The sequence below is a fragment of the Amycolatopsis lexingtonensis genome (assembly GCF_014873755.1).
Classification (GTDB): domain Bacteria; phylum Actinomycetota; class Actinomycetes; order Mycobacteriales; family Pseudonocardiaceae; genus Amycolatopsis; species Amycolatopsis lexingtonensis.
Window position 1 is genome coordinate 7337067 of the sequence record NZ_JADBEG010000001.1, and the last position, 57671, is coordinate 7394737.

47 protein-coding genes and 1 pseudogene (1 of these 48 only partly in view) are annotated in these 57671 nt (G+C 71.9%); 20 read left to right on the forward strand and 28 right to left on the reverse strand.

All coding sequences use genetic code 11. The annotated features are described in order from the left end of the window. From trxB to murJ, 5 genes are all read right to left on the reverse strand, one after another. Positions 1–828, reverse strand: the 5' portion of a protein-coding gene (trxB, locus tag H4696_RS33855) for a thioredoxin-disulfide reductase (protein WP_086857096.1). The gene continues 165 nt to the left of window position 1, outside the view; 828 of the gene's 993 nt are visible here — the first part of the coding sequence; its start codon is at positions 826–828; its stop codon lies off the left edge, out of view. Between the two features lie 79 nt (positions 829–907). After that, the gene (locus H4696_RS33860) at positions 908–1687 is read right to left on the reverse strand and encodes a hypothetical protein (protein WP_086857095.1); all 780 of its coding nucleotides are present in this window, start codon (positions 1685–1687) and stop codon (positions 908–910) included. Beyond that, complete coding sequence (gene sigM, locus H4696_RS33865; RefSeq protein WP_086857094.1) at positions 1684–2307, reverse strand: RNA polymerase sigma factor SigM; 624 nt, start codon at positions 2305–2307, stop codon at positions 1684–1686. The genes H4696_RS33860 and sigM overlap by 4 nt, the downstream gene beginning before the upstream one ends. 31 nt (positions 2308–2338) lie before the next feature. Then, positions 2339–3928 carry a protein kinase family protein gene (locus H4696_RS33870; protein ID WP_086857093.1) on the reverse strand — a complete coding sequence of 530 codons (1590 nt, stop codon included), beginning with the start codon at positions 3926–3928 and terminating at the stop codon, positions 2339–2341. Between the two features lie 82 nt (positions 3929–4010). Next, entirely contained in the window at positions 4011–5816 is a 1806-nt protein-coding gene (murJ, locus tag H4696_RS33875; protein ID WP_211299621.1) for a murein biosynthesis integral membrane protein MurJ, read from the reverse strand. Between the two features lie 426 nt (positions 5817–6242). Between murJ and H4696_RS33880 the strand changes: the two genes are divergently transcribed. Next, the gene (locus tag H4696_RS33880; protein ID WP_192782679.1) at positions 6243–7043 is read left to right on the forward strand and encodes a hypothetical protein; all 801 of its coding nucleotides are present in this window, start codon (positions 6243–6245) and stop codon (positions 7041–7043) included. 124 nt (positions 7044–7167) lie between these two features. Here H4696_RS33880 and H4696_RS33885 read toward each other — a convergent pair whose 3' ends face one another. Together H4696_RS33885 and H4696_RS33890 are read right to left on the reverse strand one after the other, a co-directional pair. Then, the gene (locus H4696_RS33885; RefSeq protein ID WP_086863855.1) at positions 7168–9321 is read right to left on the reverse strand and encodes a DUF6049 family protein; all 2154 of its coding nucleotides are present in this window, start codon (positions 9319–9321) and stop codon (positions 7168–7170) included. Continuing rightward, the gene (locus H4696_RS33890) at positions 9318–9860 is read right to left on the reverse strand and encodes an NUDIX hydrolase (RefSeq protein WP_163046934.1); all 543 of its coding nucleotides are present in this window, start codon (positions 9858–9860) and stop codon (positions 9318–9320) included. Before H4696_RS33890 ends, H4696_RS33885 begins: the two co-directional genes overlap by 4 nt. A 101-nt stretch (positions 9861–9961) precedes the next feature. On the opposite strand from H4696_RS33890, the gene H4696_RS33895 reads away from it, so the two are divergent. The 3 genes from H4696_RS33895 to H4696_RS33905 are packed head-to-tail and all read left to right on the forward strand — an operon-like array spanning position 9962 to position 13579. After that, a complete protein-coding gene (locus H4696_RS33895; protein ID WP_086863853.1) occupies positions 9962–11404 on the forward strand; it encodes a CCA tRNA nucleotidyltransferase in 1443 nt (480 codons plus the stop codon). A 3-nt stretch (positions 11405–11407) separates the two neighbouring features. After that, a complete protein-coding gene (locus H4696_RS33900) occupies positions 11408–12715 on the forward strand; it encodes a sensor histidine kinase (RefSeq protein WP_086863852.1) in 1308 nt (435 codons plus the stop codon). A gap of 12 nt (positions 12716–12727) precedes the next feature. Continuing rightward, positions 12728–13579, forward strand: coding sequence for a class I SAM-dependent methyltransferase (locus tag H4696_RS33905; RefSeq protein ID WP_086863851.1), 852 nt, complete (start codon positions 12728–12730; stop codon positions 13577–13579). On the opposite strand, the gene H4696_RS33910 is transcribed toward H4696_RS33905, so the two are convergent. Genes H4696_RS33910 through H4696_RS33935 form a run of 6 tightly spaced genes read right to left on the reverse strand, consistent with a single transcriptional unit; the run spans position 13566 to position 26470 of the window. After that, positions 13566–15473: a TNT domain-containing protein gene (locus tag H4696_RS33910; RefSeq protein ID WP_086863850.1), complete on the reverse strand. Its 1908-nt coding sequence runs from the start codon at positions 15471–15473 to the stop codon at positions 13566–13568. The two genes, H4696_RS33905 and H4696_RS33910, sit on opposite strands and share 14 nt — an antisense overlap. Positions 15474–15509: 36 nt before the next feature. Then, positions 15510–18551 carry an ADP-ribosylglycohydrolase family protein gene (locus H4696_RS33915; RefSeq protein WP_086863849.1) on the reverse strand — a complete coding sequence of 1014 codons (3042 nt, stop codon included), beginning with the start codon at positions 18549–18551 and terminating at the stop codon, positions 15510–15512. A 16-nt stretch (positions 18552–18567) separates the two neighbouring features. Further along, positions 18568–20811 carry an ADP-ribosylglycohydrolase family protein gene (locus H4696_RS51330; protein WP_086863848.1) on the reverse strand — a complete coding sequence of 748 codons (2244 nt, stop codon included), beginning with the start codon at positions 20809–20811 and terminating at the stop codon, positions 18568–18570. Next, positions 20812–22227, reverse strand: a complete 1416-nt coding sequence (locus tag H4696_RS33925; protein WP_192782680.1) for a TNT domain-containing protein — start codon at positions 22225–22227, stop codon at positions 20812–20814. Then, positions 22224–22673, reverse strand: coding sequence for a hypothetical protein (locus H4696_RS33930; RefSeq protein ID WP_086858141.1), 450 nt, complete (start codon positions 22671–22673; stop codon positions 22224–22226). The genes H4696_RS33925 and H4696_RS33930 overlap by 4 nt, the downstream gene beginning before the upstream one ends. Next, the gene (locus tag H4696_RS33935; protein WP_338064881.1) at positions 22673–26470 is read right to left on the reverse strand and encodes a toxin glutamine deamidase domain-containing protein; all 3798 of its coding nucleotides are present in this window, start codon (positions 26468–26470) and stop codon (positions 22673–22675) included. The genes H4696_RS33930 and H4696_RS33935 overlap by 1 nt, the downstream gene beginning before the upstream one ends. Between H4696_RS33935 and H4696_RS33940 the strand changes: the two genes are divergently transcribed. Both H4696_RS33940 and H4696_RS33945 read left to right on the forward strand, forming a co-directional pair. Continuing rightward, positions 26441–27103, forward strand: coding sequence for a hypothetical protein (locus H4696_RS33940; RefSeq protein WP_249026920.1), 663 nt, complete (start codon positions 26441–26443; stop codon positions 27101–27103). The two genes, H4696_RS33935 and H4696_RS33940, sit on opposite strands and share 30 nt — an antisense overlap. A 441-nt stretch (positions 27104–27544) precedes the next feature. Next, positions 27545–27808 (forward strand): hypothetical protein, encoded by a 264-nt coding sequence (locus H4696_RS33945; protein WP_143265014.1) that lies wholly within the window; start codon positions 27545–27547, stop codon positions 27806–27808. 1875 nt (positions 27809–29683) lie between these two features. On the opposite strand, the pseudogene H4696_RS51605 reads toward H4696_RS33945, so the two are convergent. The 4 genes and pseudogenes from H4696_RS51605 to H4696_RS33960 all read right to left on the reverse strand — a co-directional run. Beyond that, positions 29684–30067 (reverse strand): annotated as a pseudogene (locus H4696_RS51605) (WXG100 family type VII secretion target); the annotation flags it as partial. Positions 30068–30076: 9 nt separating this feature from the next. Further along, positions 30077–30400, reverse strand: coding sequence for a WXG100 family type VII secretion target (locus H4696_RS33950; protein WP_086858146.1), 324 nt, complete (start codon positions 30398–30400; stop codon positions 30077–30079). Beyond that, complete coding sequence (locus H4696_RS33955) at positions 30400–30945, reverse strand: YbaB/EbfC family nucleoid-associated protein (RefSeq protein WP_086858165.1); 546 nt, start codon at positions 30943–30945, stop codon at positions 30400–30402. Before H4696_RS33955 ends, H4696_RS33950 begins: the two co-directional genes overlap by 1 nt. A gap of 142 nt (positions 30946–31087) precedes the next feature. Next, positions 31088–32374 (reverse strand): MFS transporter, encoded by a 1287-nt coding sequence (locus H4696_RS33960; RefSeq protein ID WP_086858166.1) that lies wholly within the window; start codon positions 32372–32374, stop codon positions 31088–31090. Between the two features lie 209 nt (positions 32375–32583). Here H4696_RS33960 and H4696_RS33965 point away from each other — a divergent pair, with 209 nt between their 5' ends. After that, entirely contained in the window at positions 32584–33165 is a 582-nt protein-coding gene (locus H4696_RS33965; RefSeq protein WP_169734908.1) for a YqgE/AlgH family protein, read from the forward strand. Here the strand turns inward: H4696_RS33965 and H4696_RS33970 are convergent. Then, positions 33162–33581, reverse strand: coding sequence for an SdpI family protein (locus H4696_RS33970; protein ID WP_086858147.1), 420 nt, complete (start codon positions 33579–33581; stop codon positions 33162–33164). The two genes, H4696_RS33965 and H4696_RS33970, sit on opposite strands and share 4 nt — an antisense overlap. Positions 33582–33646: 65 nt before the next feature. On the opposite strand from H4696_RS33970, the gene H4696_RS33975 reads away from it, so the two are divergent. From H4696_RS33975 to H4696_RS33985, 3 genes are all read left to right on the forward strand, one after another. Beyond that, positions 33647–34807, forward strand: a complete 1161-nt coding sequence (locus H4696_RS33975; protein WP_086858148.1) for an esterase-like activity of phytase family protein — start codon at positions 33647–33649, stop codon at positions 34805–34807. Positions 34808–34961: 154 nt separating this feature from the next. Then, positions 34962–37802: a leucine--tRNA ligase gene (gene leuS, locus H4696_RS33980; protein ID WP_086858149.1), complete on the forward strand. Its 2841-nt coding sequence runs from the start codon at positions 34962–34964 to the stop codon at positions 37800–37802. Between the two features lie 90 nt (positions 37803–37892). Then, a complete protein-coding gene (locus tag H4696_RS33985; protein ID WP_086858150.1) occupies positions 37893–38630 on the forward strand; it encodes a 3-oxoacyl-ACP reductase family protein in 738 nt (245 codons plus the stop codon). Here the strand turns inward: H4696_RS33985 and H4696_RS33990 are convergent. From H4696_RS33990 to H4696_RS34015, 6 genes are all read right to left on the reverse strand, one after another. Further along, positions 38627–39364 (reverse strand): TetR/AcrR family transcriptional regulator, encoded by a 738-nt coding sequence (locus tag H4696_RS33990; RefSeq protein WP_086858151.1) that lies wholly within the window; start codon positions 39362–39364, stop codon positions 38627–38629. The two genes, H4696_RS33985 and H4696_RS33990, sit on opposite strands and share 4 nt — an antisense overlap. Positions 39365–39436: 72 nt before the next feature. Next, on the reverse strand, positions 39437–40024 hold the full coding sequence (locus H4696_RS33995) for a DUF3558 domain-containing protein (RefSeq protein ID WP_249026917.1): 588 nt from the start codon (positions 40022–40024) through the stop codon (positions 39437–39439). Positions 40025–40053: 29 nt separating this feature from the next. Continuing rightward, positions 40054–40458, reverse strand: a complete 405-nt coding sequence (locus H4696_RS34000) for a hypothetical protein (RefSeq protein ID WP_086858153.1) — start codon at positions 40456–40458, stop codon at positions 40054–40056. Then, positions 40455–41198: an ESX secretion-associated protein EspG gene (locus tag H4696_RS34005; protein ID WP_086858154.1), complete on the reverse strand. Its 744-nt coding sequence runs from the start codon at positions 41196–41198 to the stop codon at positions 40455–40457. The genes H4696_RS34000 and H4696_RS34005 overlap by 4 nt, the downstream gene beginning before the upstream one ends. After that, positions 41195–42583 (reverse strand): hypothetical protein, encoded by a 1389-nt coding sequence (locus tag H4696_RS34010; RefSeq protein WP_086858155.1) that lies wholly within the window; start codon positions 42581–42583, stop codon positions 41195–41197. The genes H4696_RS34005 and H4696_RS34010 overlap by 4 nt, the downstream gene beginning before the upstream one ends. Positions 42584–42685: 102 nt before the next feature. After that, positions 42686–43024 (reverse strand): hypothetical protein, encoded by a 339-nt coding sequence (locus tag H4696_RS34015; RefSeq protein WP_086858156.1) that lies wholly within the window; start codon positions 43022–43024, stop codon positions 42686–42688. A gap of 148 nt (positions 43025–43172) precedes the next feature. Here H4696_RS34015 and H4696_RS34020 point away from each other — a divergent pair, with 148 nt between their 5' ends. The 8 genes from H4696_RS34020 (at position 43173) to H4696_RS34055 (ending at position 51553) form a co-directional block, all read left to right on the forward strand. Then, the gene (locus H4696_RS34020) at positions 43173–43688 is read left to right on the forward strand and encodes a YbaB/EbfC family nucleoid-associated protein (RefSeq protein ID WP_086858157.1); all 516 of its coding nucleotides are present in this window, start codon (positions 43173–43175) and stop codon (positions 43686–43688) included. A gap of 24 nt (positions 43689–43712) precedes the next feature. Beyond that, positions 43713–44027, forward strand: a complete 315-nt coding sequence (locus tag H4696_RS34025; protein WP_086858158.1) for a hypothetical protein — start codon at positions 43713–43715, stop codon at positions 44025–44027. A 3-nt stretch (positions 44028–44030) separates the two neighbouring features. Beyond that, on the forward strand, positions 44031–45188 hold the full coding sequence (locus H4696_RS34030; RefSeq protein WP_086858159.1) for a WXG100 family type VII secretion target: 1158 nt from the start codon (positions 44031–44033) through the stop codon (positions 45186–45188). A gap of 26 nt (positions 45189–45214) precedes the next feature. Beyond that, entirely contained in the window at positions 45215–46312 is a 1098-nt protein-coding gene (locus H4696_RS34035) for a hypothetical protein (RefSeq protein WP_143265015.1), read from the forward strand. Positions 46313–46575: 263 nt separating this feature from the next. Then, positions 46576–47445 carry a ribokinase gene (locus tag H4696_RS34040; protein ID WP_086858161.1) on the forward strand — a complete coding sequence of 290 codons (870 nt, stop codon included), beginning with the start codon at positions 46576–46578 and terminating at the stop codon, positions 47443–47445. A gap of 28 nt (positions 47446–47473) precedes the next feature. After that, positions 47474–48211, forward strand: a complete 738-nt coding sequence (locus tag H4696_RS34045) for a hypothetical protein (RefSeq protein ID WP_086858162.1) — start codon at positions 47474–47476, stop codon at positions 48209–48211. After that, on the forward strand, positions 48204–49832 hold the full coding sequence (ptsP, locus tag H4696_RS34050; protein ID WP_086858163.1) for a phosphoenolpyruvate--protein phosphotransferase: 1629 nt from the start codon (positions 48204–48206) through the stop codon (positions 49830–49832). Before H4696_RS34045 ends, ptsP begins: the two co-directional genes overlap by 8 nt. Before the next feature lie 332 nt (positions 49833–50164). After that, positions 50165–51553, forward strand: coding sequence for an MFS transporter (locus H4696_RS34055; protein ID WP_086858164.1), 1389 nt, complete (start codon positions 50165–50167; stop codon positions 51551–51553). 76 nt (positions 51554–51629) lie between these two features. Here the strand turns inward: H4696_RS34055 and H4696_RS34060 are convergent, their stop codons facing one another. Continuing rightward, positions 51630–52286: a DUF1707 SHOCT-like domain-containing protein gene (locus tag H4696_RS34060; protein ID WP_192782681.1), complete on the reverse strand. Its 657-nt coding sequence runs from the start codon at positions 52284–52286 to the stop codon at positions 51630–51632. Between the two features lie 201 nt (positions 52287–52487). On the opposite strand from H4696_RS34060, the gene H4696_RS34065 reads away from it, so the two are divergent. Then, on the forward strand, positions 52488–53417 hold the full coding sequence (locus H4696_RS34065) for a hypothetical protein (RefSeq protein ID WP_338078707.1): 930 nt from the start codon (positions 52488–52490) through the stop codon (positions 53415–53417). Between the two features lie 3 nt (positions 53418–53420). Here H4696_RS34065 and H4696_RS34070 read toward each other — a convergent pair whose 3' ends face one another. From H4696_RS34070 to H4696_RS34080, 3 genes are read right to left on the reverse strand one after another with little or no spacing between them, the layout of a single operon-like run. Then, a complete protein-coding gene (locus tag H4696_RS34070) occupies positions 53421–54080 on the reverse strand; it encodes a response regulator (RefSeq protein WP_086864095.1) in 660 nt (219 codons plus the stop codon). Then, positions 54077–55213, reverse strand: coding sequence for a MacS family sensor histidine kinase (gene macS, locus H4696_RS34075; protein ID WP_086864094.1), 1137 nt, complete (start codon positions 55211–55213; stop codon positions 54077–54079). Before macS ends, H4696_RS34070 begins: the two co-directional genes overlap by 4 nt. Further along, the gene (locus H4696_RS34080; RefSeq protein WP_086864093.1) at positions 55210–56451 is read right to left on the reverse strand and encodes an AI-2E family transporter; all 1242 of its coding nucleotides are present in this window, start codon (positions 56449–56451) and stop codon (positions 55210–55212) included. The genes macS and H4696_RS34080 overlap by 4 nt, the downstream gene beginning before the upstream one ends. Before the next feature lie 232 nt (positions 56452–56683). On the opposite strand from H4696_RS34080, the gene H4696_RS34085 reads away from it, so the two are divergent. Then, entirely contained in the window at positions 56684–57595 is a 912-nt protein-coding gene (locus H4696_RS34085; RefSeq protein ID WP_086864092.1) for a hypothetical protein, read from the forward strand. Positions 57596–57671: the final 76 nt, after the last annotated feature.

A 57671-nucleotide genomic window follows, 5' to 3' on the forward strand; every position in this document is an offset into this window, starting at 1 on the left:
CGCGAAGACGCCGTCGAGGTTGGTGTAGGAGGTGCGGCCCTGGGTGATGACGTAGCCGTCCTCGTCCAGGTCGACCTGCCCGCGCACGAGCTCGCTGCGGGGGTCGTGGCCGATCGCGACGAAGAAGCCCGAGACGTCCAGCGTCGACTCGCTGCCGTCCTTGGTGTCCTTCAGCCGCAGGCCCTCGACCTTGCCGTCGCCGAGCACCTCGGTGATCTGCGAGTTCAGCTGCCACTTGATCTTCTCGTTCGCGCGGGCGCGCTCGAGCATGATCTTGGACGCGCGGAACTCGTCGCGCCGGTGGACCAGGGTGACGGACTTCGCGAACTTCGTCAGGAAGGTCGCCTCCTCCATCGCCGAGTCGCCACCGCCGGCGACCACGATGTCGTGGTCGCGGAAGAAGAAGCCGTCACACGTCGCACAGGCCGAGACGCCGCGGCCGAGCAGCTCCTGCTCGCCCGGCACGTTCAGGTACCGCGCCGCCGCGCCCATGGCGAGGATGACCGCGCGGGCGGCGTAGCGCTTGCCGTTCGCGTGGACGTACTTGACGTCCCCGGTCAGCTCCAGCGACTCGACGTCCTCCGCGCGCAGCTCGGCGCCGAAGCGCTCCGCCTGCTTGCGCATCTCCTCCATCAGGTCGGGACCCATGATGCCGTCGCGGAAGCCGGGGAAGTTCTCGACCTCGGTCGTCGTCATCAGCGCGCCGCCGAACTGCGTGCCCTCGAACACCAGCGGTTCCAGCTGGGCCCGTGCCGCGTAGACGGCAGCGGTGTATCCGGCAGGACCCGACCCCACGATGATCAGGTTCCTGATTTCCTCGGCAGCCACCCGTGACCTCCGCTCGTAGTGACCCGTGTACCAGGCTCAACACGATGGTAGGTGGCCATGTTCCCAGCCGTGACAGCCGCTACTTCTCCCCAACGACCTTGTCGAACAACACAGCCGGATTACCGGGCCCGCAGTCCGCGCCGAAAGCCACCAGGCGGAACTGGGCGAGCTTGCCGGTGGTGAGGATGATCATCACCCCGGCCTTGCCGCCGACGTTCACCGGGCGGATGCCCTCCGGGCGCACCTTCGGGTCGAGTCCGGCGGCCGCGATGCACGCGTCCAGCTTGTCCTCGGTCTTCAACGGGCCGAAGTCGCGGACGCCGATCGCCTTGCCGACCAGGGCCTGCGCCCCGGCGCCGTCGTTGCCCACCGAGGGGCCCGAAGGCGCCGGTGCGGCGACGTCCGGCGTGCCGGACTGCTGCGACGTGCCGGGGATGGCGACCGTCACGGCGACGATCGCCGCCGCGGCCGCGGTCAGCACCCCGCCGGCCCAGCCGAGCCGCTTGTTCCGCCGCCGCCGGGCCGCCGCGAGGTCCACCACCTGGGCGTCCTGCGGTGCCGGAGCTGCCTGGCGGGCGCTGGGAAACTTGGCGGCTGCTTCGGCGGCCAGCGCCGCGTCCAGCCGGGCCGCGAACTCCGCGGGCATCGGCGGCGCGGGCGCGTCCGCGAGCGAGGCCAGGTCGGCCTGCGTGGCGTCGAGGGCCTCCAGGATCGCCCGGGCTTCCGGATCGGCGTGGACCAGCGGCCACAGCTCGGCCGCCTGAGCGTCGTCCAGCACCCCGGCGTGGAGGTCGGCGAGCACGTCGACAGACCAGGGCGGACCGACGGTCCCCCCGATCCCCCGGCTTTCGTCCGTCATCGTCCCTCCCCGCTACCCGGCTGACGCCCGGCCCGTTTGCTTTCGTGAGTTGGGACGTTCGCAATCGCATCGGGGTTCCGCAGGTGCCCGAGAACCTTCGCGAGTTTTCCGCGGCCCCGCGCGCACCGGCTCTTCACGGTGCCTTCGGCGATGCCCAGCAGCTTCGCCGTCTCGGCGACGGAGTAGCCCTCGACGTCGACGAGCACGATCGGGGCGCGCTGGTCTTCGGGCAGCTGGTCGAGGGCTTCGCGTACGAGCAGGCTGGTCTCCCGCTCGGCCATCGAGTCGCGCGGCGACGCCGGCTCGTTGAAGCCGGTCTCCGGCAGCGGCACGGTCGGGCGGGCCTGGCGGCGGCGGATCCGGTCGAGGCAGGCGTTCACCACGATCCGGTGCAGCCACGTCGTGACCTGCGACTCCGCGCGGAACTTGTCGGCGGCCCGGAACGCCGAGATGAACGCGTCCTGCAACGCGTCGGCGGCCTCTTCGGGATCGCGGACCGTGCGCAGCGCGACCGCCCACATGCGGTCGCGGTGTCGCTGGACGAGTTCGCTGAACGCATGGGGGTCCCCCGCGGCGTGAGCCGCTATCAGATCCGCATCCGTGGGAGCTGCAGCTGTCACCCGGCAGAGCCTACTGACCCTGTCGGGTGGGTCACCCCGCAGGCAGGAAGGTCAGGTCCGCGATTTCGGTCTGGAACTCGTTGTCGGCGCCACCCAGCTGGGTGATCCAGACGATGAAGTACTCGCCCTGGGTCGGCTGGGCCAGCGGGATCGTGGTGTCGCCGTCCTTCAGGTCGCCGTTGCCGACCACCTTCGTGTCGGCCAGGTCGGGGTTCTTCTCGGTCGCCGAGCGGATCTCGACCTTGGTGCCCGCGGTGCCGCCGGACACCTGCACCTGGCTGAGGTTGATCGGGTCCTTGAAGGTGACGACCAGCCCGACGCCCGGTTTCACGGCCGGGAACTGCTGCTTGTACTGCTCGGTCCGCCACTGCGTATCGGGCTTGCCGTCGATGGCGTACCTCGCCCGCGCGGTGTTGTCGCCCTTGCCCTCGGGGTTGTAGACGGCCACGGCCTGCGGCTTCACCGGAGCGCCGACGCTGGGCGCCGACGGCGGCGGGGCCGGCTGGCTCGAGGGCGGCGGCCCGGCGGGCTGGCTCGACGCCGGCGGCGCGGCGACGTTGATCGTCGGCCCGGTCGCCTTCGAGTCGCCCTGGAAGACGTTGATCAGCATCAGCCCGCCCCAGGCGAGGATGACGACGGTCGCGACCACCAGCACGGTGACGCCGAGCGCGAGCTTGCGCCGCCGGGCGACGTCCTTGACCGGCTTCTTCGTGGTCCAGACGGTGCCTTCGCCCTCGGCCGGGTCACCGCCGACGGCCTTGATCAGCTGGGTGCGCTCTTCCTCCTCGGCCACCTGGTCGAGCATCCGGAGGATGGCCGCGCTGGTGCGGATGCCGCCGTTGCCGCCGTCCTCGATGGTGCGGACGGCCAGGGACGACAGGTCCGCCGGGACCGTCGGCACCAGCTGGCGGGGCGGGACGATCCGGCCCTGCGGCGACAGCGGCGCCGCAGGGATCGCGGGCGGACCGCCGGGCAGCGCCCAGCGGCCGGTCAGCAGCAGGTAGAGGACCGCGCCGAGCGCTTTGACGTCGTCGCGCAGGGTGGCTTCCGGCAGCGGGCCGGGGAACGCGAGCTTGAGCGCGCCGTTCGGTGTCAGGCGGAGGCGTTGCGGGTGGTCGAGCCCGAGGACGAGCCCGTTCTGGTGCGCCTGCTCGACGGCTTCGGCCAGCGCCTGCACCATCCGCGCGGCCGCGGCGGGGGCCACCGGGCGCTGCGCGACGAGGTCGACCAGGTCACTGCCCTTGGTCCACTCCGCGACGACGACGCCGAGCAGGCCTTCGCTGGAGGTGATGCCGCTGCCGAGCGCGAGGACGTCCAGCACGCGGGCGACGCCGCCGTGACCGAACTTGGACGCGTGCGTGGCGCGTTCGAGGGTGCGCCGGGCCAGCCGGGCGGCTTCGGGGTCGGCCGGGTCGCCGACCAGCAGGGTCAGCGCGACGTCCCGCTTCAGCTGCCCGTCCCGGGCGCGCCAGAGGTGCGCGTCGCCCCGCTCGTCCACGCCGAACTGCGCGAGGAGGCGGTAGCGGCCGTCGCCGACCACACGCCCGGGGGCCAGCGATCCGACCTGGGCCTTGCCCACGTGGTTCGCACCCCCCGCCTGTTCGCTCCGCCTCGTGTCCACCCTCACTCGCTCCCGCTCGATCCCCGCTGTCGAGGGTACCCAGAATACGACGCACGAGTCGTCGCCATCCGTACCGGAATCGTTACCCGCGCTTGATCAACCGGGTGAACCTCGAAGTGGCCGGTTTCAGCTCTTCCACCTTCAGCGCCATCAGCACGCCGAACGAGACGACGATGCCCACGACGCTCTGCAGGAGAAGTTTGGCCCACGCACCGAAAGTCGGCCCGAACGAGTCCGGCACGAGCTTGCCCGCGACCCACGCGGCGGCGACCCCGAGCACGCTCGCGACCACCGTGAACAGGATCACGCCGATCACCCGCTTGCTCCGCAGGTTGCCCAGCGTCACCCAGAGCCACACCTGGCCGAGGATCGCGCCGACCACGAACGTCAGCGCGTTGACCATCATGACGCCGAGCACGACGTTGTCCGGCGACAGCAGCACCGGGCACAGGTACAGCAGCGGCACCTTGACCAGCGTCATCACGATCATGATCAGCGTCGGCGTGCGCGCGTCCTTCATCGCGTAGAACACCCGCATCTGAAGCATGACCAGCGCGTACGGCAGCAGCGCGAACGCCGAGATGGCCAGCGCGTCGCCGAGCCGCTCGGCGGTCTCGACCGTGCCCTTGCCGAAGGTGAACAGCGCGATGCCGATCGAACCGCCGACCACGGTCATCACCGCGGAGATCGGCACCAGCATCACCGTCGAGATCCGCGACGCGTACGAGAGGTCGCCGATCAGCTTCTTGTGGTCGCCGTCGGCGGCCGCGCGGCTCATCCGCGGCATGATCGCCGTCAGCAGCGAGACGCCGATGACGCCGTACGGCAGCTGGAAGAGCAGCCAGGCGTTGCTGTACGCGGTCACACCACCGGGTGAACCGCTGGTCAGCACGCGCGTGTTGATCGTGTAGCCGATCTGGCTGACGGCGACGTAGCCGAGGATCCAGAGCGCGAGGCCGCCGAACTCCTTCATCTGCTTGTCGATGCCCCAGCGCCACTTGAACCGGAAGCCGGACCGCAGCAGCGGCGGCACCAGCAGCAGGGCCTGGGCGACGATGCCGCCGGTGACGCCGATGCCCAGCGTCAGCACCTTGGGGTCGGTGATCGACACGTTCGCGGTGTCGATGTCGCCCGGCATGATCCAGACGACCAGGATCGTGAAGATGACGACCAGGTTGTTGATCACCGGCGCCCACGCCGTCGGGCCGAAGATCTGCTTGGCGTTCAGCACCGCGGAGAGCAGCGCGAAGACCCCGTAGAAGAAGATCTCGGGCAGCAGCAGGTAGGCGAACGCCGTGGTGAGGTCCGCGCTCGCCTTGCCGGACGAGTCGACATAGAGACTCGTGAACGCCGGCGCCGCGATCACCGCCACCACCGTGCCGACCAGCAGCAGCGAGAACGCCACCGTGATCAGTCGCTGGGTGTAGGCCGCGCCGCCGTCGGGGTCGTCCTGCGAACGCACCAGCAGTGGCACCACGACGCTCGCGAGCACGCCACCCATCAGCAGCTCGAAGATGATGTTCGGCATCGTGTTGGCGACGTTGAACGAGTCGTTCGCGATGCCCTGGCCGATCGCGCCGACCAGCAGCAGCTTCCACAGGAAGCCGGTGATCCGGCTGATCAGCGACGCGATCGCCATCCGGCCGGACGCCTTCGCCAGCGACGGCGCCTTGGCCGGCGCCTCCGGCGCTTCCCCGTCCGGCCGGGGCTTGACCAGCGGCCCCTTGAGCGCCGGCATGACCTGGGTGGCCAGCGCGTCGTACGGGCGCATCACGTCCGGGTCGGCGACCGGCCACCGCGAGTTCATCGGGACGCCGGCGGTGCGCGGGATGAACCGCGTGGCCTCCGGGTCGGGCGGGCGCTGGGCCTCCTCCTGCCACGGCCGCACCGGCGCCGGACGACGCGCGCCGCGACCGCGCGGCGGGACCGGCGTGCCCGGCGGCGGGGTGCCGGGAGCCGGGACGCCGGGTGGCGGGGTCGCGGGCGGGCTCGGCTGGGGCAGCCGTCCCTGGTGCGGGCCGGGGCCGCCCGGCTGCGATGTGACGGGCTGGGCGCCGCTCAGCGGCTGGCCCGGCTGCAAACCACCCAGCCGGTCGCCGCTCGGCTGGCCTTGGGGCTGCGGGCCGCTCGGTGGCTGGCCTTGGGGCGGTGCGATCGGTTGGGCGGCGCTGGGCGGCAGGCCGCCTGGCTGTGACGTGACGGGCTGGGCGCCGCTCAGCGGCTGGCCCGGCTGCAGGCCACCGAGCCGGTCGCCGCTCGGCTGGTTTTGGGGCTGCGGGCCGCTCGGTGGCTGGGCGTGCGGCGGTGCGATCGGTTGGGCAGCGTTGGGCGGCAGGCCGCCTGGCTGGGAGGTGACCGGCTGGGCGCCGCTGAGGGGTTGGCCTGGCTGCAGGCCACCGAGCCGGTCGCCGCCCGGGGGTGGGCCGCCCGGCTGCGGCGGGAGCGGCGGTACGGGCTGAACGCGGGTCGGCGCGGGGCCACCGGCGCCGCGAGGCGGCTGTCCCCCGCGCGGCGGGGGTTGCTGCGGGGGCGGGCCTTGCGGAGCGCGGCGCTGCGGCCGGTCCTCGCGGAGGGCGCGGTCGTCGACAGGTCGGTCGCCGCGGGGGACGCGGCCGTCCGCGGGCCGGTCGCCTCGGGGGGCGCGCTCGTCCGGCGGCCAGTCCTCGCGAGGCCGGTCGTCCGGGGGCCAGTCGTCGCGAGGCCGCTCGCCGTGGGGGTCGCGGCGGGGGCGGTCACCCCGAGGGGCGCGGGGCGGGACGTCGTCCCGAGCCGGGCGGTCAGCGCGCGGCGGGAGGTCATCACGACCTCGACGCCGCTGGCGGTCGTCGGCGGGGGGCCGCTCGCCGCGGACAGGGCGGTCGTCGGCCGGGGGGCGGTCGCCGCGGCGGGGCTGGCCGTCGCGGGACGGGCGCTGGTCGCGCGGTGGGGCGTCGTCCGGCGTCGGCAGGTGGCGGGTGTGGCCGTTGCGGGGCGGCTGCCTGCGGCCGCGCTCCTCCGGTGGCGGCGGGGGCGGCTGCTGGCGGCGGACCGGCTGCGACGCGCGCGGCGGCCCGTCCCCCCGTTGCGGGGGCGGACCGGCTTCGCGCCGAGGACGACTCGCACGCTCGGGTGGTAAGCCCGGCTCTCTCTCCAACGCGCGCCCAATCCTCGGTGCTCTACTCCGGTGCCGCGGCCCGGTGCCGCGCATGTGCGGACCAAGGGTAATCGGGAACCGCCCGGAACACTCGAAGGCCGAGGGATCAGTCCACTACATCGCGTCCGGCCCGGGCGTCCTTTACCCGCCGGTAGATCCGTCGCGACGCGAGCAGAAGCAGCGCCACACCTGCGGCGACGGTGGCGATGATGGTGATCGCGCCGTACTCGGTGGACGTCAGTTCGAACCGCGCGGATGACCCGAGCGGGGTATTGCTCGGCGTGCTCAACGACACATCGACGCTGAACCGGCCGGCCCGCAGCGCCTCCACGGGGAGCAGGTACTGCCGCCCGCCGCCGGCCGGGAACGACACCTCCTTGCGGTCGTCGACGCGCAGTCCGGTGTTGTTGCTCAGGGTGAACCGCGCGTTGATGCCGACCGGCAGGTCGTTCACCACGTACACCGGCAGCGGGGAGTTGCCGGACGCCAGCGCGATGGTCTGCCGCGGCTGCTGGACGCTCACGCGGTCGCTGATCGCCGCGATCTCCGCCTGGGCGTTCGCGGCCGCCGCGTCGGCGGGCAGGCCGCGCCACGCCGTCGACGCGCCGCGGAGCTCGGCCAGCCGGACCGGGGCGACGACGTCGTCCGGTTTCACCCGTTTGGTGGCATCGAGCTGCATCGAGGACGCCATGCCGGTGGCCTGGCCGTCCACGGCCGAAAGCGCCGAGACGACCTGGGGGTCGACGGCCGCGTTCGGGTCCTGGCCGCCGTCGCCGACCGCGCCGGTGCCTGCCGGGTCGGCCGAGAGCAGCGACGGGAGGGGGAGCGGGTTGACCACGCCGGCGCTGATGAAGCCGCCGACCTGCTCGAGGTACGCGGTCAGCTCCGCGGCCGGCGCGTCCCAGCGCCGCGGCGGGGCGACCAGCAGGTGGTCGGGCCGCTCCTGGCCGGCGGGCTGGCCGAGCCCGGCCCGGAAGGCGAGGGCGCCGAGACCGTTCTGGCTCGAGATCGCCCGTTCGGTGTTCACCGGCACGGTGACCGAGTCGGGCACGCTCGGCACGCCCGTCATGGCGGCCGAGACCAGCGAGTCGGTCGGCTGGGCGCGCACGGCGCTGCCCTGCACGGTGACGCCACCGCCGGCCGCGGCGGGCGCCAGCTTGCCCGCGTCGGTCAGCACCGTGTGGACGCCGGCCTGGGACAACGCCGCCAGCACCGCTTCGCTCGGCGTGCTGCCCGGCCAGAGCACACCGGTCTGCGTGGTGACTCCCACCAGCTGCTGGATCGTGGCCGCGCCCGAGACCGCGCCGGTCACCAGCGAGGTGTCGCCCGGGCGGATCTTGGCGACGGCCTCGAGGTCGGCGTCGGCGAAGGGCAGCGCCACGACGCACCGGCCGGTCAGCAGCGTCTTGAGCGAGGCGAGCCAGGTCTTCGCGGCCTCAGTGCCCTTGCCGTCGACGTTCCCGCCGTCGGTGTGCACCTGGTAGCCGCGGCTCATCGCGTCGACCGTGGCCAGGAGGTCCGGGTCGAGGGCGAAGCACATCGACCTCGCGAGGTTCGAACTGCCGCGCACGGCCGAGGCCGCGGCGGTGACCAGCGCGTTCAGCCGGCCGTCCCCGCTGATCTCGGCGGCCAGGCGGTCGTCGCGCAGCACCAGCGGCTGCCCGTACGGGGCCGCGTACACCTGCGGGACGCTGCTGGTCAGCGGCCAGAGCAGGGTCATGCTCGGCGCGCCCGCGTGGCCGCTCGACTGCTTGCCGGGGGCGGTCAGCACCGGCATCAGCATGCTGACCGCGCCGAGCCGTGCGGGCCCGCCGAACTCCGGCGTGCCGTTCACGTTCACCAGCAGCGGGTAGACGCCGGGGCGGCCGAACCGCTCCGCCCGCGTCCCGGTCAGGTTCACCGTGATGTTCAGCGGCGCGCTCTGCCCGGGGTCCAGCGCGTCCGCGACCGGGGCGAAATCGGTCAGCGGGCTGTCCTTGATGACGGCGCCGGAGAGCACGTCGTTGACCCCGCGCGAGGTCGTGACCCGCTCGCCGACCTGCAGGCGGACCTGCGGCCGGGTGATCTTCCGGTCGCCGGTGTTGGTCACCGTGCCCGCGACGGTCAGCGTCGTCGTCGACCCGGTGATCACGCGCGGGGCGAGCTGGTCCAGGTCGACGCGCAGGCGGGCGCCCTCTTCCGCCTGGGCCACCGAGGCTCCGGCGAAGGCGGGGACGGCCAGGAAGAGGACGGAAAGGAAGGCTGCGGCGAACCGCTTCACTCGGGGGCTCCCTCAGGGGCGTGCTCGTCTCGTCCGTGGACGTCCGGGCGCGCGAAAAGTTCCTTGGCCTTCCGGACGAGCTTGCGCTCGTCGGAGTAGGCGAGTTTGGTCTCCAGCTCGGCGAGCGGGACCCAGGCCACCTCGGTGACCTCGACGTCCTCGTCGGACAGCTCACCGCCGAGCGCCTCGAGCAGGAAGTGGTGGACGGTCTTGTGGATGCGCCGCCGCTCGGCCACGAACCAGTAGTCGATGGTGCCCAGTGGCCGCATGACGCGCGCGGAGATGCCGGTTTCCTCCTTCACCTCGCGCACGGCCGTCTGTTCCACCGTCTCACCGTCCTCGATGTGGCCCTTGGGCAGCGACCACAGCAGTCTGCCGTGCCGGTCGAGCCGGCCGATCAGCACCGCCTGTTCGCGTGCCGCGTCCACCACGAGGCCACCGGCCGACGTCTCGTCGACCGTGGTCAGGCGCCTGCCGCGCTGACGCCTTCGCCGCCTGCGCGGCTTCGAGGCGCCGGGTCGGCCGGCTGATCCAGACATGCTGCGATGCTAGAGCAAACGGTTGCCCCGGTAGGCTGGCTCTCCGTGTCCGTGTCCGGCGGTGCTCGGAGCAAGCGCACCTGGAACGTAGTGGGATTTTCGTGAACGACGTGGTCGTCAAGCAGAACGCGGTGGTGGAGCTGATGCGGGTCTCCCCCCTGGCCGAGGAACTGGCGGAGCGGTTCGCCAGTGCCGGCCACCGCCTTTACCTGGTCGGTGGCAGTGTGCGCGACGCGCTGCTCGGCCGGCGGTCCGGCGACCTCGACTTCACCACGGACGCCCGGCCCGACCGGGTGCTGAAGATCGTCAGCGAGTGGGGCGACGCGGTCTGGGACGTCGGGATCGCCTTCGGCACGATCGGCGTGACCAAGAAGGGCATGCAGCTCGAGATCACGACCTTCCGCGCGGACAGCTACGACCGCGTCGGCCGCAACCCCGAGGTCACGTTCGGCGACAGCATCGAGGGTGACCTGCTCCGCCGCGACTTCACGGTCAACGCGATGGCCGTCGAGCTGGCGTCGGGGACGTTCATCGACCCGCACGACGGGCTGAGCGCGCTCCGGGAGAAGGTCCTGGACACCCCGGCGACGCCGCAGGAGTCGTTCGCCGACGACCCGCTTCGGATGCTGCGGGCCGCCCGGTTTGCCGCGCAGCTCGGCTTCACCGCCGCGCCGCGGGTGGTCGACGCGATGACGTCGATGGCGGGCGAGATCGACCGGATCACCGCCGAGCGCGTGCAGGCCGAGCTGTCGAAGCTGCTGCTGGCCGCCGACCCGCGGCCGGGCCTGGAGCTGCTGGTCGACACCGGGCTGGCCGACCGGGTGCTGCCCGAGGTGCCCGGGATGCGGCTGGCCATGGACGAGCACCACCAGCACAAGGACGTCTACCAGCACTCGCTGACCGTGCTCGCCCAGGCGATCGAGCTGGAGACTTCGCACGAGCCGGCCTCCGGACCCGATCTGATCCTGCGGCTGGCGGCGCTGCTGCACGACGCCGGGAAGCCGGCGACGCGGGAGTTCCAGCCGGGCGGCGGCGTGAGCTTCCACCACCACGAGGTGGTCGGCGCGCGGATGGCCCGCAAACGTTTGCGGGCGCTCAAGTACTCCAAGGAGATCGTCGACGACGTCTCCCAGCTCGTGTTCCTCCACCTGCGGTTCCACGGCTACGGCAAGGGCGAGTGGACGGACTCGGCGGTCCGCCGGTACGTCACCGACGCCGGGCCGCTGCTGACCCGGCTGCACAAGCTGGTCCGCGCCGACTGCACCACGCGCAACCGCCGGAAGGCGGCCGCGCTGCAGGCGACGTACGACGACCTCGAGGCCCGGATCACGGCGCTGAAGGCGAAGGAAGACCTCGACCGCGTCCGCCCGGACCTCAACGGCGAGCAGATCATGGAGCTGCTCGGCCTCAAGCCGGGGCCGGACGTCGGGAAGGCGTGGAAGTTCCTCAAGGACCTCCGCCTGGACCGGGGGCCGCTGGAGCACGACGAGGCCGTGGCCGAGCTCAAGCAGTGGGCCGCGGAAAACGGCGTCGGGAACGGCTGAGCCGTGCCGGGCGGGGGCAGCTTCCTGGTGGCGCTGATGCGCCGCGGCGCCCCCGCGATCGCCACCGCCACGAGCGAGCTCCCCGACGAGATCGCCGACCCGGCGCCCATGCACGCGCTCCGGCGCATTTCGCAGATGAACGGCCCGATCGACCCGAGCGAGCGCGACGGCCTGCTGCTGCGCGCCACCCGGTACGTCGTGCTCATCCCGCTGGCCTACCGGCTGCTCGCCGTGCCCGGCCAGTTCGGCGCCTACGCCTTCCGCCACGGCACGACCGGGCTGCTGCCGGTCGGGGTGTTCACGCTGCTGTCGGTCGCGCTGAACGTGATCGGCCTCCGCTGGATGTTCCGCTCGGCGCCGTTCCGCGGCCGGGACGCCGGGAAGCTCCTCGCGGTCGACTTGGTCTTCACCGTGCTCTCGCCGCTCGTCCTCGCCGTGACCGTGCCGTCGGACGGCTACTCCGACGCGCTGGCGGTGAGCAGCGTCCACCTGTTCGGCGAGGCCGGGCTGCTGACGCTCGCGCTGGGCGTCCCGAGCGGCCTGGTGTTCGGGCTGGCGAGCTTCCCGCTGCGGATGCTCGCGAACTGGCTGAACACCGGCCGGTTCGAGGTCGGCGCCGCGTTCTCGACGTACTCGGTGCTGCTCGCGGAGCTGTTCCTGGCCACCGCCGCCCTGCTGCTGACCGGCCTCGGCACGCGGCTGGCGCTGGCGTACGGCACCCGCAACGGACGGCTCGCCGAGCGCGCCCAGCAGCACCGGATGCTGCACGACACCGTGCTGCAGACGCTCGAGGCGATGGCGCTGTCCGGCACGGCGAACCCCGAAGAGCGGCTGGTCGAGATCCAGCGGCTCGCCCGGGCGCAGGCGATGGAGATCCGGCACACGATCGAGTCGGCGAAGTCCGAGCGGGCCGAGGCGGGGGCCCGGCCGCTGGGCGAGAAGCTCGCCGCGCTCGCCGCCGAGATGGCGCGTGACGGCCTGCGCGCCCAGCTCGTGGTCGCGGAGCTGGACAACGACACGCTTTCCGAGGTCCGGCAGATCGCCATCCGCGACGCCGTGCGCGAGGCCCTGCGGAACACGATGAAGCACTCGGGCACCGACCGGGTGGTGGTCCGGGTCGAAGAACGCGACGGCGGCATCGCGGTGATTACCCGCGACCACGGCAGCGGTTTCAGCGCCGCCGATCACCCGGCCGGGTTCGGCATCAGCGAGTCCATCACCGCACGCCTGGCCGAGGTCGGCGGCACCTCGCGGGTCGAGTCGGGACTCGCCGGGGGCGGCACGCGAGTGACGTTGTGGGTCCCGTTCTGATATCTCCTGACCATGACCTCGATCGAGCTGCTCGCCGACGCTCTCGCCGCCTACCGCGCCGGTGACCGCGACCAAGCCGCCGACCTCGCCGCCCGAGCCGGGCGCGCCGGCTCTTCGCTGGCCGACGAACTGCGGGCCTACCTGGGCGGAGACGGCTCGGCGCCGGTGTACGACCAGCCGGGCGCGTTCACGGCGTTCATCCGCGGTGGCGGCAACGTCGGCCTGTACCGGGCGCTGAGCGCCGCGCTCGCCGAGCGCTACGACGCCGGGAAGCCCGAATCGCTGCTCGACCTGGGCTGCGGGGACGGCCTCGCGGTCGTGCCCGCGCTGGAGCAGGCGGCGCACACCCCGGCGCGGATCGACCTCGTCGAGCCGTCGGCCGCGTTGCTCGAGGGCGTCCACGAGCGGGTGCCGTCGGCCCAGTGCTGGCAGTCGACCGCCCAGGACTTCCTGGCCCGCGACGACCTCGGGTGGGACTTCGTCCAGTCGACGTTCGCGCTGCAGTCCATCGAGCCGGAGCAGCGCGCCGAGGTGCTGCGGGCGCTGCAGCTGCGCAGCGGGAAGCTGGTCATCGCCGAGTTCGACGTCCCCGAGTTCGAGGAAGGCTCGCCGGCGCACCTGCGCTCGCTCGTCGAGCGCTACGAGCGCGGGGTCGCCGAGTACGGCGACGACGCCTCCCTGGTCGCGCAGGGTTTCCTGCTGCCGGTGCTGCTCGGGATCGTCTCCGGGCAGGAGCGGACGAACTGGGAGCACCCGGCCGCGGGCTGGGCCGAGCAGCTGAAGACGGCGGGCTTCACCGACGTCGACGTCACCCCGCTCGCCGACTACTGGTGGTCGCCCGCCGTCCTGATCACTGCCTGCTGAGCGAGCCCGTCTCGAGGTGCTGGGCGAGCGGCCGCGGCAGCAGGTAGGCGACCGCGCCGCCCGGCATCCCGCTCCACGGCGCCGTCACGCCGGTCAGCACCCGCACCGCGCGCTGCACCCGGTACAGCCGCTTCTCCCGCTCCCGCTCGAAGGCCAGCGCCGTCTCGACGAACCGCGTGCCCGCGGCGTGCACCAGGTTGCCGGTCTCGTTGCCGAACCGGACGACCGTGGTGCCCGGCGCGAGCGTGATCAGGCGCTTGCCGCGGTAGAAGTTCAACGGCGGTTCGCCGCGCATCGGCAGGATCGGCCAGTCGGCGGGCTGGTCGGACTCCTCGGCCGGGCGCGGCGGCAGCATCAGCAGCACGCCGAGCAGGAACCGGGCCGCGTCGCCGAGCGAGCCGAACGCCACCGGCTCGTCGAACGGCGGCCGCGAGACCTCCCAGCCGTTCTCGGCGCGGCGGAGCGTCCAGACGCCCTCGGCGGGCACCTCGTTCGCCCCGATCCGGTAGGCCGCGGCCGGCACGCCGTGCTCGGCCAGCCGCTGCTGGAGCAGCTCCAGCGTCTCCGCGCCGCGCAGGTTCCGCACCTGCTCGCCGCGGGCGACGCGGGTCAGCGCGCGCTCGTCCGGCAGGTCGGCGGGCGTCTGCGCCGGCCTCGGCGTGCCGTTGACCTCCGCCTCCGCCGTCGCGCGCACGAGCTCGCCGACGAACGGCGGGCGGAACCCGGCCGCCCGGATGTGCTCGACCAGCTCCGGCTCCGGCGGCACCCCGTACTTGCGCAGGTAGTGTGGCACGGCGGCGGGCCAGATCCAGGTGCCGTCGGTGTGGAACGCGTTCGGCACGTCCGGTTTGGCGCCCGGCACGCCGAAGATGTCCGGCAGCGGCGCCGGCCGGTGCAGCGCGACCGGCGAGCGGAACAGGTAGTCGAGCACCCCGCGGATCTGGTCCGGCGGCACCGGCGGCCGGTTGACCACCGGACGTTCGCCCTCGGTGTGCGAGTCCGCGGCCCGCGCGAGGCGGAACGCGATGTCCAGCGGGAGCCCGGCCTTCGCGGTCAGCCACGGCGGCATGTGCTTCGGCGCGCGCGGGTAGGTCGCCAGCTCCAGCTCGTAGGCGGCGGTCGACGGCCGCCCGCCGTCGTTGGGCGGCACCCGCCAGTCCGGCTCGCGGTCGGCGTCGAAGTCGAAGTCGAACGACGACGCCGAGTCGAGCGTGAACGTACCCTGGAACCAGGTGCCGGCTTCGGGCTGGAACATCGCGGCGCGCAGCCGCGCGAAGAGCCCGCCGAGCCGGGGCGCGGCGGGCAGCGAAACCGACACCGGGCCGTCTTCGTCGCCGACCGCGCGGACCTCGATCTCCGCGTAGTCGCCGACCTGCCGGAACTGCGCCCCGACCCGCGACCAGCCGCCCGGCACGGTGTGCAGCAGCGTCCGGCCGATCGCGCGCAGCAGCGCGTTCTGGTCGCCGGTGCCCGGCTGCGGCCGCGCCTCCGGCGCTTCCGTGAAGTCGAGCCGCGTCTGCCACAACGCCGTGACCTGCTTGGCCGGCACGGTGACGGAGAAGTCGGTCAGCCCCAGCTGCGCCGCGCGGACGCTGTCGTCGTGGACCCAGCGCAGGGTCAGCTCGGGCCGCTCGCCCGGAGCGACCTCGAAGACCTCCCCGTCGTACTCGGCGAAGGTGCGCAGCGTGAACGTCGACGGCACCTCGCTCGCCGGCACCACTCGCGCCGGCCGCCCGTCGTGCTCCTTGTCGAACCCGTCCGGCGCCTCTTCCTCCGGCAGCACGGACAGCAGCACTGTGCCGTCCGTGGTGGACCGCTGCGCGCGGAACGTCCCCTCGCCCCACGTCGCGTACAGGCCGTCCGGGCGTTCGGCCACCTCAACCCGGTAACGCACGTTTTGTCCTCCCCTGCCCCAGTGACCCCAGGAAATCTAGTCGACCGGGTACCGAGCGAACCACCGGTCGTCGCCGGGCGCACCCGGGCCGAACTCGGTGATCGCGTCGTCCGCCAGGCCGATGATGACGTCGCGGAGCTCCAGCTGCTCCAGCCAGCTCTTCCGCAGTGCTTCCTCGCCGTACATCGCGCCGACGAGGTTGCCGCAGACCGAGCCGGTCGAGTCGCTGTCCCCGCTGTGGTTGACCGCCGCGAGCAACGCCGTGTCCGCGTCGGTGGTGGTCAGCGCGACGTACACGGACATCGACAGCGCGGTCTCGCCGACGTTGCCCTGCCCGAGCGTCTCGAGCTTCTCCGGCGTCGGCGGGCCCTGCTCCGCCAGCGCGAGCGCCGCGTCGAGTGCCGCGCTCTGCTCCTCGTGCCCCGCGTACTTCACCAGCTCGGCCCGCGCCGTCGCGACCGCGTCGAGCAGCGGCTTTCCGTGCAGCAACTCGTGCACGACCACCGCGAAGCACCCGGACGACAAATACCCGCTCGGGTGACCGTGGGTCAGCGCCGCGCTCTCGGCACCGAGCCGGAACACCTCGGCGAGGTCGTCCGACCACAACGCGATCGGCGCGGCCCGCATCACGCCGCCGCAGCCCTTCGAGTTGTTGATCGGCCGTTCGATGGTGCCGCGGACGCCCGAGCGGCCGTACGCCTCGAGCTCGCCGAAGCAGGTCAAGCCCGGGGCGCGGCGGCTGAACAGCTCCTGGTGGGTGATCAGCCAGCCGTCCGGCGCTTCGACGGCCGACTGCGGCCCGCGCGCCCGGTCCCACGCGACGCCCTGCGTGTGCAGCCAGCGCTGGTAGGCCAGCTGCAGCGAGTGCACGACGTCGGCCGAGCCGGTCCGCCGCCGCTGGGCGTGCGCCCGGATCAGCGCTTCGAGCGTGAAGAGCGTCATCTGCGTGTCGTCGGTGATCCGGCCGACACCGCCGTACGCGGGGATGAAGTCGGTGATCCCGGCCGGCCCGGCGAGCTCGCGGATCCGGTCGATCGAGTCGAACTCCGTCTTGGCGCCCAGCGCGTCGCCGATCGCCCCGGCCAGCAGGCTGCCCCGCAGTCGCGATCGCAAGTCCGGTCCCTTCGGTCGCGGGGTGAACCGGCCGCTCGGGTACCGGCGCTCCCAACGCGCGTGTTCGGCGGTCTCCGTCTGGAGGCCGTTGCGGTTGAAGTACCAGAAGACGTCGCTCGCGATGTCTTCCACCAGCCCGAGGTCGGGCAGCGAGGTCACCCAGGGCAGGCCCGGCAGGCCGCCACGGGCGCCGACCAGCGCACCGGCGAGCGCGCCGGCCACCGGGCCGGACCGCGCGGCGAGCGTGATCGCGGCCGCGGGGTCGTAGCCGCGCTTGGCCGCGGCGAACAGCGCGCGGCCGAGCACCGAGCGCACGCTCCGGCCGTCGCCGATGCTTTCGAGCTGGGTGACGTCGTCGGCGTCGCGGTCTTCGCGCAGCGCCAGCGTCGACGCGGCCAGGTCGCCACCCACTTCCCGCAGGCGGACGTGCACCGGCAAGGCGAACGCGTCGCGGGTCAGCAGGGCCTGGAACACCGCGATCAGCAGCTCGACGCCTTCGGTGACCTCGGCCCCGGCGCCGCTGCCGATCAGCTCGCGGGCGACGTCCTTCGCGTACCGCTCGCCGTCGACGTCGGCGAGCGCGACCGCGCCGGCCGGGGTCGCGGCCAGCGCCGTGGCCAGCAGCGCGGAGAACTCCGCGGGCGGCGGCCCGGCGTGCCGGGTCGCGACGGCGAGCCAGCCGACCGGGTCCGGTTCGGGCAGCGTGGCCGGGACTTCGCCGGTCGGCACCGGCGGCAGGCCGCGCAGCACGATGTCGGTGTGGAACAGCAGGTGGCGTGTCAGCCCGCCCAGCGGCAGCGGGCCGGCCGGGTCGGCGCCGCCACCCAGCGCGTCACCGATCGCGAAGCCGGCGTACGCGCCGACGATCCGGTGCCACGCGAAGCGGCCGGACGGGGTGCCGAAGGCGGAGAACTTCCCGAACGTCCACGGCACGGGCCGCGGCTGCGCGTCCTCGCCGACGTGCGCGATCAGGCCGTTTGCGCCCAGGTCGGCGGGCCATTCCGGGGCCTGGCCCGCGCGGCGCCGGACGCCGTTGCGGTACTGCCAGGCGAACCCGCGCAGGTAGCGGACGCACTCCTCGGGCGTCAGCTCGAAGTGGTGGTCGCGGGCGTGGTTGACCGCGTACCGCAGGTGCCGTTCGAGCAGGTCGGGCGGCTCGACGCCGAACTCCTCGACCAGCGCGGGCAGTGCCTCGGCGACCGCGGGCCCGGCTTCCGGCGCGGGCTCCTCGATCCGGGGACCGCGCTCGCCGGTCGCCCCCAATTCCGCCGCGGTCAGGCTGCGGACCAGCCCGGTGCCCGGGTCGAGCGTCAGCCCGGCGGACGGCGGCAGCTCCCGGACCGGCACCCGCCACCGGCGCGGGTAGCGCCCGGGAACCAGCGCCGACGAGCTGTAGGCGATGACTTCGCGTTCGCCGGTGGCGGGCACCGGCCGCACCAGCGGCTCACCGTCCGGCAGCGGCACGAGCACTTCGCAGTCGAGCAGCGCGTGGGCGAACTCGGGCCGGCTGATCCAGCCGACGGCCAGGTAGTTCAGCAGCTTCGCGGCGTCGGTGGCGGGCACCGGGAACCCGCGCCAGACCGGGCCCGGCGTGTACTGCTCGTTGACCCGGTACTCGCCGGTCGACCGGGTCCAGCCGCGGATCGCGCGCAGGGGGAGGTCCGGGAACGCCTTCTCGTCGAACTCGGGGTCGACGTCGGGCCGCCACTCGGCCTCGGCGGGCGTGCTCGCCATCGACGCCTGGTCGAGCGTGATCTCGCCGCCGTCGTCCGGCACGAACACCACCGGGCTCGGGACCAGTCCGGCGCCGATGTCGGTGCCGTCCAGGTAGTCGGCCGCGTTGACCGTGAAGCGCCAGCCGTCCGGCCGGCGCACGGTGAACTCCGCGCGGATCCGCAGCCGGTCGCCGCCCGGTCGCGTGCGCAACCACTCCCGCACGCGAGCGACGGCTTCCTGTTCTTCCATTCTCCCCATCCTCGGGCTAATGCCGCGGGTACCGCTCGATCCACGCGTCACCCTGCGCGCTCAGCGCCGAGTGCCGGTCGAAGTGCCAGTAGGCGTCCGAAGCGACGTTCTCGACCAGGTAGCGCAGCTCCAGCTGGTCGACCCACTTCTGCGGCAGCCCGGGGATCCCGGTGCGCGCGCCCAGCAGGGCCCCGGTGAGCGCGCCGGTGAGGGCGCTGCGGCCGGAGTGGTTGACCGCGCGAAGCAGCGCCTGCTCCGGGTAGTTCTCGAAGCCGGACAGCGCGGCGAAGGCGCGGCCGAGCACCGACAGCGTCGTCTGGCCGTCGCCGATCAGCTCCGCCATCCGCAGGTCGGGCAGCCCGTGCTCGCCGAAGAACGGCACCGACTCGGCGACCATGTCCCCGATCGCCGTCCACTCCGGGCCCTGCTGGAACTGGTTGTCCGGGTTGAGCACCTCGCGGCTGAGGTTCCAGATCGGGAAGCTGAACGCCTCCTTGGTCAGCGCGTGCTCGAACAGCCAGGTCAGGTACGTCGCGGCGGCCAGGTCGGGCTCGGTCGGGTGGGTGACGCCGGCGAGGTCGCGGACCGCCTGGCGGGCGCCGCCGCTGAACCCGCTGCCGGGCCCGGCCATGGTCAGCGCGGCGGGCAGCGCCGGGATCAGCGCGGCCGGACCGGTCAGCGGCGGCGCGCCGGGCGTCTCGGTGGCGAGCTGGTGGTAGGCGTTGAGCTCGGCGTCGTCGGCGTCGCGGCGGGCGTGCAGGTCGGGGACCTGGACGAGCCAGCCGTCGGCGTTCTCCATCGGCGCGCCCTGGGTGCGCAGCCAGCGCTGCAGCGCCCCGCGGACGACGCCGGGGAAGAGCTGCTCGGCTTCGCGCGACTCCGGCTGTTCGCGGTGCGGGCTGCGGACCACGGCCTCGGTGTAGAACAGCAGCCGCTGCGTCAGCGAGCCGATCCGGCCCACCTGGTCGAACGCCGGCAGCAGCTCGGTCACGCCTTCGATGCCGTACTTCGCGTGGATGTCGTGCAGCATCATCCGGTCGACGGCCGCGCCGAGGGCCTCGCCGAGCGCGAAGCCGACGTACGCGCCCGTGACGCGCTGCCAGCCGTAGCGGAAGCCGTCGAGGTCGCGCTCGGGGTACTTGCCGAACGTGTCGAGCCGCGGCACCGTGCGCCCGGCGTTGTCGTAGGCCGGGGCCAGGCCGTTCGCGCGCAGGTCGTTGGGCTTGCTCCGCGGCGGCTCCGGCATCTGCAGCCGCTTCAGCCAGGACTCGCCGAGCACGGTCTTCGCGCACTCCTCGGCGGTGAGCTCGAAGCCCCGCCGCCGGGCCTTCTCGGCCGCCTTGAGCGGCGGCTTCACCGGGTCCGGCAGCCCCATCCGCGCCGCGGTGTCGGCGGCGACGCGGATCAGGTCCTCCTCGGCCTCCGGGCAGCGGCCGTGCACGTCGATGCGCGGCTCGTGGCGCGGGAACCGCTTGACGATCTCCGCGAGCTCGCCGCTGGAGACGTCCTCGATGGTCGTCGGGCCGCCGTTGATGACCAGGTTCGGCGGGTGCTCGAACTCGGCGAGCGTGGCGACGTCGACCTTCCACCAGCCGTGCTCGCGCGAGGGCAGGTGCCGCGTCGAGCTGAACACCTTGAGCTCGTTGCGTTCCTCGGCGAAGTAGAACCGGTCGGTCTTGCCGGTCTCCAGGTCGAGCGGGACGAACACCTCGCAGCGGATCAGCCCGATGAGCAGCAGCTCCCGGGTCAGCCAGCCGACGCTGCCGAACGACAGCAGCGTTTCGAGGGTGTTCTCCGGCTTCGGGTAGCCGCGGCGGATCGGCCCGGCCTTGTACTCGGGGTTCTCGCGCTCTTCGCCGGTCTGGTTGCCCTCGGCGTCGACCTTCACCCAGCCCGCGACCGCCTGCAGCGGCACGCCCAGCTCACCGAGCCCGGCCTTCACGTACTCGGGGTCGACGACCTCGCGCCAGTTCTCCTGGCCGGGGAACGCCACCGGCACGGACAGCCCGCCGGGGTGCGGGTGCGCCTGCCGCAGTTCGCCGTCCGGCTCGCGGACCACGACCGACGGCGGCGGAAAGATCTCCTTCTCCGGCCGTCCCTCGTCGAGGAACGCGATGGTGTTGTAGGGCACCGACCAGCCCTCGGGGATGCGCAGGACCTTTTCGGTGTCCACCCGGAGCCCGGCGGGACCGGAGACGTCCGGACCGTGCACCGCGCGCAGCCACTGGCCGACCTTGGCAATCGCTTCCGCCGCTTCCACCTACTCGATCCTCTCCAGGCTTCCGTCGGACTCGTGCTCGGCGATCGTCTTCGGCAGCACGAAGGCCACCGCGCCACCCGGCAGGTTCGCCCACGGAACCGTGATGCCGGTGATCACGTGCAGCGGGCGTCTCAGCCGGTAGCTCCGCCGTTCCCGCTCACGTTCCAGCGGCAGCGACGTCGTGGCGAACCGTACCTCCCCGTGGTGGACGAGGTTGCCGGGTTCCTCGCCGAAGCGCAGGACGACCGTACCCGCCACCAGCCGGGTGATGCGCTTGTTGCGGAGCAGGGTGAGGGGAGGCTCACCCGGAGCCGGGTGGACCGGCCAGTCGTCGAGCTCCCGCGCGGTTTCCAACGGCGTTTCGTGGCCGGCGGTCATCCGGGCGGGGTGCAGCAGCAACGCGCCCAGCAGCTGCTGCGCGGCGTCCTCGAGCCGGTCGAAGAACTTCGGTTCGCGGGGCTTCCCGCCGGCGTAGGCCGCGACCTCCCAGCCGTCGGTCGTGAAGTTGAGGCACCACGTGCCGTCCGCCCGCTCCCCGACCCGGTAGGCCTCTGGCCAGACGCCGTGCTCGCCGAGCCGCTGGACCAGCACGATCAGCAGCTCGTCGTCGGCCAGCCGCGGATCCGGCGTCGTCTCCAGCTCGGCGGCGACGTCCCCGGCGGTCTTCTTCACGTCGGCGCGTCCCGGCTTCGGCCGCGGCTCGCCGAGCAGGTCCGCCTCGGCGGTCCGCCGCACCAGCGGCTCGACGTACGGCGGCTGGAAGTGGTTGCGCCGGATGTGCGCCACCAGGTCCGGTTCGGGCGGAACGCCGTGCTTCGCGAGCAGGAGCGGCACCGCCTCGGACCAGATCCAGGTGCCGTCGGTGTGGAAGCGCTGCTCGGCGTCTTCGTGCACGACGGCTTCGCGCTCGAGGTACTGCAGCACGAGCGGGACCTCGGTGTCGGTCAGCGGCGGCCGTTCGACGTCCGCGTCACCGATCTCGGCGTGCCGGAACTCGAGACCCAGCGGTAGCTGCGCGCGCAGCCGCCACCAGTCCGGGATGTGCGCGTCGGCGCGCGGGAACGCGGCGAGCTCGTCGGGATAGGCGTTCGCGGCCGGCGGCTCGGTCCACACCGGGTCGTCGTCGCGCGCGAAGTCGAAGTCGAAGGTGCCGTCGGGGTTGAGCGTGAACCGCGCCTGCAGCCAGGTGCCGCGGTCCTCGGCGTACATCCCCTCGCGCAGCTGGGCGAAGAGCTCGGCGAGCGCGTCCGACGTCGTCGCGTTGTGGCCTTCGAGTTCGCGGTGCGCCCCGACCTGCCGGAAGTCGACGGCGGCCGGCCCGGCGGCGTCCACCCGGTGGTCGCGCAGGAGCTTTCCCAGCTGCACCAGGAGGGTGCGCTGCTCGTCCGGCGAAAGTCGTTGTTCCACGTGAATCATTGCCCCGCGTTGAAGCGGCTCGTCACCGTGAACGACGGCGGCTCACCGGCGGCGATCCGGGCAGCTTCGTCTTCCCACATCTTGAAGGTCCGCTTCTGGAGTGCACGGACCAGCGCGGTCTCCTGCGGAGTCCGGCGGCGTCCCTCCTGGAAGGCTGCGTTGTCGATCCCGTTGATCGTCTCGTAGAGCGCGAAGATCGGGCCGTCGCCGGACAAGTAGTGGTTCCGCTCGATCTCCGTCTCGTGGACGAACTTCTCTTCGCTGAGGGGACCGTCGATGTTCGAATCGGTGGTTGCTCGCATGACCTCGCGGATGTGGCTGCTGTCCGGTACGAAGAATCCGGTCCGCAGATCGAGGAGGGTGCCCGCCAAGCCGCCGCCGGGCGTCTGGTCGATCCGGTAGGTCTGGGCGTAGTACTTGTAGTACATAGGTGTCCGAACGGCCATCAGCTGCTCTCCTCGGCTGTCAGTCCCCGTCGGAACGCGTCCCCGAAACGGTCTCGGACCTGTTCGGTCAACGCCGCGTCGAGGGCTGCCTCTTCCGGGGAAAGGAAGCCCTCGCGGCCCTCCTTCTTGCTGAAGGTCTCGAAGTCCCGGCGCACCTCGTAGAGCGCGTGCTCGTAGGACGCGACCTCATCGATGTGCGTCAGGTGCAGCCGCAGTTCGGCGACGTGCCCGTTCGGCAGCCGGACGTTGAGCTGCAGGTCCCGGTAACCGCTGTCCTGCGGGGCGGCGAGCCGATCCGAGAATTTGACGATCGTGAGTTCGGGATCGCCGCGCACCGCGTCGAGTGCCCGGTACATGTCCGCCACCCGCTCGAACTGGATCTTCGCGCCGACCAGGTCGGTCAGCCGTGAACCGTCCCAGCCGTACTTCGCGATTTTCGCCAGCGCCCGGACGTCGTCCTTGGGTTCCGGCCGGAATCCCGGGTGGCCGTCGGTCTCGCCGGCGATCCGCTCGGTGATGCGGTTCAGCGTGCCCTGGGTTTCGGGCCAGCGTTCGCGCTCGTCCGCGACCCATTGCCGGCAGTACTCCGGATCACCGACCTGACTCAGGTCGAAACTCGCGTGCAGCCGCAGGACTCTCTCGGTCTCGTTGACGATCGCTGCGACTCCGTCGGAGATTTCCGCCTGCTCCGGCGTCGGGTCGAACGGATCGACCCCCTGCTGCTCCACGTCGTCGATCACGCTGTAGCCGCGCTCGTTCACCTCGTGGACCGCGTCCTCGAGGATCGGGATCGCCTCGGGGTGCTTGAGGAGGCTGGCCAGCGTCTTCGGGTTGTCCAGCAGCGAGCGCGTCAGGTAGTCGTTGCCCGGGTCGCTCAGCACCCCCACCAGGCCGGGGTGTTCCGCCAGGTGGGCGCGGATGTAGTCGGCGTCCGCGTGCCCGTCGAGCGCGGCGGCGACGTCGTCGCGGGCCAGGAACTCCTCGTGCGGGGCCGCTGTCCCGTACCCGCCGTGCTCCCCCGTGACGTGGTCGGACCCGATGTGCACCTCGTCCGGCGTGCCGACGTGCATCAGCTTGATGCTCTTCGGCGGCTGCGGCAGGTGCATCAGGTCACCGGACTGCGGGTCGATGAACGCGACGCCGTCGCGGGTGTGCACGACCATCGCCACGTGCCCGTACTCGACCCCGTTCGGGCCGTCGTACTTCACGGCGACCACGGCGTGGTGGTCCAGCGGCCGTTCCCGCATTTCGCGGATGACGTCGTCGTAGCTGCCGCGCGCGGAGAACGTCTCGCCGAACCGGCCTTCGAGGTGTTCGAGCGTGCCGCGGCTGCCCATTTCGTGCAGCAGGATCGGCTCGGCCGTCATGTCGCCGCCCCGCAAGCGGTCCATATAGGCCTCTGGACCGCGCGTGCAGTTCGACAGGTACCCGTTCTCGAGCGCGCCGGGCTCGCGGAAGCCCGGGTTGACGTCGCGCAGGTGCGGGTGGCGGTCCTGGACGTAGGCCGCGCGCTCGCTCGGCGTCGTGCCGCCGGCGTGGATGGCCGGTTCGGCTGGCGGGTTCGTCGAACGCGCCAGCCGTGAGTAGTCCGGCCCCGGTTCGGCGGCCGGCGGCGGTTCGGCCGGGGTGTCCTCGGCGGTGTCGTGGACGGTCGGCTGCTCCGGCGACGGGGCGACGTGCTCGGGTTCGTCGAAGCCGTTGAGCCGCTCCATCAGCGCGGCTTGCCTGCGGCGTTCGAACTCGGCCGCGTTGTGGTCGTTTTCCGCGCGCCGCTCGGCCATCTTCTGCTGCGCGGCCTCGGGGTCGAGGTAGCGCGGGTGCCCGGGCCCGATCTCCTCGGCTTCGATGACCCACTTGCGGCGGCCGTCGGGCGTCATCTCGAGGCGGCGTTCGTGCACCAGCAGCTGGGTGCCGGGCGGGGAAAGCGACTCGCGCTCGCCCGGGTTCTCGGCGAGCTTGGAGATGTCGCGCAGGTTGTCCGACCGGACGTGCAGCTCGACGTCGTCGCCGAACTTCGACGTCGAGAAGTCGTCGGTCTTGATCGACGCGCTGGAGAACGCGGGCTCGACGACGACCGACCCCGGCTCGTACGGCCCGGCGACCAGCTCGGCCAGCCGCGGATCGCCGCCGACGTCGATGCCGCGCAGGCTCTCCCCGGACGTGCGGGGGACCTGGTTGAGGCCGTCCATGATCGCGCGGGTGTTCTCGTGCGCGAGATCGAACCCGGGGTGGTCCGGGCCGCGGCGCAGGGCCTCGTTGACGTCGTAGGCGTACTCGCCGCGGGTGTAGCCGTGCAGCGCGACGGCGCCCTCGTCGGTGAGCGGCAGCCCCGCGGCGTCCCGGCGGTCCAGCGCGCGGTCGTGGATCTGCTGGTAGATGTCCTCGTCACCGACCGCGCGGCGGATGCTCTCGTGGTCGGCCGGGGTGGCGCGGTGCTCGCCGTCGAAGAGGTAGCCCTCGTCGTGCGGCACCCGTTCGGTCGTCGGGTTGAGCCGGTCGGAGATGCCCTCGTGGTGCGGCACCGGTGCGTCCCCGCCGCCGAGCGGCATGGCGTGGATGCCGGTGGCGTCGTGCGGCAGCTCGGCGAGCCGCCCGGTCACGGGATCGGCGAAAAGCACCCCGTGCTCGGTGTGCACGCCGGCGACCAGCCGCGTCTCGCCGCCGGGTGTCTCGAAGGCGACGGCCGTCCGCGCGCCGACCGGACGTTCCCCGAGGTCACGGGCGACGTCGTCGAAGCTGCCCCGGTCGTGCCACTGCCCGCCGAGCTGCTCGCGGAGGTCGGCGAGGCTCTGCTGCCGCGCCGGCCCGGCGACGACGTCCTCGCCGTTCATCCGCCGTTCGAAGGCGACCATCGACTCGGCGGCGTTGGTCCGGAAGCCGTTCTGGAGGCCGTCCGGGCTGTAGTGGTTGCGGGTGTTGACCGCCCCCAGCTCGGGAACGGCGTCCCGCACGAGCCGCGCGTGCTGCTGCGGCGTCTCAACCGACCCGGCGTGCAAGACGGGCTGCCCACCCGGCGTCAGCGGCTCGGCGAGCTGCGACCAGCCCCGGTCCGGCTCCCCGGTCGCGGGCGGCGGCCGCTCGGGCAGCGGCGCCGCGTTGGGATCGTCGAAGGCGGTCAGCTTCGACATGTCGCCCGGACGTAGCTCGGGGTGCTCGGCGTAGAACTGCTCGAGTTCTTCGTCGGCCTCGCGTTGGAAGCGTTCTTCGTCGGCGCGCTCGTCGGCCCGCCGCTGTTCGATGGCCTGGCGGGCCTCGTCCGGCCCGAGGTGCCGCGGATCCCCGGGCGGAATCTCCTCGGCGTGCACGACGTAGTGCGGCTGCCCCGGCTCCGGCCGCGGCTTGTGGTTGGGGTGGCCCGGCCCCTCCTCGACACCGGTGATCGCGAACTGCGTCCCGGCCTTGAAGAGGACCTCGCGCTCGTGGCCGATGCTGGCCATCGACTCGACGTCCCGCCCGGTCTTGGACTGGATCCGCATCTCGACTTCGCCGGGGAACCTGCTACGCGGCTGATCGGCGTCGACCTTCGAGGAGCTGAGGAACGACGGTTCGGTGATGTGCGCCCCGTCGTGGAACCGCGCGACGAAGGCCTCGAGGCGCGAAACGTTGCCGCCGAAGTCCACCCGCCGCGAGACGGTCCCGACGTGCGGCGGGAGTTCGTTCAGCCCGGAGACGAGCGCACCAGCCTGGGGCGCGAGGTCGACGAGCTCGGGGCCACCCATCCGCAGCGCCCGGTTGAGCGGCCCGACCATCTCGTACCGCGTGTAGGCGTGGACGGCGAACGCCCCGTCGTCAGACATCCCGGGGTGGTGCTCGTCGCGCTTGGCGAGCGCCTCGCGGCGGACCTGTTCGTGCCGCCACTCGCCGTCTTCCAGGCTCTGGCGCCCGGAGTCCATGAAGGTGTCCTCGACCCGCCGGATCCCGGCGGGATCATCGGTGTGGAAGTCAGCGTCGCCGAGGTAGGGCTCGTGCGGTTCGGCGTGCCCGTAGTCGTGCGTCCGGTTTTCGGTCCCCGGCGGTTGCTGCTCGGCCCCGTCCTGGGCAGCCGGCTCGTCTTGCTTGGCCGTTTCGGGTTCTGCCGGGTGCTGTTCGTGCGTGGCCGTTTCGGGTTCTGCCGGGTGCTCGGCGTGCTGGCGTGCCGGGTCGCCATCGGTACGCGGTTCCTGCTCGCGTGGAGCAGTTTCGGACTCCGTTGCGCGGTTCGCTTCTGGCTCGGCTTGCCGCTCTCCGGCGGCGTGCTGAGCCGTCGGGTCCTCGCCGGCGCGCGGTTCTTGCCCGGCCGAGGCCGGTTCCTCCGTGCGCTCGCGTGGGGTCGTTTCCGGCTCCACCGGGCGCTGTTCGTCGCGGGTATGCGTCTCGTGCGCGGCAGGCGGCTGCTGCTCGCCCGGCACCCGGTCCACCGGCCGAGGCGGCTCGAACGGCCCACGCGGTAAGTGCTCCCGCGGCGGCCCGAACCGAGGATCGTGCGAAGGCATCGGAGGACGCCCACCCGGCGGAGGCGCCATCGGCGGACGCCCACCGGGATGCGGCCCAGGCCCCTGCGGCCCCCGAGGCTGAGTCGGGTACCCGGCAGGCCGCTGCCCACCCACCGGCGGCGGCACCCGCCGCGGATCATGAGGAGCCAACCCACCTTGCGGCGGCTGCCCGCCAGGAGACTGCGGTCCCCGAGGCTGCAACGGCCCCCCATGCTGAACCGGCGGTTGCCCACCCTGAGGCCCACCATTGTGCGGCGGCGCGCCTTGAGTCCCACCGCTGTGCGGCGGCCCACCCTGCAGTCCGCCGTTATTCGGCGGTCCACCTTGAGGCCCAGCGTTGTGCGGCGGCCCACCCTGCAGTCCGCTGCTCTGTGGCTGCCCACTCTGAGGTCCGCCGTTGTGCGGCTGCCCACCCTGCGGCTGCCCACCACGAACCACCGGCCCACCCGGCAACGGCGGCTGCCCCCCATGCAGCAACCACCGCGGATCCTGCGGCACCGGCCCACCCTGCCGCGGCGGTCCCCCGGGCTGCCCACCCTGCGGTGGTCGCCCGCCTTGCTGATGCGGTTGCCCAGCAAGTTGTGGCTGACCGCCGGACTGAAGCGGTTGCCCAGTGTGCGGTGGCTGACCACCCCGCGGAAGTGGCTGTGCAGTGTGTGGTGACTGGCTGCCTGCCGCGAAGGGGTGTCCGCCGTGTGGCGGCTGGCCACCCTGCGGAAGTGGCTGTGCGGTGTGCGGTGGCTGGCTGCCTGCCGCGAAGGGGTGTCCGCCGTGTGGCGGCTGGCCACCCTGTGGAACTGGCTGCGCGGTGTGCGGTGGCCGGCCGCCTCCCGGAAGCCGCTGCCCTGTCTGCCCACCGGGGTGAACCCCTTGTCCGCCCTGCGTCGGCTGACCTCCGCGTGGCGGCTGGCCGCCGGGTGGAAGCTGTCCGCCCTGCGGTCGGCCAGTCCGTTGGCCACCCTGCAACCCAGGTGGCGGCCCACCCAGCGGCGGCTGCCCACCCTGCATCATCCGGCGCGGATCCGGCATCCGCGGCTGCTCTCCACCGCGAGACGGCATCGGACCCTGACCACCGCCCGGCATACCCGCCGGCGGGGGCGGCGTGAACCCGCCCGGAGACTGCGGCGACCCACCGCCCTGAACCGGCGCCGGCCCGGCATCCGCCGCGAAGGGCTGGTTCTGGCCGCCCGTGAAACCCGCTGCCCCGACGTTGTCCTGCGGACGTCCGGCGTTCTGGCGTCCGAGCTCCGGGCCCGCTCCTGGGGGCGGCGCCATGCCGTAGCCGCCCTGGGATTCCGCTGCCGCTCGATGCGATTCGGCTTGGTGCGCGACCGGTGCCGGGTTCGGGGCGCTTTCCGCGCGTTGCCGCACTTCAGGCTCCGACGCGGCATCTGCCCGCGCCGCGGGTTCCGACGGCGCCTCCCGCCGCGGCTCCTCGGTCCGCGACTCGGGCGCGGACGATGGCTGCTCCTGGCGCACCTCCGGTTCGGAACTCCGCGATTCAGGCGCGGACTCCTGCCGACTCTCAGGTTCCTCGGCCCGCGATTGGGGTGCCGACTCACTCCGCGTCTCAGGCGCCGCCTCACGCCGAGCTTCGGGCTGCTCGCCTCGCGATTCGGGCGCCGATTCACGCTGGGGCTCGGGCTGCTCGCCCCGTGATTCGGGTGCTGACTCGCGTCGAGTCTCGGTCTGCTCGCCGCGCGTTTCAGGCGCCGACTCATGCTGCTCGCCGCGCGATTCCGGTGCCGACTCACCTCGACCCTCGGCCTGTTCGCCGCGCGACTCGGGCGCCGACTCACCTCGACCCTCGGTCTGCTCGCCGCGTGATTCCGGTGCCGACTCACCTCGCCCCTCGGGCTGCTCGCCCCGCGACTCAGGCCCAGACTCCTGCCGACCCTCAGCCTCCGAACTCCGCGACTCAGCCGAATCAGACCCGGAATCCGACTCCGACCGCGGAATGTTCGCCTCGTGAACCGAGTGCAGCTGCTCCTTCGCACCCCCGACGGCACCCCCGACCGCCCCGCTCGAAGCGCCCATCAGCAGCTGCTCCGGCGTCAATGACCCGAGATCCCCGGTAACCGCCGCCTGCCCGACCGTCTGCGCGACACCCTCGACCGCGCCCCGCGCCCCCGCCCGCATGGCGGCGTCCGCGACCTGCCCACCAGCACTGTGCGACAACCCCTCCGTCGCCCCGCGCCCGATCGACCCCGAAGCCGCACCCACGACGCCGCCGACCGCGCCCGAGATCGCCGCGTCGGACGTCTTCGACCAGTCCCAGTCCTTGCGGTCGCCCTTCGCCATCTGCAGGCCCTGGATGCCCGCGTCCATGCCGAGATTGATGGCCTCGTTCTTGAGGACCTCCATGCCGATCTTCTTGAGGCCCTGCTTGAGCAGCTTCTCCAGCAGCTCCTTCGCGAGCTGCTTGAACCCCTGCTGAGCCAGCTTCTCGAGCAGCTGCCGGAACAGCATCTGCACGGTCATCCGGGTCGCGATCTGGGCCGGCGCGATACCCGCCGTCGACCCGCCGAACGTGACCGCCGCCGCCGCGATCATGGCCGCGATCTGGGCGGCCAGGATGATCAGCGAGATGATGATCATGTACTTCGTGTACTCGACGTCCAGTGCCGTCTGATCACACGAATCGCCGAGGGCTTTCGCCGCGTCGGCCAGTTGCTTGAAGTACGCCTCGTCGCCCTCGACGAACTTCTTCCACTGCTCGGCGAACGCGTCCGCGCCGTCGCCGGTCCAGTTGTCGCGGATGCCGGACGCCGCCTGGTTGCCCGCTTCGGACGCCGGCCCGATCGCCGTCGACGCCGTGTGCCACGCGTCGCGCAGCGCGCGCAGCTTGGTCTCGTCGCCCTCGGGCCAGCTCTCCCCGACGACGATCGGCAGCAGCCACTTGACCGCGTCGGGCATCTCCATACCCACGCGTCATTGCCCCTTGCTCAGCTGGGACGTCACGTCTTCGTCGGCGCCCGAGAGGGCCTTCATCGACTTGGCGACGTTCTGCTGCATCCCCCGCAACCCCTGCACGAGGTTGGTGAACCCCTCGACGGCGCCCTGCGCGCCCGGCACGTAGTCCTTCGCGAACTCCTTGCCGGAGTCGTCGTTCCCCCAGCACTCGCCCTGCGCGGCGAGCGCGCTCTGCAGCGCCTTGACCGCGTTGTCGAGTCCGTCCGCGGCCGTGACCAGGCCGTTCGACGCGCGCAGGACCGCGTCGGGTTCCGCGGTGAAGCCGGATCCCCCCTCCGGCATCAGTCGCCCCTCGTCATCCAGGACGACGGCGGCTCCTCGTCCACGTCGTCACGCGGCGGGCGGACGCGCTTGGGCGCGGGCTTGGGGGCCGGCATCGGCGGCGGCGGAGCCTGCTCGTTGCGCAGGATGGACCCGCCCTCTTCGAACGATTCCGGGCGCGGCGCGGGCGCTTCTTCTTCGACGAATTCGGGGATCTGCGGCACGAGCCCGGCCAGCGACGGCGCGCCCTCGACCAGGTCGGCGAGGTCGGGCAGGCCTTCGGTGATCGGCGCCATCAGGTCCGCGATCTTCTGCTTGACCTGCAAGGACCCTTGCCGCACCAGCGTCTGGACGGTGGTGGCGAGCTGGGCGGGAGTCGTGCGCTCGAAGGTGGTCGGGGCGAATTCGAGCTTCGCGAGGCTGCCACCGGCGTCGATCGTGGCCCGGACCAGGCCGTCGGGCGAGCTCACCTGCGCGGTGGTCTCGGCCGCCGCGGCCTGGGCGTCGCGCAGCTGCGCGGTCTGCCGCTCGAAGTTCTCCAGGAGGGTGTCCATCTGGTCCTTCATCGCGGCATTGCGTGCTTCGAGCCGTGCACGGTCGTCGCCCGCGGTGGTCACAGGTGCCCCCGATGTCCCTCGAACCTACTAATGATTGCTCGTCACCCTAATGCCAATGGAGCAGTCATCGTGACCGGTTCGGGTCTTTGCGTCAGCGAATCGCGCGCCGCCGGGCCAGCGCGTACCCGGCCCCGCCGACGAGGTAGCAGGCCGTCGCGGCGATGAGCAGGCCCGGCGCGCGGCCGTCGTCCGGCACGACGAGCGCGCCCAGCGAAACCGCCGCCACCTGCGTGATGTTGAAGAGCGTGTCGTACAGCGCGAACACCCGGCCGCGCGCCTCGTCGGCGACGTCGAGCTGGATCGACGAGTCGACGCAGAGCTTGAGCACCTGCCCCGCCCCGGTGATCACGAACGACGCGAGCAAGGCCAGCGGCAGCACCATCGGCAGGCCCAGCGCGGCCTGCGCGATCGCGGCCAGCAGCAGCGAGCCGAGCACCGCGCGCAGCCGGCCGAACTTGCGGACGATCCGCGCGGTCAGCAGCCCGGCCAGCAGCAGGCCGGTGCCGGCGAGCGCGGCCATCTGCCCCAGCCCGGGCAGGCCGGCGCGGAAGATCCCGTGGTCGGTGAAGTAGTTCCGCATCAGCAGCACGGTGACCAGCAGCGACACCCCGAACGACGCCCGGTGCGCGAACAGCGCGATGAACCCGGCCGTGACGCTGGGGGCCCGCCAGGCGTGGCGGGCACCGTCCGCCAGCCCGCGCGCGACGGCCAGCACGGGGTTCGGCGGCTCGTCGACCACGGACGGTCCGAGCACGCCCCTGGCGAAACCGCGCGCGATCAACGCCGAGACCAGCGTGCCGAGGACGGCGAACGCCGTGGTCTCGGCCGAGCCGACGTCGTTGCTGCCGAAGAGCGCGCGCAGGCCGATCGCGCACCCGCCGCCGATGACGGCGACCACCGAGCCGAGCGTCGTCGCGAAGGCGTTCGCCGTCACCACGCTCTCCGCGCGCACGACGTGCGGCAGCGACGCCGACAGCCCGGAGCCGATGAAGCGTGAGATGCCTTCCGCGGCCAGTGCCAGCGAAAACAGGCCGAGCCCGCCGAAGCCGAGCCCCACGGCCGCCGACGCAGCGACGATCGCCAGCCCGCGAAGCAGGTTCGCGAAGATCAGGACGCGACGGCGGTCCCAGCGGTCCAGCAGCGCGCCCGCGAAAGGCCCGACGACCGAGTACGGGAGCAGCAGCGCGGCGAACCCGCCCGCGATGGCCAGCGGGTTGGCACCGCGCTCGGGGTTGAACAGGACGGCGCCGGCGAGCCCGGCCCGGAAGACGCCGTCGCCCCAGCTGGCGGCGAAGCGGGTGAAGAGCAGACGTCGGAAGTCCGGGTCCTTCAACAGCTCCCGGGGGCCCTGTCGGCTGGTCTCGGCACCGGTGCTGATCGTCACGGAGCCAGCGTAGTAGGTGGCCGGCGCACTGAGGTCGCCTCTCGGCGGCTATGCGCAGTGTGGCTCCAGCCGGACGGTATTCCACAAAGGCGGTTCTTCAGTGAGCCCGGGGGACACGGAGTGCGCCGGCCACATGTTTCAAACGAGGCTGCTGGGGCGATTGTTCCCGAGCCGAAGTAATTCGCCGGGCCAGAGGTGAGATCATGGGTCGCGTGCCAGCGGACGCCGAGGTTGAGCCGGGAACGCTCCTGGTCGCCGCCCCCACGATGGTCGACCCCAACTTCAAGCGGACCGTGGTGTTCGTCATCGATCACCGTGACGAAGGCACGCTCGGCGTGGTCCTGAACCGGCCGAGCGACGTCGCCGTGCACGACGTGCTGCCCAACTGGGGCGGGCACGTCGCCGAGCCGCAGGCGGTGTTCGTCGGCGGGCCGGTCGAGAAGAAGACGGCGCTGTGCCTGGCCGCGCTGCGCACCGGCGAGACGGCGGCGAGCGTGCCGGGCGTGATCGCGGTCCGCGGGCCGGTCGCGCTGGTCGACCTGGACACCGACCCCGAGGCGCTGGTGCCGAAGGTCCGCGGCGTGCGCGTCTTCGCCGGCTACGCGGGCTGGGACTCGGGTCAGCTGGCGGGCGAGATCGAGCGCGACGACTGGGTCATCGTGCCCGCGCTGCCGAGCGACATCCTGGCCTCGCCCAACGGCGACCTGTGGAGCCAGGTGCTGCGCCGCCAGGGCATCCCGCTGGCGCTACTGGCCACCCACCCGGGCGACCTCCAGCGGAATTAGGCCTCTTCCTTCTTGAAGACGCCGCAGCCACCGGCGCCGCACGCGCATCCGCTGCAGCCGGCGGGCGCCGCCGGAGCCGGTGCGGGCACGGTCAGCGCGGCCCGGCTGCCGAGCACGCCGCCGCCCATGACCAGCACGAGCATCGCGAGCACGCCCGCGAGCGCGGCCGAAACCAGCAGACCGGTCGTCGGCATCGCCAGCCCCGCCAGCCCGGCGAGCACGGCGATCGCGCCCCCGGCCATGGTCGGCAGTCCCGCGACGCGGTTGGCCAGCTTGAACGCCTCTTCACTGCGCAACGCCGCCTGCGTGCGCACCCCGGTGCCGCCTTCGCGCGTCAAGCGCTCTCGGAACCCGAGGAACCCACCAAAACCGACGAGCAGACCCAGCACGACCGGAACCAGCGCGATAGCGAACACGGGTCAAGGATAAGCGTGACGTCCCGGCAACCTGCCGGATACCCTGATCGACTGTGCTACAGGCCATGTCACCGCGTGTACTGCCCACCGTCCTGGCCGCTGCCCTGATCGGGGGAATCCTCGCCGCCGCGCCGGCGAGCGCCACCGAGAGTCACCAGCGGCCCATCCGGTTGCTCGGCGAGACGATCGTCCCGAACGCCCTGCAGTTCCAGGGCACGACGGTCGGCGGCCTGTCCAGCATCGACTACGACCCCCGCACCGGCGGTTACGCGCTGATCTGCGACGACCGGTCGGCGATCAACCCTGCCCGCTTCTACACCGCGACCTTCCCGGTGTCCGCGAACGGCGTCGGCCCGGTGACCTTCACCGGCACGAAGCCGTTCCTGCGCCCCGACGGCACGCCGTACCCGCCGCTCGCGCAGAACGACCCGGCGAAGCCGCAGAACGAGCAGACGATCGACCCGGAAGAGCTGCGCGTCGACCCGTGGACCGGCGGCTACTACTGGTCGCAGGAGGGCGAGCGCACCGCGACGACGTTGATCGACCCGTCGATCCGCGAGGCGCGCCGCGACGGCGAATACGTCCGTGACCTGCCGATCCCCGCGAACGAGAAGATGACGCCGACGGCGGGCCCGCGGCAGAACCTCGTCCTCGAGGGCATCACCTTCACCGGGTACGGCTCGCTGCTGGCCAGCGAGGTCGAGGGCCCGCTGCTGCAGGACGGCCCGGAGGCGACGACGACCACCGGCGCGCTGTCGCGGATCACCCTCCAGTCGCGGTTCGGCCCGGTCCTGGCGCAGTACGCGTACCCGCAGGAGCCCCTGTTCGCCGCGCCGGTGCCGCCGACGGCGTTCGCGACGACCGGCGTCTCCTCGGTGCTGGCCGCCGACCAGGCCGACCCGACGAAGTTCCTCATGATGGAGCGCTCGTTCAGCACCGGCGTCGGCAACAAGGTGCGCGTCTACGAGATCGACACGTCGGGCGCGACGAACGTCCTGAACGTCAAGTCCCTGGCCGACGCCAAGCACGTCAAGCCGGTGAAGAAGCGTTTCCTCTTCGACGCGGCCGACCTCGGCTTGTCCACAGTAGACAACCTCGAGGGCATGACCTGGGGCCCGAAGCTGCCGAACGGGGAGCGCAGCTTGATCTTGGTCAGCGACAACAACTTCTCCGCGACCCAGGTCACCCAGTTCGCCGCACTGGCGGTCCCCTCCGAACGGCTTTGACCAGCAAGTTACGATGTGCACATGAACACGGCTCGGCTGCTCCTTAGCCTGCCGCGCTGACCGGGCCCGGCCCGGCCGGTGCGGCGACCCCTCATGCCCTGGTGGCTGAGGGGTCGAGTTGTTTCTGGAGCGGCTCGAAACGAAGGAAGACGTCATGACTGAGGCGACAGGGACCGACGTCCCGGCGCACCGCTACACGGCCGCGCTGGCGGGTCAGATCGAGCAGCGCTGGCAGGACCACTGGGCCGACCAGGGGACCTTCCACGCGCCGAACCCCGTCGGGCCGCTCGCCGTCGAGGGGCAGCCGGTGCCCAGCGACAAGCTGTTCGTCCAGGACATGTTCCCGTACCCGTCGGGCTCCGGCCTGCACGTCGGGCACCCGCTGGGCTTCATCAGCACCGACGTCTTCGCCCGGTACCACCGGATGATCGGGCGCAACGTGCTGCACACGATGGGCTTCGACGCCTTCGGCCTGCCGGCCGAGCAGTACGCGGTCCAGACCGGGCAGCACCCGCGCAAGACCACCGAGGAGAACATCCGGACCTACCTGCGCCAGATCCGGCGCCTGGGCCTGGGCCACGACGAACGCCGTCGCATCTCCACGATCGACCCTGAGTACTACCGCTGGACGCAGTGGATCTTCCTGCGGATCTTCAACTCCTGGTACGACACCGAAGCGGGCAAGGCGCGGCCGATCGCCGAGCTGGAAGCCGCGTTCGCGGACGGCTCCCGGCCGACGCCGGCCGGCCGTGAGTGGGCGGCGCTGAGCGCGTCCGAGCGGAAGAAGGTGATCGACGACCACCGGCTGGTGTACATCTCCGAAGCGCCGGTCAACTGGTGCCCGGGCCTGGGCACCGTGCTGTCGAACGAAGAGGTCACCGCCGACGGCCGCAGCGAGCGCGGCAACTTCCCCGTCTTCCGCCGCAACCTGCGGCAGTGGATGATGCGGATCACCGCGTACGCCGACCGCCTGGTCGACGACCTGGACCTGCTGGACTGGCCGGAGAAGGTCAAGTCCATGCAGCGGAACTGGATCGGCCGCTCGCACGGCGCGCGCGTCACGTTCAAGGCGGGCGAAGACGCGATCGAGGTCTTCACCACCCGGCCGGACACGCTGTTCGGCGCCACCTACATGGTGCTGGCGCCGGAACACCCCCTGGTCGACAAGCTGACCGCGGCCGCGTGGGCCGAAGGCGTCGACGAGCGCTGGACCGGTGGTGCCGCGACGCCCGCCGAGGCGATCAAGGAGTACCGCGTCGCGGCGTCGCGGAAGTCCGAGCTGGACCGGCAGGAGAACAAGGAGAAGACCGGCGTCTTCACCGGCGCGTACGCGACGAACCCGGTCAACGACAAGCAGATCCCGATCTTCGTCGCCGACTACGTGCTGATGGGCTACGGCACCGGCGCGATCATGGCCGTGCCCGGCCAGGACGTCCGCGACTGGGAGTTCGCCGAGAAGTTCGGCCTGGAGATCATCCGGACCGTGCAGCCGTCGGAAGGCTTCGACGGCAAGGCGTTCACCGGCGACGGCCCGGCGATCAACTCGAGCTTCCTGGACGGCATGGACGTCGCCGAAGCCAAGAAGACGATCATCGACTGGCTGGCCGAGAAGGGCGCCGGCACCGGGACCGTGCAGTACAAGCTGCGCGACTGGCTGTTCTCGCGCCAGCGCTATTGGGGCGAGCCGTTCCCGGTCGTCTACGACGAAAACGGCGAGGTGCACGCCGTTCCGGAGTCGATGCTGCCGATCGAACTGCCCGAGGTCGCCGACTACTCGCCGGTGACGTTCGACCCGGAGGACCGCGACTCGATGCCGTCGTCGCCGCTGGCGCGCGCGACCGACTGGGTCGAGGTCGAGCTGGACCTGGGCGACGGCCCGAAGAAGTACCGCCGCGACATCAACACGATGCCGAACTGGGCGGGCTCCTGCTGGTACCAGCTGCGCTACCTGGACCCGACCAACTCCGAAACGTTCTGCGCGCCGGAAAACGAGCAGTACTGGATGGGCCCGCGGCCCGGCGAGTACGGCGCGGACGACACCGGCGGCGTCGACCTGTACGTCGGCGGCGTCGAGCACGCGGTGCTGCACCTGCTGTACTCGCGGTTCTGGCACAAGGTGCTGTTCGACCTGGGCCACGTGACGTCCAAGGAGCCGTACCGGAAGCTGTTCAACCAGGGCTACATCGAGGCGTATGCGTACACAGACGCGCGCGGTGTCTACGTCCCGGCCGAGCAGGTCGAGGAGCGCGACGGGAAGTACTTCTTCAACGGCGAAGAGGTCACCCAGGAGTACGGCAAGATGGGCAAGAGCCTGAAGAACGTCGTCACGCCGGACGAGATGGCCGAGAACTACGGCGCCGACACGTTCCGGTTCTACGAGATGGCGATGGGCCCGCTGGCCATGTCGCGCCCGTGGGCGACGAAGGACGTCGTTGGCGCGCACCGGTTCCTGCAGCGGCTGTGGCGCCTGGTCGTCGACGAGCAGACCGGCGAGCTGCGAGTGTCCACTGAGGACGCTTCGGAGGCGGACCGCAAGGTGCTGCACAAGACCATCGCGGGCGTCCGCGAGGACTACGCGGAGATGCGGTTCAACACGGCCGGCGCGAAGCTGATCGAGCTGAACAACCACGTCACCAAGGTGTACGGCGCGGCCGCGTCGACGCCGCGCGAGCTGGCCGAGCCGCTGGTGCTGATGCTGGCGCCGCTGGCCCCGCACCTGGCGGAGGAGCTGTGGCACCGGCTGGGCCACGTGGATTCGCTGGTGCAGGGCCCGTTCCCGGTGGTGGACGAGAAGTACCTGGTCGAGGACTCGGTCGAGTACCCGATCCAGGTCAACGGCAAGGTCCGCTCGCGGGTCACGGTCGCGGCTTCCGCGTCGCAGGACGAGGTCCAGGCGGCGGCGCTGGCGGACGAGAAGGTGGCGGCGATGGTCGGCGACGGCGCGCCCCGCAAGGTGATCGTGGTGCCGGGACGGCTGGTCAACATCGTCCTGTAGCGCCGTGTCGGAAAGCCGCCGGTAGTTCGCGGTCATCCCCGATTTGATTGAGCAGTCAACGAAAACGGCTCGATCGAAGGAGAACCGGGGATGACCCTCGACGGCAAGGTGGCACTGGTGACGGGCGGCAGCCGCGGCATCGGAGCGGCCACGGCACTGCGGCTCGCCGAGGACGGCGCCGACGTCGCGCTGACGTACGTGAACAACGCCGCGCGGGCGGCCGAGGTGGTCGACGAGATCAAGGCCCTCGGCCGCCGCGCGCTGGCGATCCAGGCGGACTCGGCGGACGTCGCGGCGGTTTCGGCCGCCGTTTCGGCTGTGGTGGCCGAGTTCGGCCGGCTGGACGTGCTGGTGAACAACGCGGGCGTGGGGTTCGTGGGCGCGTTCGACGAAACCGCGTTGGAAGACGTCGACCGCGTGCTGGCGGTGAACGTCCGCGGCGTGTTCGCGGTGACCCAGGCCGCGACCGGCGTCCTGAGCGACGGCGGCCGCGTGATCACGATCGGCAGCTGCGTCACGGACCGCGTGCCCGGCCCGGGCATGGCGCTGTACGCGACCAGCAAGGCGGCGATGGTCGGCCTGACCAAGGCACTGGCGCGGGAGCTGGGGCCGCGCGGCATCACGGTCAACCTGGTCCACCCGGGCCCGACGGACACGGACATGAACCCGGCCGACGGCCCGTACGCGGCCGACCAGCGCGCGCTGACGGCGTTCGACCGCTACGGCAAGCCGGCCGAGGTGGCAGCGGCGGTCGCCTACCTGGCCTCACCCGGCGCCGAGTACGTGACGGCGGCGGTGCTGTCGGTGGACGGCGGCCACGCGGCCTAACCGGAGTAGAGCCCGATCTCCCGGGCGAGGTCGATGAGCATGGCCTCGAACAGGACGTCCGGCTTGGACATGGGGATCGGGTAGTTGCCGAAGACCTCGAGCGTGACGTGCCCGTAGAGCCGGGCCCAGAACTGGATCATCAGGTACGTCACGCCGAGGTCGATCTTCTCCACCGGCACGCCCTGGTCGGACTCGACGAGCACGGTGACCAGCGATTCCTGGAACGTCTTGAGGTCGTCACGCAGCTCGTCGGGCACCCCGCTGGACGACGGGAGAACGATGTCGTGCCGCGCGAGCACCCGTCCGGCGGCGGCCAGGAAGATCCGCCCGAACGGCTCGTCGACCCGGCTCAGCGCACTCCCGGCGGTCGATCCCACGCCCCCGGTCGGCGAGGCGAAGACGAGGGTGAATTCCTTCGTGTGGGTGAGCGCCCACCGCCGGAACCCCTTGCAGATGGCGAACAGCTGCAGCATCCCGTCGTCCGGCAGCTCGGCGATCTCCTCGGCGAGGTCGTCGGCCAGATCGGCGCAGACGTCCAGCCGCAGGTTCTCGACGAGGTCGTCACGGGACTCGTAGTACCGGTAGAGCGCGGGCGCGGTGATCCCCAGCTCCCGCGCGATGGCGCGCAGGGTGACCGCCTCCGGCCCCTGCTCGACGAGCAGCTTCCTGGCGGTCCGCCGGATGTCCTGTTCGGTAGCCGCACGCGCGCGACCCCTCCGCGTGGGGTGGCTCATCCGAACAGTCTAGGTGCTTACTACGACAAGTCTTGCATTAACGCGATCTCCGTCGTAACGAAAAGGTGCAGCTCAGGCCCGCGCCTTGAGGTTGGTCAGCACCGTGTCGGCAACACCGCGCCCCAGCTGGCAGGCGTCCTTGCCGGCTTGAACCGCGGAGTCACCGATGCTCAGCGAGACCGAGTACGCCAGCTCATCGGAGATACCGACGACGATCACACACGTTCGGTTGTCGGTCGACCCCACGTCCACGTAGCCGACCGCGGGGTAACCCTGAACCGGCTCGAGGTCGTCGACCCAGCGCTTGGCCTTGGGCTTTTCGTTCTTGTAGGTGAGGCTGAGGCCTTCGTCGTTCTTGGTCTCGTAGATGACCAAGATGCCGGCGCTGCTCCCCGAGGTGCTGCCCCAGTCGCACATGGGGCCCAGCTCCGAGTCCTTCGGTTTCGGCGAACCGTGTTCTCCGAGGTAACCGGTCAGTTGGTCGGCGGTGAAGGCCGAATCGCAGGGACTGCCCTCCAGCACCTTGGCGGGCAGGGGGTCCGTCACCTTGGGAGCACCGCTGTTCGGCAGTTCCGTGCTGCTGGTCGGCGCCGCCGACGCGGTGCCGGGTGTGCGCCGTTCACCAGTGCACGCTGTGAGCAACGCCGTGCCGACGACCACCGCGGTGGCACCGACGAGAACCCGTCGAATCATTCGAGCGACCCCTTGATCGTTTTCGTCGAATCCGCGGCTTGCTGGTCAGCCGCTTCGGTGATGCCGAGGGCTTGACTCAATCGCCGGATCAGTTCCTTGTAGTAGTCGAGCTGGTATTGCAGATGGCCCTGGTAGTAGCGCCCGGCTTCGTTGACCCCGTTCGGGCCGAGCACCGCCTGCCGGCTGACCGGCTCTTCCGCCGGCGGTTTCGCTTGGCTCAACCCTTCGGCGGCTCGCATCTGTTCGACGACGGTGTCCTTCTGCGCCTCGGCCTTCTTAAGCATCGCGCGCATCTCCGAGCTGCTCATCGCGAACCCCTGCCCACCAGCAGGCCGCGCCGCCGCGCCACTCGGCATGTCCGTCGCCCAGAAGCCGATCCCGCTGAAAAACGAACCCGTCATCGTCCTCCCCCCAACCCGTTCAGGGTCGCGTACAGCACTTCGGTCAGCGCACCCCGGGTCCCCGGCTGGAAGGTGACCATCCGCTCGCGCCCCGGATACACGTACGTCAGCACCCGCCCGGTCCCGGCGACGTCCACCGCGGTGATCGGCGCGCTGCGAGAACCGCGATTGACGGCGTAGCACTGGTGCAGCCCCGTCCGCCGCGCGGCCATCAGCCGGCGGGCCCACGGCAACGGGTCCCGCCCCCGGTCGGCGGTCGGGTCGTCGAGGTCGTACGACTCCTCTGTCGCCCGGCCCGAGAACCGCGCCTCCGGAATCGACACCGCCGAAATCCGCGCCGGCGGCACCGGCGGCAGCACGTCCACCAGCGACTCCGCCAGCCGCGACGGTTCCACGACGTCGATCCGAATCGTGTCCTCCTTCCGGACGAGTCGGAGCGCGTCCGGCCCGGAGGCGGACACGAGCACCGAGCCCGACTCGTCCGCTTCGATGTCGCCCAGCCACGCCGTGAACTGGTGCGCGCCCTTCGCCAGGACGCGCAGGACGTCGCGGAACTCCCGCGTCAACGTGCCGCCCGCCGCGAGCCGGAGGGATGCCAGGACGTCGAGGACCTGCTCCTCGAGCCGCTTGCGGGTCTCGTCGCCGAGCCAGAGGTTGTCGGCGCCGAGGACCGCGGGCGGTGGGCCGTGGCGTTCCCACTCCCACGCGGTGAGCAGGGCGGCCTTGGGCAGGAAGATCACAGCCCGATCACCGGGGGCACCGTCCGCTCGTCGGAGCCGCCGAAGATGCTCTCCGGATCCGCCTCCACCAGGTAGGACGCGCGCTGGTGCTCCGCGTCCTCCTCACCCTTGCCGCCCTTGGCGCCCTGGCCCATGCCGCCCATCCCCGGTGAGCCCGGCTTGCCCGCCGCGCCACCGCGGACGCCCCCGGCCGCGCCGGGACGTCCTTCGCCGGGGAGGCCGGCTCCGGTCGCCGCGCCCGGACCGCGGGCACCCGCGCCGGTGCCGCTGCCGCCGCCACTCGCACCGGACGACGAGCCCGGCCCGAAGCCGCCGCCACCAGGGCCGAACCCCGGTCCGAACCCCGGCCCGAAGCCGGGACCGGATCCACCGCCGGGACCCGAGCCGGGGCCGAAGCCCGTCCCCGGTGGCTGGTAGCCCGGCGGGTACTGCGTCGACGGCGGCACGAAACCCTGCGCCCGAACGCTGTCGTCCACGCCGGACGGGTGCGATCCCGGCGGCGTGACCTGCCCCGGCGGTATGACCTGACCCGGCGGTGGTGGCTGGACGACCGGCGGGTGGACCGTCGGCGGCGGCTGCACCTGGGACCCGATCGACCGGTCGTCGCCGCCACCGGTCGTCGTCCGCTTCCGCGGCGGCGGTTCGACGGGCTTCTTCGGGTCCTGCACCGTGAAGTCGCCGCCGGTGTACTCGCGGAGCTGGCCGTAGTCGATCGTCCGGGCCGCGGTGTTCGAGCTGGACTGCTGCGAATACGCGGTGTACCGCTCGACGTTCTCCTGGGCCTTCTGGTTGTACTGGTTGATCTTGTCTTCGGTGTCGGTGTCCCACGGCGTCGCGACGTCCCAGGCGCTGCGCGTCGGCGGCTGGTCGGTGACGTCCTGGTGCAGCGAGTTCTTCATCTGGTGGAACTGGTCGATCTGCGTCTGGGCCAGCGTCGAGTTGCGGTCCAGCGTCGTGGACGCCGAGGCCGCCGACGCCGTCAGCGGCTGGAGCCGCTCGCGGGCCGCGTCCGAAGCGCCGCCTGTCCACGCGGACTCGAGACCGGAAGTCAGCTCGCGCGTGCCCTGCTCGAGCTGCCGCTGGTAAGCCGACTGGTCGACGCCCGCCTGGTGCACCTTCTGCAGCGACTCGGTGCCGGGACCGGTCATCACGGCCTGGACCAGCTGGCCGGGTGTCAGCCCGGAAGCCTGCGGGTTCGCCGCCCCGGTGCCGGTCTGCGAGCCGACGTAGGCACCCGCGACCGCGCCGGGAATGCCGCCCGCGAGCAGGCCGACGCCCGCGCCCTCCAAGACGTTGCCGAGCCGCTCGCCGCCCGACTGGACGGCGTGCGCGATCTCCGACCCGACGTGCTTGGCAGCGTCGAGCATGTCGCCGAACAACCCCACCGAACAGCGCTCCCCTCGCGTTCGATCTCCCCTCTTGCGTCACGGACAATACCCCACCGGTTACCGGCTGTGCGAAGAATCGACCAGGTCAGGCGATCGCACCTACCGGCGCGCCAGCGGCCGCAGCACCCACATGCACACGACGGTCATGCCGAGCGCGGCGAAGAAGTGCACGACCCACGCCCCGATCAGCGAGGGCCCGCCCCAGGACCCGGCGGCCCCGGCCTCGGTCCAGAAGAACCCGAAGGTCGCGATCCGGCCGACGAGGTACCAGATCAGCAAGGCGATCGGGAACGACGCCACGCAGGCCGGCAACGCCCCCGGTTTCGGCTCGGCGCCGAGCCACCGCCGCGCGAGCCGCGTCCGCGCTTTCGGACCGGCCAGGTACGCGGGCAGCGCGAGGAGCCCGTAGATCGTCCGCTTCCAGTCGGAGATGTTCATGGAAAAGCACGCTACGAGCCGCTGACCAGCGTGAACACCGGGCTTACCGCCCGGAAGGGTGGGGAAAACCGGAAGTCCGCCGAATCTGTCGGACCGGTGTGCCACACTCGGTCGCCGTACGGTTACCGACGTGAACGGGGAGGTTCGCGTGTCGAATCCTGAGCAACTGATCGCGGACTTCGAGTCCCGGATGGCGGAGTCCCAGCGCAAGGCCGAGCGAATGGTCGGCGAGATCGAAGCGGTCTCGGTTTCCGAGCGCAGCAAGGACGGCCAGATCGGGGTGAAGGTCGACCACGCCGGGAACCTCGTCGATCTGGAGATCGGCTTGAGCGTGCGGGACAAGCCGGACCTCGCCGGAGAGATCCTCCGCACCGTCAAGGCGGCCCAGAGCAAACTCGCCGCGGCGATGCGCACCGGCGTCACCGACCCGGTCGGGCCCGAGGTGATGAACCAGCTGGTCAGCCGCCTCGAGCAGGCGTTCCCGGCACCTGAACCGGAAGGCTTCACCCCGCCACCGGCTTCGCCTCGCGACTATGGCGACCGGTTCGTGCCGGAAGAGGAGCGGCAGGCGGCTCCGGCACCGAAACCGCCGCCGCGCGCGCCGCGCCCGTCGTCCGAAGGTCACGACGACGACTACTTCAGCGACGGCGATTATCTGCGCTGACGCGCGGGCGAGGGAGGGGGAATCATGGCCGGACCAGGCGGCCCTGGCTTCGCGGTCGACCCGCAGGAGCTGCAGAAACACCGCGAGAACATCGAGGCGATCACCGACCGGATCGACAAGTGCAAGGAAGCCGCCCGCGCGACCGAGCATCCCGAAGCGTTCGGCCTGCTCGGCATCCCGCTCGCGGCGATCTGCGCGATCGCCCAGCAGGTGGCGGAGATCGCGATCGAATCGGCGTCGACGTCGTCGTACGACCATTCGACCCGCATCCAGCTCTGGCAGCAGCTGAAGGAAGCCGACGAAGCGGAGTTCAAGGACCTGTTCAAGGTGGAGGACTGAGCTGTGGCCGACAACCCGTTGATCAAGACGGACGCGGCGGACGACCGCAGTGCGCTCGAAGGCGCCGGTCTCTTCCAGGACTTCTGGGACGCGGGCACCGCCGTCGCCGACGGCAACTGGACCGAAGGCCTGGTGAACGCGGCGTTCGGGGCAGGCGGGATCGCGGAACTCGTCGCGGATCCGATCGGGACACTGGCTTCGGCCGCCGTCGGGTGGGCGATGGAGTTCTTCCCGTGGCTGAGGGAGCCGCTCGACTGGCTCACGGGCGATCAGGTCGCCCTGGAGAACATGGTCGGGACCTGGGAGAACGTTGGCAAGGAACTGGAGAAGATCAGCACCGACCTCCAGGACACCGTCAAGAAGGACAGCGCGGGATGGGAAGGCGCCTCGGCGGACGCTTATCGCGCCTTCGCCGAAGATCGCGCGGCGACGTATGCCGGCGTGGCGACCGGGGCCAACGCGATCTCGAAGCTGGTCGACATCTGCAAAACGATCTTGAGTGTCGTGCGCTCGATCGTGCGTGACCTCATTTCCGAATGCGTCGGGAAGCTCATCAGCATCGCCTGCCGCTACCCCGGTCCGGCCCTGCCGGCGGGTATGGCCACCGAGGGCACCGCGGAAGCCGTCAAAACCGGCAGCAAGTGCATGGAGTGGATCAAGAAGCTGCTGAAGGCCTTCAAGAAGGCGCAGGAGCTGTTCCACCGCATCAGTGACATCTTCCGGCGGGTCAAGGGCGCGCTGAAGCGTGGCGCGGAAAGCCTGCCCGGCCCGCTGAAGAAGGTCGGCGGACTGATCAAGAACGAACCGCGCGATACCCGGACGTTCCTCGACAAGGTCCGCGAGGAACGTCCCGATCGCCGGAAGTGGAAGGACATCGTCTCGTCGGACAAGTCGATCGGCGAGAACCTCAAGGACGTCGGCAAGGAGTTCCGGGACGACGCCCGGGAGGAGTTCGGCGAGAAGTTCGGAGAGAACTTCCGCAAGGACTTGTGGGACGACGCCAAGAAGGAGTGGGGCAAGGAGTCACGGAAGAAGAAGGCCGAAGGGATCGACGACTGGACGAGCGGGGACGACGACGAGTCGACGGAGAAGCAGACGACCGTCCAGCCGCCGGTGTTCGAACAGCCGGGTTCGCAGCGGATTTCGGGGTCGATCGAGTGACCGCGCCGGACAGCGACCGTTTCGTCGTGTCGCGGACAGCCGGACGGCACTGGGTCCAGGCCGGGGTACTCCTCGCCATCGGCGCCGGGATCGTCTGGCTGGGTTTGTCGGCGTCACAGCAAAGCCCGCGAGTGGCCGGCTGCATCTTTGGCGGGGGCTTCGGGCTGCTGGGTCTGATCTTGGTCTTCCGCTCGCTACCCGAACCCGTGGTGAACGAGCTCGTTTTCGACGCGTCGGGAATCTCGCGCATCGTCGGCGGCGTCGTCTGGGCAGCGCGCTGGGACGAACTGGCAGCCGTCGCCGTTCCGGCCGAGCCGGGCCGCGAACACTCCTTCCGGGTCGTCCTCGAGCCGGCCGATCCCCGGTTCGCGGAGCGCCACCGAGGACTCACCCCGGTGGCCGGGGGTCAGTGGCTGGTACCCGGGATCACGCTGTCGGACACCGAAGCCGGCCGCGTCCGCGAGATCGCCGGCAAGTTCGCCGGAGTCGTCGAACGGCCGGTCACCCCGGTGGTGCCCGAGCCGGCACCTCCGTCGACCCGGGTGGACCGGTTCGTCCCCGTCGCGGCGACCGTGCCCGAGCTGGACCACGTGAGCATCCACGTCAACGGCTGGGACCGCCGGAAGGTGTGGTTCTTCGACTTCGCCATGGCCATGCTCGGCATCGGGGCGTACGTGGCAGCCGAGTTCGGGCCGCCCGGCTTCCTGCACACCATCTGCCGGATTCTGGGGGGCGCGGTCATCGTGCTCGCCGGTGTCGTCCACGCCTTCGAGTTCAACAGCCGCAAGCGCGAGCACCGAGCTGATCTGCGGCTGTCGAACGTGGGTTTCCGGTGGAAGACGTACTACCGGAAGTTCGAATTGGGCTGGCGCGAAGTCGCCGAACTCCGGCTCGCGAACGGTCACCTGGAGTTCCGGCCGACCGACCTCGATTTCCCGCTGCGCCACGGCGACGCCGAGGACCTTGCCCTGAGCGATGGCTGGTACCGCCTGCCGCGGCCGTTGAGCCCCGCGGCGGCGCGGAAGTTCGGCAGGTGCGCGCCCACCTTGCTGCCCCGCGACGTCGTGTTGACCGTCGGAGGGGGCGGGGCGCCGCCGACGCCGATCACTCGGGGGGCTACGTGATCGGCGCCGGCGACCCGATGCCCTGCCCGGCTCGCGCCGGTTGGGGCAACGTCACCACCACGTCGAGCGTGATGACGCACCTGGAGAGCGGGACCGGTCCGCGAAGTGACGGCCGGGGGACGGACATCCCCCGATCGAGTGACGGGCATCCGCTGCTCGCATGATTGTCGCACTCAGCCCCGGATAAGTTACAAAAACCTTCACTTTCCCCTTGCCCGCCGGTCCTGACCTGGCCCGGACCGGTTTCGTGGCACAGTGCGGACATGAACTCCGACGTGCTCGTTGTGGGATCCGCCAACGCCGACCTCGTCGTCGCGGTGGATCGGCGGCCGGGCGGTGGGGAGACCGTGCTGGGCGGGGACACCGTGCTCTCGCCGGGTGGCAAGGGTGCCAACACCGCGGTCGCCGCCGGCCGGCTCGGCGCGGACGTAGCGCTGCTCGGCGCCGTCGGCGACGATCCCTACGGCCGGTTGCTGCTCGGCTCGCTGCGCGCCGCCGGCGTCGACACCGGGCTCGTGCGCACCAGCGACCGGCCGACCGGGATCGCCTACATCACCGTCACGCCGGACGGCGAGAACTCGATCCTCGTCTCCCCCGGCGCCAACTCGAGCCTGGAACCCGGCGACGTCGACGCCGTCTTCGACGGGGTGGAGGTCGTCGTCCTTTCCCTCGAGGTGCCGTTGCCGACCGTCGAGCACGCTGTTGCGCGGGCCGCCGAACACGGCGTCAAGGTGCTGCTGAACCTGTCACCCGCGGCGAAGCTATCGCCCGCCACGCTGGCCAAGCTCGACGTCCTGCTGGTCAACGAGCACGAAGCCGCGTGGCTGACCGGGCCCGGCGGTGACTTCGGGAAGCTGCTCGGTCTCGGGCCACGGGCCGCCGTCGTCACGCTCGGGGCGGCCGGCGCGGTCGTCGTCGAAGCCGGCGGGCTCACCGAGATCGCGTCGCCGCAGGTCGAGGCGGTCGACACCACCGGCGCGGGGGACGCGTTCGCGGGTGCGCTCGCCGCGTCCCTCGCCGAGGGCGAAGACCTGGTCACGGCGGCCGGGCGCGCGGTGCGGGTCGCCGCCTTCAGCGTGACGCGGCCCGGTGCCCAGCCGTCCTACCCGACCGCCGCCGACCTGGGGGAATGATCGCGCCGCCGCGCGTGTTGCCCGTCACATGGGCGATTCGTTCGGTTCGGCCTGGTGGCGCGGCTACGCCGCCCAGCTGAGGGCGATCGCCGAGGCGAGACGGCCGGACCGCCTCGCGATCATGCCGCTCGCCGAAACGCTCCAGGCGCTCGGCAAGCAGACCGAACTCGACGAAGGCGTCTGCGACGTGCCGCTGGAGGGCGTCGTCGGCACGGTGGCCCGCGCCGGGGATTTCGACCGCGAGTTCCGGCCGCGCAACCGCGCGCTGCGCGAACGCTGGGAGCACCTGACGCGGACGTCGGCGGACCTGCCGCCGGTGCGGCTCGTGCGGCTGTCCGACATGTTCTTCGTCGAGGACGGCCACCACCGCGTCGCCATCGCGCGCGCCCGCGGTGCCCGGGTGATCCGCGCGCGGGTCCGCTGGATCAGCACGGTCGCCTGCGCGCTGCGCTGCCTGACGCTCGCCGACCTGCCGTCGAAGACCGCCGAGCGGATGTTCCTCGAGCGCGTGCCGCTGCCCGACGACGTCCGCCTCGGGCTGTGGCTCGACGACCCGGCCGACTGGTTCCGGCTCGCCGACTCGGCCGAGGCCTGGGGATTCCGCCGTATGCTGGCCGGACGGCCGGTCCGCAGCCGCGGCGAACTGGCCGAAGCGTGGTGGCGCGAGGAGGTCGGGCCGGTGCTCGAACAGGTCAAGCAACGCGGTTTGTGCCCGCCACCACGAGATATTCAGACGTATCTGAGCTATGGTCTAGACCATGTCTGACTCTCTGTCCGGGGTCGCCGTCAGCCCCGGCCGTGCCAGTGGTCCCGTCGTCCGCGTCGCGGAGCCGCTCGGCGAGCCCGCCGCCACCCCGGCTCCGGCCGATCCGGCCGCCGAGGCCGCCCGGATCGCGCCCGCCGCCACCGTCGTCGCCGGCCGCCTGGAGAAACAGGCCGAGACCGCGACCGGCGAAGCGGCGACGATCCTGATCACGACCGCCGCGATGGCCGCCGACCCCGCGCTCGCCGCACAGGCGGAACAGCTGGTCAAGACGCAGGGGCTGCCCGCCGCGCGCGCCGTCTACCAGGCCGCCGAGGGCTTCGCCGAAGCGCTGGCCGCGGCCGGCGGGTACATGGCGGAACGCGTCCGCGACGTCCGCGACGTGCGTGACCGCCTGATCGCCGAGCTGCTCGGCATCGCGCCCCCGGGCGTGCCCGAACTGACGTCGCCGGCCGTGCTGGTCGCCCGCGACCTCGCCCCGGCCGACACCGCGGGTCTCGACCCGGACAAGGTCCTCGCCCTGGTCACCGAGGAAGGGGGCCCGACCAGCCACACCGCGATCCTGGCGCGCGCGCTCGGCATCCCGGCCGTCGTCGCGGTGCGCGGGCTCCTGGCACTGGACGCGCAAGCGCTTGCGGTCGACGGCGACACGGGCGTGGTCGAGGTCGCGGACCCGTCGGCGCCGGTCGTCACGGCGACGGTCGCCCAGCTCGCCGAATGGAACGGCACGGGCGCGACGGCCGACGGCCACCGCGTGAAGGTCTACGGCAACGTCGGCTCCCCGGCCGACGCCCAGGCCGCGGCGGACGCGGGCGCCGAGGGCGTCGGCCTGTTCCGCACCGAGTTCTGCTACCTCGACGCCGCGGACGAGCCGTCGGTCGCCGACCAGCGCGCCGCGTACACCGCGGTGCTCGCCCCGTTCCGCGGCAAGCCGGTGATCGTCCGCACGCTGGACGCGGGCGCCGACAAGCCGCTGGCCTTCCTTTCCCCGGAAGCCGAGCCCAACCCGGCGCTCGGCGTCCGCGGGCTCCGCGTGGCGTTCGACCGCCCCGAGGTCCTCGACCGCCAGCTCGAAGCGATCGCGGGAGCGGCCGAAGACTCGGGCGCCGAGGTCTCGGTGATGGCCCCGATGGTCGCGACGGTCGAGGAAGCCGCCTGGTTCGCCGACCGCGTCCGCGCGGCGGGCATCCCCCGGGCGGGCGTGATGATCGAGATCCCGGCGGCGGCGCTGAGCGCCCGCGAGATCCTCGAGGCGGTCGACTTCGTCTCGGTCGGCACGAACGACCTGGCCCAGTACACCTTCGCGGCGGACCGTCAGCTCGGCGCGGTCGCGAAGCTCAACGACCCCTGGCAGCCGGGGCTGTTGCGCCTGCTGAAGCTGATCGGCGACGCGGCCAAGGCCACGGGCAAACCAGCGGGCGTCTGCGGCGAAGCGGCCGCGGACCCGCGCCTGGCTTTGGTCTTGGCGGGGTTGGGCCTGACGAGCCTGTCGATGAACGCCCCGGCGATCCGCACGGTCGGCGCCAGCCTCGCCGCGACGACGCTCGCCGAGTGCGAAGCCCTGGCCGAGGCCGCACTGGCCACATCGGACCCGGCCGCAGCCCGCGCGGCCGCTCGCCCCTGATCGGCGGGTAGCGAGGCGGCTCAGCAGCAGCTCGCCCGGTGGAGTGCGCGACTTCGCCGAGGCGAGCTGGCCCAACGCGCCCACCGACGTCCGAAACGCGCCGCGGCTCGCACCAGCCAAAAACCAACCAGACCCGCAGGGGCGCCCCCCACTTTCAGTTTATCGGTCATCACCGACCGTGCCGGGTTGTGCGAACCTGGGCGCACGGGGTTGTCCACATTGTTCGAGGGGTGTGGACAACCCCGGCCTACAAATCTCCCCGGGAATGTCGATCCCGGCTCCTCCCGCTCGACGAACAGGTGAAGAACCCAGTCGAGCCGAGAGGACCTCTCATGACCGCCACCATCTCCGCTCCGGTCGCCGAAGTCAGGGCCGGGCGCCGGGAGTGGGTCGGGCTGGCCGTGCTGGCCTTGCCGGCTCTGCTCGTCTCGCTCGACGTCTTCGTCCTCGTTCTCGCGCTGCCGAAGCTCGCCGTCAGCCTGCACGCCGACGGGACCGAACAGCTCTGGATCATGGACACCTACGGCTTCATGGTCGCCGGGTTCATGGTCACCATGGGGACGCTCGGCGACCGCATCGGGCGGCGGAAGCTCCTGCTGATCGGCGCCGCCGCCTTCGGTGTTGCCTCCGTCGTCGCCGCCTTCTCCACCAGTGCCGGGATGCTCATCGCCGCGCGGGCCGCGCTCGGGGTCGCCGGGGCGACGCTCGCTCCTTCGACGCTTTCGCTGATCGGGGCGATGTTCGTGAACCCGCGGCAGCGGGCCGAGGCGATCGGGATCTGGGCCGGGTGTTTCACCGTCGGGGCGATCGTCGGGCCGGTGGTCGGGGGCTTCATGCTGGAGCACTTCTGGTGGGGCTCGGTCTTCCTGCTCGGCGTTCCCGCCATGGTCCTGCTGCTGGTCATCGGCCCGAAGCTGCTGCCCGAATACCGCGACGAAACCGCCGGACGACTCGACCTTCCCAGCGTCGGGCTCTCGCTCGCCGCCATCCTGCCCGCCGTCTACGGCGTCAAAGAACTCGCTCGCGACGGCGTCCACCTCACCCCCGTGCTCGCCCTGATCGCCGGCGGCATCGTCGGGTACGTCTTCGTCAAGCGGCAGCGGATGCTCGAAGAGCCCCTCGTCGACTTCAGCCTCTTCGCGTCGAAGGCGTTCTGCACCGCGCTCGGCGGGATGCTCCTGTTCAGCGTGCTCGGCGGCACCACGATGCTGTTCGTCGCGCAGTTCTTCCAGATCGCGCAGCAGCTCTCGCCGGTGGGGGCCGCGCTCGGGCTGCTGCCGGGGATGGCCGCCTCGACCGTCAGCTTCCTCGCCGCGCCCGTGCTCGCTCGCCACATCAAGCCGCGGGTGCTGATCGCCGGTGGGGTCGCGCTCGCCGCGGCCGGGATGACCGTTCTGGCCTTCGTCGAGCCGGGCGGGGGTCCCGGCTGGCCCGCGCTCGGGTTCGCCGTGACGTCGCTGGGGGTCGGGCCGATGGTCGCGCTGGGGACCGATCTCGTCGTCGGCTCGGTTCCCGTGCGCAAGGCCGGGGCCGCTTCCGCGCTCGCGCAGACCGTCAACGAGTTCGGTTACTCGCTCGGTCTGGCGACCGTCGGGACGCTGGGCAGCGCCGTCGCCCGGTCCTACGGGCTCGCCAGCGGGCTGCACGTCGTCGCCGCGCTCGCCGCCGTCGCCTTCGCCGTGCTCGTGCGGTTCGTCGCGAAGAACCTGCGGACCGCCTGACTGACAAAGCGAAGGCCTCCCCGCCCGATGCCTGGGCGGGGAGGCCTCCTTGACGCCGGGGGCAGAGGGACCCCGGCTAGCCGAAGAGCCCGCGCCGCGGGTGCCGGATGACCAGCGAACCGCCGTGGACGCGGCCGCTCAGCACGTAGCGCGGGTTGCCCATGCGGCCGTTGCTGCGCGTCTTGTCCTCCATCGCGCCGAACTTGACGTCGCTGATCGAGTTGAGGTCCACCGCCGCGTGCTCGGGGATGATGATTTCGACCGAACCCCACTTGGCGTCCAGCTCGATGTGCACCACCGGCGACTGGACCTGGGCCTCGGTGAAGTCCAGCTTCGTCGACCCGTACTTGTTGCGGACGACCAGCTCGGACGGCACCACCCACGGGCCGCCGCGGTGCAGCGAGGAGTACTTCGCGTTGAGCTCGAACCGCCGGCCCGGCGCGTAGCCCACCGGCGGCGGCGCGTACGCCGGAGCGGCGGCGACGGCCGCGGCCGGGTGGTACAGGCCCGCGAGGTCGGCCAGCACCGCGTTCAGCTCGCCGCGTGTCCTCGAAGCCAGCGCGCGGTCGGTCCGCTCGGTGAACTCGTCGAGGTCGATCATGCCGCGGCCGATCGCCTTCTGGAGCACGCCGACGACGTGTTCGCGCTCGTCGTCGGAGACCCGCAGATCGCGCTCGCTCAACGGCTTGGTTTCGGTGGCCCGCTCGGCCGCCGCGTTCTCTTCCTCGCCCATGGTCCTGATGGTAGAACCGGTTTTCACCGCGCAGATCGGGGGAAAACCCTGAACGGACCCGTAGTTCGCGGTGCCGCCGTCTGCGCGGCGCTGGTCCTCCTGTCCGGGTGCACCGGCGAAGACGCCCCGCCGCCACCGCCGTCGACCACGGCCACCCCGGCACCCACGACTCCTCCGCCGCTGCCGGAAGGCCTCACCGGCGTGCGCGCGACCGGCGGGATCGGGGTCACGGCGCTGCTCCCCACCGCCGGCCCCACCCTCTTCGACGCCGACCGTGGTACCGCCGCCACGCCGCCCGGCTACCCCGGGGGTGACGTCGGGCTGAGCGTGCTCCGGGTCGGGAAGAGCGCCGTCCTGACCGCGTACCCGCTCGACACCCACAACACCGAGCCGTTCGAAATCCTCGGCTACACCGGCCCGTCGACCCCGCCGCGGTCCCTCGGCCGCGCCTGGTCGGTCGCGCCGGACGCCGCCGGCGAGGGCGTCTGGCTGATCCGGCAGGACGCGCCGGACGACTGCCGGCTCGAGCACGTCCCACTGGCCGGTGGCGAGCCCGACCGGGGCCAGTCCGCCAGCTGCCGCACCCAGGTCCGCGCCGAAACCGCGCACGGCCTGCTGATCACCATCAACTCCGGCACCGCCGAGTCCACCGACGCGCTGATCGACCCGGCGACCGGCCGCACGGTCGAGCAGGCGCCGCGCATCCTCGCCGTCGCCGGGGACCGGATGCTGCTCGACGGCCTGACCGACCTCACCCTCGTCGACCTGCGCGATCGGGGCCGCAAGCAGCTGAGCAGGCCGTCGATCGGCGGCCAGCCGACCGTCGTCGCTTCGCGTGAGGGCAGCTTGATCGCGGTCGACTTCGCGAACGCGGCCTACCGCGGCACGAGCACGCAGGTCCGGGACGTCTGGCTGCTCCGCACGGAGACGCTGACCTGGGAACACGCCCCGGGCATGCCGTACGTGACCGAGCACCTCAAGCGCAACGGCGGTCTCGACTGGACCGAGCACGGCGACCTCGTGCTCGCCGACGGCGTCATCGGGGCCTGGCACCCCGGCGAGCCGCGGTGGCGCCTCGGCGCGGCCACGCTCCCGTCGAGCGACTGGTCGGGCCTCGCCGTCCTCCCGTGAGGGTCACTCCCCGTCGAGGCCGTGCTCGATCGCGTAGCGGGCCAGCTCGACGCGGTTGTGCAGCTGCAGCTTCCGCAGCGTCGACTGCACGTGGTTCTCCACCGTCCGGTGCGACAGCACCAGCCGCTCGGCGATCTGCCGGGCGGTCAGCCCCTTCGCGACCAGGCGCAGGACGTCGGTTTCGCGTTCGGTCAGCCGGGGCGGCTCGGCCCCTGCAGTGTCGCCGGCGTCGGCCATCCGCCGGTACTCGCCGAGCACCAGCCCGGCCAGCCCGGCGGTGAACACCGGGTCGCCGGCCGCGGTCCGGTGCACGGCGTCCACCAGCTCCGCGGCGGACGCCGACTTGACCAGGTAACCGGACGCGCCGGCCTTCACCGCCTCCAGGACGTCCTTGTGCTCGCCGCTCGCCGAGAGCACCAGCACCTTCGTCGACGGGAGCGCCGCGGTGATCTCCCGGGTGGCGTCCACGCCCGAGGTGGTGCCGAGGTTGAGGTCCATCAGCACGACGTCCGGCCGGACGGTCCGCGCGATGCGCAGCGCGGCGTCGGCGTCCGGCGCGGTCGCCTTCACGTCGAAGCCGTGCTCGGTCAGGTCGCGGGCCACCCCGTCGCGCCAGATCGGGTGGTCGTCGACCACCATGACCGAAATCCGCGGCTCGCTCATTTCGCACCCCTCGTGCTCGGCACCCTGACCTCCCACTCCGTGCCCTGCCCGGGCGCGGTGTCGAGGGTCGCGCTCCCCCCGAGATCGCGGACCCGCCCCCGGATGGATTCCACCACGCCGAGGTGCCCTTCCGCTGCCGCTCGCTCGAGAACGCCGTCCGGAATGCCCGGTCCGTCGTCGCGGATGCTCACCACGACGTCACTGCCGAGGTCCTCCAGCAGCACCCACGCGTGCGCGCCGGGGCCCGCGTGCTTCTCGACGTTCGCCAGTGCTTCGCGGGTGACGGCGACGAGCTCCTCGGTCACGTGCGCGGGCAGCTCGACGTCGTCCGCCGGCGTCGAGACCTGCACCGACGACGTCGCCAGCAGCTGCAGCGCCGCGCGCAGGCTCAACGTGCCGCTGTCGTTCGGCGTCAGCGGCTCGGTCGTCACCAGCGACCGCAGCGCGATCTCCTGCTCACCGGCCAGCCGCGCCAGCTCCGCCGCTTCACCGCCGACCTCGTTGCCGCGCTTGCGGACCCGGGCGAGCACCTGCAGCACGCTGTCGTGGATCGACCGGGCCAGCCGTTCCCGCTCGGCCGTCGCCGCTTCCTTCCGCAGCGCCTGCTCCAGCCGCGCCGCGGACCGGCGGCCCATGGTCGCGGCCATGCCGACCAGCAGGCCGGCGGCGGCGAGCAGGACGCCGTCCCGGGCGACGTCGAGGTCGAACTTCTCGCGCGCCAGCCCGGTCGCCACGCCGACGACCAGCCCGGCCAGCACACCCCCGCTCGCCCCGAAGCGGGCGCCCGCGGCGACCGGGGGCACCGCTGCCCAGACCGTCGTGATGAGCGGGACGTTCAAGGCGAACTGCGCGTCGCTGAGCACCCACGGCGAGGTCAGCAGCAACGCCGTCGTGAACACCAGGTCGAAGACGACCAGCGCCGGCGGCCGCGTCCGCTCGCGCAGGTAGAGGAAGCTGCTGACGGCCGACCACAGCGCCATCACGCCGACGATCGCCCACGCGAGCCATTCGCGCTGGTAGTGACCACTTTGGACGATCACGGTGCCGCAGGCGAACGCCCACGTGAGCCAGCGGAACGCGAGCACGCCCCGCCACATGGGCGTGATCGGATCGGGGGTCCGCCGGACGGTCACGGCTTGTCGTCGCGCTTCGGCGGTTCGGCCGTCGAAGCGGCGGCTTCCTCCTCGCCGACCGTCGCGATTTCGGCGTTCGGGCCCCCGGGTTCGGCGTCGTTCGGCTGCGCGGCCTGGTCCTTGAGGACGTCCACCTCGGCCGGGTCCGGGTTGGTCTCGTGCAGCAGCGACCGGACGCCGGCGTTGAGCACCGCGAGCAGCGGCACGGCCAGCAGCGCGCCGGCGATCCCGCCCGCGACCAGGCCGGCGGTGATGGCGAGCACCACGGCCAGCGGGTGCAGCTTCACCGCCCGCCCGAGCAGCAGCGGCTGCAGGATGTGGCTTTCCAGCTGCATCACGCCGATCACGATGGCCAGCACGATCACCGCGCCGATGAAGCCGTTCGTCACCAGCGCGATCAGCACCGCGACACCGCCGGTGATGACCGCGCCGATGATCGGGATGAACGCGCCGATGAACACCAGCGTCGCCAGCGGGATCACCAGCGGGACACCCATGATCCACAGGCCGACGCCGATGCCGACGGCGTCGACCACGGCGACCGCCGCCGTCGCCCGCACGTAGCTGACCAGCGACGCGAACCCGCGGCGGCCGGCGACGTCCACGCGGGCGCGGACCCGGCCGGGCACGGCGCGCACGAGGAACGTCCAGATGCCGTCACCGCCGCTGAGGAAGAAGATCGTGATGAACAGCGTCAGCAGGAAGCCGGTGAGGATCTCGCCGACCGTGCTCGCCGTGGTCAGCGCGGTCGTCGTGATGGACGCCTGGTTGTTCTGGATGAACCCGATCGCCTGGTTGATGAAGTCCTGGATCTGCTCCTGGCGCAGGTGCGGCGGTCCGTTGAGGAGCCAGTTCTTGATCTGGTCGAGGCTCGCGTTCACCTGCTGCTGCAGCTGCGGCAGCCCGGAGGAGAACTGCGTGATGACGAACGTCAGCAGCCCGCCCAGCACGGCCAGCCCGGCGATCAGCACGATCGCCGTCGCCAGCCCCCGCGGGAACTTCACCGCCACCAGCTTCTGCACCGCCGGCGCGAGGAGCGCCGAAACCAGCAGGGCGATGGACAGCGGGATGACGACCACCGAGAGGTAGCCGATCACCCAGACCACGGCGTACAACGCGGCGATCACGACGATGAACCGCCACGCCAGTGCCGCGCTGATGCGCAGCCCCCGGGGGATCAGCCCGGTGATGTCCTCGTGCTCCGGCAGGAACGGGTCTTCGCGTCGCGCGTGGCTCACCGGATCACCGTACTGGCAACGACGTCCGATTCGGCCGCTTTCCGCGAGCCGAGTCCGACACGCTGGACGGCCAGCCGTGATCACCCGCCGTGAAAGCCGATCGCACGCTGTGTTCTTCACACGATGGGGGCATCAAGTCGTGTCGAGGATGCGGGCGGCGTGGCGAGTTTGATTAGGTCACTCTCGCAACGGCACATCGCCGGACTTCCACCGAGCACCAGGAGACGCACCAGTGGCCGACCACGCGACGAACGAGGGGCAGGGCGCCAAGCGCGCCGGCCGCTTCGTGTCGCGTGCGCTGCTCGTGCTGGGCGGGGCCGTCGCCGGCACCGCCGCCGCGTGGCTCATCTCCGGTGCGACCGCCTCCGCGGACACCGTCGAGGTGGGCACCGCCCCGATCACCGACGCCGCGGCCGGCAGCCTCGGCGACGTGAACACCGGCGCGACGGACGCGGCGAACGACGTCTCCACCACGAGCTGCGCGCAGGACGCCACTTCGTGGAGCCAGCCGTGCGCGGGCACCCTCCAGCACGAGGTCTCCGACCGCGTCGGCGACTCGGTTTCGGACCTCGCCGACCAGGCTGTCGTGAGCCCGGCGCAGCGCACCCTCGGCGCGGTCGAGCACATCGTCCGCGAGCCGCAGGACACCCGCGAGGTCCTCGAGCAGACCTTCACCCCCGAGCCGGCGCACGACGTGCTGCAGCTGCTCGACCCGGCCGGCCACGGCGACCTGGTTCCGCTCCCGGGGCTCACCCCGGTGAAGCAGGAGCCGGTCACCACCGGCGTCGGCCAGACCACGGACACGGTCGCCGTCTCGACCGTCCAGCTCCCCGCCGCGCTGCGAGCCCCGCTCGCGATGCCGACGGGTCTTCAGCACGACGTCACCGGTGCGGCGGGCGAGTCCCGCGATTCCCACCGTGATCTGCCGTCGCCGCTGACCCCGGTGCAGCTTCCGGTCGCACCGTCCGTCCCCACCGCCCCGGGTGGCAGCACTGCTCCCGGTGGTCACCTCGACGGCCTCAACTTCGGCGTCCCCTTCTGGACGACCGAAGCCGTCGACTCCGCCGTCGCGGCCATGAGCCGCGCCGGCCTGCGCACCGCGATGCGCACCCCGGGCGAGCAGCCCGGCGTCACTCCTGACTGAACACCTCCCTTCACGGGTCGCTGACGCGCCCGAGTCCGTCCTCAGCTGACGGTCCCTGCGTCCGCGGAATACCCGT

Coding starts and splice junctions, on each gene's coding strand:
- H4696_RS33860 (WP_086857095.1), bottom strand. CDS start 1,687: ATGACGGACGAAAGCCGGGGGATCGGGGGGACCGTCGGTCCGCCCTGG.
- H4696_RS33890 (WP_163046934.1), bottom strand. CDS start 9,860: ATGTCTGGATCAGCCGGCCGACCCGGCGCCTCGAAGCCGCGCAGGCGG.
- H4696_RS33905 (WP_086863851.1), top strand. CDS start 12,728: ATGACCTCGATCGAGCTGCTCGCCGACGCTCTCGCCGCCTACCGCGCC.
- H4696_RS33915 (WP_086863849.1), bottom strand. CDS start 18,551: ATGGAAGAACAGGAAGCCGTCGCTCGCGTGCGGGAGTGGTTGCGCACG.
- H4696_RS33925 (WP_192782680.1), bottom strand. CDS start 22,227: ATGATTCACGTGGAACAACGACTTTCGCCGGACGAGCAGCGCACCCTC.
- H4696_RS33930 (WP_086858141.1), bottom strand. CDS start 22,673: ATGGCCGTTCGGACACCTATGTACTACAAGTACTACGCCCAGACCTAC.
- H4696_RS33935 (WP_338064881.1), bottom strand. CDS start 26,470: ATGTCTGACGACGGGGCGTTCGCCGTCCACGCCTACACGCGGTACGAG.
- H4696_RS33950 (WP_086858146.1), bottom strand. CDS start 30,400: ATGCCGGAGGGGGGATCCGGCTTCACCGCGGAACCCGACGCGGTCCTG.
- H4696_RS33955 (WP_086858165.1), bottom strand. CDS start 30,945: ATGAAGGACCAGATGGACACCCTCCTGGAGAACTTCGAGCGGCAGACC.
- H4696_RS33965 (WP_169734908.1), top strand. CDS start 32,584: ATGGGTCGCGTGCCAGCGGACGCCGAGGTTGAGCCGGGAACGCTCCTG.
- H4696_RS33975 (WP_086858148.1), top strand. CDS start 33,647: ATGTCACCGCGTGTACTGCCCACCGTCCTGGCCGCTGCCCTGATCGGG.
- leuS (WP_086858149.1), top strand. CDS start 34,962: ATGACTGAGGCGACAGGGACCGACGTCCCGGCGCACCGCTACACGGCC.
- H4696_RS33985 (WP_086858150.1), top strand. CDS start 37,893: ATGACCCTCGACGGCAAGGTGGCACTGGTGACGGGCGGCAGCCGCGGC.
- H4696_RS33990 (WP_086858151.1), bottom strand. CDS start 39,364: ATGAGCCACCCCACGCGGAGGGGTCGCGCGCGTGCGGCTACCGAACAG.
- H4696_RS34000 (WP_086858153.1), bottom strand. CDS start 40,458: ATGACGGGTTCGTTTTTCAGCGGGATCGGCTTCTGGGCGACGGACATG.
- H4696_RS34015 (WP_086858156.1), bottom strand. CDS start 43,024: ATGAACATCTCCGACTGGAAGCGGACGATCTACGGGCTCCTCGCGCTG.
- H4696_RS34025 (WP_086858158.1), top strand. CDS start 43,713: ATGGCCGGACCAGGCGGCCCTGGCTTCGCGGTCGACCCGCAGGAGCTG.
- H4696_RS34040 (WP_086858161.1), top strand. CDS start 46,576: ATGAACTCCGACGTGCTCGTTGTGGGATCCGCCAACGCCGACCTCGTC.
- H4696_RS34045 (WP_086858162.1), top strand. CDS start 47,474: ATGGGCGATTCGTTCGGTTCGGCCTGGTGGCGCGGCTACGCCGCCCAG.
- ptsP (WP_086858163.1), top strand. CDS start 48,204: ATGTCTGACTCTCTGTCCGGGGTCGCCGTCAGCCCCGGCCGTGCCAGT.
- H4696_RS34055 (WP_086858164.1), top strand. CDS start 50,165: ATGACCGCCACCATCTCCGCTCCGGTCGCCGAAGTCAGGGCCGGGCGC.
- H4696_RS34060 (WP_192782681.1), bottom strand. CDS start 52,286: ATGGGCGAGGAAGAGAACGCGGCGGCCGAGCGGGCCACCGAAACCAAG.
- H4696_RS34070 (WP_086864095.1), bottom strand. CDS start 54,080: ATGAGCGAGCCGCGGATTTCGGTCATGGTGGTCGACGACCACCCGATC.